Source organism: Ezakiella massiliensis (assembly GCF_059862345.1).
Map to the genome: position 1 here is coordinate 172104 of NZ_JCBCEO010000004.1, position 48212 is coordinate 220315.

48 protein-coding genes, 11 tRNA genes and 1 riboswitch are annotated in these 48212 nt (G+C 39.9%); of the genes, 2 read left to right on the forward strand and 57 right to left on the reverse strand.

What is annotated here, in order from left to right:
• Nucleotides 1-502: 502 nt before the first annotated feature.
• The 32 genes from AC6FXG_RS06790 to AC6FXG_RS06945 form a co-directional block, all read right to left on the reverse strand.
• Nucleotides 503-2119 (reverse strand): ABC transporter ATP-binding protein, encoded by a 1617-nt coding sequence (locus tag AC6FXG_RS06790; protein WP_500572084.1) that lies wholly within the window; start codon nucleotides 2117-2119, stop codon nucleotides 503-505.
• A gap of 277 nt (nucleotides 2120-2396) precedes the next feature.
• On the reverse strand, nucleotides 2397-2828 hold the full coding sequence (locus AC6FXG_RS06795; protein WP_500572085.1) for a hypothetical protein: 432 nt from the start codon (nucleotides 2826-2828) through the stop codon (nucleotides 2397-2399).
• A 173-nt stretch (nucleotides 2829-3001) separates the two neighbouring features.
• Nucleotides 3002-3166 carry a hypothetical protein gene (locus AC6FXG_RS06800; protein WP_500572086.1) on the reverse strand — a complete coding sequence of 55 codons (165 nt, stop codon included), beginning with the start codon at nucleotides 3164-3166 and terminating at the stop codon, nucleotides 3002-3004.
• A 73-nt stretch (nucleotides 3167-3239) separates the two neighbouring features.
• Nucleotides 3240-3695, reverse strand: a complete 456-nt coding sequence (locus tag AC6FXG_RS06805; protein WP_500572087.1) for a 23S rRNA (pseudouridine(1915)-N(3))-methyltransferase RlmH — start codon at nucleotides 3693-3695, stop codon at nucleotides 3240-3242.
• Complete coding sequence (locus AC6FXG_RS06810) at nucleotides 3692-4459, reverse strand: MBL fold metallo-hydrolase (protein ID WP_075574574.1); 768 nt, start codon at nucleotides 4457-4459, stop codon at nucleotides 3692-3694. The genes AC6FXG_RS06805 and AC6FXG_RS06810 overlap by 4 nt, the downstream gene beginning before the upstream one ends.
• An 8-nt stretch (nucleotides 4460-4467) precedes the next feature.
• A complete protein-coding gene (locus AC6FXG_RS06815; RefSeq protein WP_500572088.1) occupies nucleotides 4468-5283 on the reverse strand; it encodes a two-component system regulatory protein YycI in 816 nt (271 codons plus the stop codon).
• Between the two features lie 2 nt (nucleotides 5284-5285).
• Complete coding sequence (locus tag AC6FXG_RS06820) at nucleotides 5286-6389, reverse strand: hypothetical protein (RefSeq protein WP_500572089.1); 1104 nt, start codon at nucleotides 6387-6389, stop codon at nucleotides 5286-5288.
• Nucleotides 6376-8169, reverse strand: a complete 1794-nt coding sequence (locus AC6FXG_RS06825; protein WP_500572090.1) for an ATP-binding protein — start codon at nucleotides 8167-8169, stop codon at nucleotides 6376-6378. Before AC6FXG_RS06825 ends, AC6FXG_RS06820 begins: the two co-directional genes overlap by 14 nt.
• 1 nt (nucleotide 8170) lies before the next feature.
• A complete protein-coding gene (locus tag AC6FXG_RS06830) occupies nucleotides 8171-8860 on the reverse strand; it encodes a response regulator (protein ID WP_075574570.1) in 690 nt (229 codons plus the stop codon).
• A 60-nt stretch (nucleotides 8861-8920) separates the two neighbouring features.
• A tRNA-Arg gene (locus tag AC6FXG_RS06835) sits at nucleotides 8921-8997 on the reverse strand.
• Nucleotides 8998-9017: 20 nt separating this feature from the next.
• Nucleotides 9018-9094: transfer RNA gene (locus AC6FXG_RS06840), tRNA-Arg, on the reverse strand.
• 618 nt (nucleotides 9095-9712) lie between these two features.
• Complete coding sequence (locus AC6FXG_RS06845; RefSeq protein ID WP_500572091.1) at nucleotides 9713-10342, reverse strand: transporter associated domain-containing protein; 630 nt, start codon at nucleotides 10340-10342, stop codon at nucleotides 9713-9715.
• A gap of 48 nt (nucleotides 10343-10390) precedes the next feature.
• Nucleotides 10391-11116, reverse strand: coding sequence for an adenosylcobinamide-GDP ribazoletransferase (cobS, locus tag AC6FXG_RS06850; RefSeq protein ID WP_500572092.1), 726 nt, complete (start codon nucleotides 11114-11116; stop codon nucleotides 10391-10393).
• Entirely contained in the window at nucleotides 11113-11649 is a 537-nt protein-coding gene (gene cobU, locus AC6FXG_RS06855) for a bifunctional adenosylcobinamide kinase/adenosylcobinamide-phosphate guanylyltransferase (RefSeq protein WP_500572093.1), read from the reverse strand. The genes cobS and cobU overlap by 4 nt, the downstream gene beginning before the upstream one ends.
• The gene (cobT, locus tag AC6FXG_RS06860) at nucleotides 11646-12722 is read right to left on the reverse strand and encodes a nicotinate-nucleotide--dimethylbenzimidazole phosphoribosyltransferase (protein WP_500572094.1); all 1077 of its coding nucleotides are present in this window, start codon (nucleotides 12720-12722) and stop codon (nucleotides 11646-11648) included. The genes cobU and cobT overlap by 4 nt, the downstream gene beginning before the upstream one ends.
• Nucleotides 12694-13452 (reverse strand): precorrin-6A reductase, encoded by a 759-nt coding sequence (gene cobK, locus AC6FXG_RS06865; RefSeq protein ID WP_500572095.1) that lies wholly within the window; start codon nucleotides 13450-13452, stop codon nucleotides 12694-12696. The genes cobT and cobK overlap by 29 nt, the downstream gene beginning before the upstream one ends.
• A complete protein-coding gene (gene cobJ, locus AC6FXG_RS06870) occupies nucleotides 13449-14180 on the reverse strand; it encodes a precorrin-3B C(17)-methyltransferase (protein WP_500572096.1) in 732 nt (243 codons plus the stop codon). Before cobJ ends, cobK begins: the two co-directional genes overlap by 4 nt.
• Nucleotides 14181-14188: 8 nt before the next feature.
• Complete coding sequence (locus AC6FXG_RS06875; RefSeq protein ID WP_500572097.1) at nucleotides 14189-15160, reverse strand: cobalt-precorrin 5A hydrolase; 972 nt, start codon at nucleotides 15158-15160, stop codon at nucleotides 14189-14191.
• Nucleotides 15147-15899 carry a precorrin-4 C(11)-methyltransferase gene (gene cobM, locus AC6FXG_RS06880; protein WP_500572098.1) on the reverse strand — a complete coding sequence of 251 codons (753 nt, stop codon included), beginning with the start codon at nucleotides 15897-15899 and terminating at the stop codon, nucleotides 15147-15149. The genes AC6FXG_RS06875 and cobM overlap by 14 nt, the downstream gene beginning before the upstream one ends.
• Nucleotides 15896-16438: a precorrin-6Y C5,15-methyltransferase (decarboxylating) subunit CbiT gene (gene cbiT / locus AC6FXG_RS06885; protein WP_075574561.1), complete on the reverse strand. Its 543-nt coding sequence runs from the start codon at nucleotides 16436-16438 to the stop codon at nucleotides 15896-15898. Before cbiT ends, cobM begins: the two co-directional genes overlap by 4 nt.
• Entirely contained in the window at nucleotides 16426-17007 is a 582-nt protein-coding gene (gene cbiE, locus AC6FXG_RS06890; protein WP_500572099.1) for a precorrin-6y C5,15-methyltransferase (decarboxylating) subunit CbiE, read from the reverse strand. The genes cbiT and cbiE overlap by 13 nt, the downstream gene beginning before the upstream one ends.
• A complete protein-coding gene (cbiD, locus tag AC6FXG_RS06895; RefSeq protein ID WP_500572100.1) occupies nucleotides 17000-18052 on the reverse strand; it encodes a cobalt-precorrin-5B (C(1))-methyltransferase CbiD in 1053 nt (350 codons plus the stop codon). The genes cbiE and cbiD overlap by 8 nt, the downstream gene beginning before the upstream one ends.
• Nucleotides 18052-18690 (reverse strand): precorrin-8X methylmutase, encoded by a 639-nt coding sequence (locus AC6FXG_RS06900; protein WP_500572101.1) that lies wholly within the window; start codon nucleotides 18688-18690, stop codon nucleotides 18052-18054. Before AC6FXG_RS06900 ends, cbiD begins: the two co-directional genes overlap by 1 nt.
• 21 nt (nucleotides 18691-18711) lie before the next feature.
• A complete protein-coding gene (locus tag AC6FXG_RS06905; RefSeq protein WP_500572102.1) occupies nucleotides 18712-20001 on the reverse strand; it encodes a cobyrinic acid a,c-diamide synthase CobB in 1290 nt (429 codons plus the stop codon).
• Nucleotides 19994-21037: a pyridoxal phosphate-dependent aminotransferase gene (locus AC6FXG_RS06910; RefSeq protein ID WP_500572103.1), complete on the reverse strand. Its 1044-nt coding sequence runs from the start codon at nucleotides 21035-21037 to the stop codon at nucleotides 19994-19996. The genes AC6FXG_RS06905 and AC6FXG_RS06910 overlap by 8 nt, the downstream gene beginning before the upstream one ends.
• On the reverse strand, nucleotides 21027-21692 hold the full coding sequence (locus AC6FXG_RS06915; RefSeq protein WP_500572104.1) for a precorrin-2 C(20)-methyltransferase: 666 nt from the start codon (nucleotides 21690-21692) through the stop codon (nucleotides 21027-21029). Before AC6FXG_RS06915 ends, AC6FXG_RS06910 begins: the two co-directional genes overlap by 11 nt.
• A complete protein-coding gene (locus AC6FXG_RS06920) occupies nucleotides 21689-22414 on the reverse strand; it encodes a sirohydrochlorin cobaltochelatase (protein WP_500572105.1) in 726 nt (241 codons plus the stop codon). The genes AC6FXG_RS06915 and AC6FXG_RS06920 overlap by 4 nt, the downstream gene beginning before the upstream one ends.
• A 3-nt stretch (nucleotides 22415-22417) precedes the next feature.
• Entirely contained in the window at nucleotides 22418-23344 is a 927-nt protein-coding gene (gene cbiB / locus AC6FXG_RS06925) for an adenosylcobinamide-phosphate synthase CbiB (RefSeq protein ID WP_500572106.1), read from the reverse strand.
• Nucleotides 23341-24183, reverse strand: a complete 843-nt coding sequence (locus tag AC6FXG_RS06930; RefSeq protein WP_500572107.1) for a cobyric acid synthase — start codon at nucleotides 24181-24183, stop codon at nucleotides 23341-23343. The genes cbiB and AC6FXG_RS06930 overlap by 4 nt, the downstream gene beginning before the upstream one ends.
• A complete protein-coding gene (locus tag AC6FXG_RS06935) occupies nucleotides 24183-25358 on the reverse strand; it encodes an ABC transporter substrate-binding protein (RefSeq protein ID WP_500572108.1) in 1176 nt (391 codons plus the stop codon). Before AC6FXG_RS06935 ends, AC6FXG_RS06930 begins: the two co-directional genes overlap by 1 nt.
• Nucleotides 25355-26131: an ABC transporter ATP-binding protein gene (locus AC6FXG_RS06940; protein ID WP_500572109.1), complete on the reverse strand. Its 777-nt coding sequence runs from the start codon at nucleotides 26129-26131 to the stop codon at nucleotides 25355-25357. The genes AC6FXG_RS06935 and AC6FXG_RS06940 overlap by 4 nt, the downstream gene beginning before the upstream one ends.
• Before the next feature lies 1 nt (nucleotide 26132).
• Nucleotides 26133-27116 carry a FecCD family ABC transporter permease gene (locus tag AC6FXG_RS06945; protein ID WP_500572110.1) on the reverse strand — a complete coding sequence of 328 codons (984 nt, stop codon included), beginning with the start codon at nucleotides 27114-27116 and terminating at the stop codon, nucleotides 26133-26135.
• An 89-nt stretch (nucleotides 27117-27205) separates the two neighbouring features.
• Nucleotides 27206-27317: riboswitch (cobalamin riboswitch) on the reverse strand.
• A gap of 100 nt (nucleotides 27318-27417) precedes the next feature.
• On the opposite strand from AC6FXG_RS06945, the gene AC6FXG_RS06950 reads away from it, so the two are divergent.
• Nucleotides 27418-27897, forward strand: coding sequence for a hypothetical protein (locus AC6FXG_RS06950; RefSeq protein ID WP_500572111.1), 480 nt, complete (start codon nucleotides 27418-27420; stop codon nucleotides 27895-27897).
• A gap of 36 nt (nucleotides 27898-27933) precedes the next feature.
• On the opposite strand, the gene AC6FXG_RS06955 is transcribed toward AC6FXG_RS06950, so the two are convergent.
• Complete coding sequence (locus AC6FXG_RS06955) at nucleotides 27934-28416, reverse strand: GNAT family N-acetyltransferase (RefSeq protein ID WP_500572112.1); 483 nt, start codon at nucleotides 28414-28416, stop codon at nucleotides 27934-27936.
• Nucleotides 28417-28504: 88 nt separating this feature from the next.
• On the opposite strand from AC6FXG_RS06955, the gene AC6FXG_RS06960 reads away from it, so the two are divergent.
• On the forward strand, nucleotides 28505-29251 hold the full coding sequence (locus tag AC6FXG_RS06960; RefSeq protein ID WP_500572113.1) for a formate/nitrite transporter family protein: 747 nt from the start codon (nucleotides 28505-28507) through the stop codon (nucleotides 29249-29251).
• Between the two features lie 847 nt (nucleotides 29252-30098).
• Here AC6FXG_RS06960 and AC6FXG_RS06965 read toward each other — a convergent pair.
• The 24 genes from AC6FXG_RS06965 to AC6FXG_RS07080 form a co-directional block, all read right to left on the reverse strand.
• Nucleotides 30099-30725 carry a DUF1847 domain-containing protein gene (locus AC6FXG_RS06965; RefSeq protein ID WP_083427769.1) on the reverse strand — a complete coding sequence of 209 codons (627 nt, stop codon included), beginning with the start codon at nucleotides 30723-30725 and terminating at the stop codon, nucleotides 30099-30101.
• Between the two features lie 9 nt (nucleotides 30726-30734).
• Nucleotides 30735-32387, reverse strand: coding sequence for a hypothetical protein (locus AC6FXG_RS06970; RefSeq protein WP_500572114.1), 1653 nt, complete (start codon nucleotides 32385-32387; stop codon nucleotides 30735-30737).
• A gap of 337 nt (nucleotides 32388-32724) precedes the next feature.
• Nucleotides 32725-33927 carry an ABC transporter permease gene (locus tag AC6FXG_RS06975; protein WP_500572115.1) on the reverse strand — a complete coding sequence of 401 codons (1203 nt, stop codon included), beginning with the start codon at nucleotides 33925-33927 and terminating at the stop codon, nucleotides 32725-32727.
• Nucleotides 33924-34598 carry an ABC transporter ATP-binding protein gene (locus tag AC6FXG_RS06980; RefSeq protein WP_500572116.1) on the reverse strand — a complete coding sequence of 225 codons (675 nt, stop codon included), beginning with the start codon at nucleotides 34596-34598 and terminating at the stop codon, nucleotides 33924-33926. Before AC6FXG_RS06980 ends, AC6FXG_RS06975 begins: the two co-directional genes overlap by 4 nt.
• Complete coding sequence (locus AC6FXG_RS06985) at nucleotides 34576-34995, reverse strand: DUF4418 family protein (RefSeq protein WP_500572117.1); 420 nt, start codon at nucleotides 34993-34995, stop codon at nucleotides 34576-34578. The genes AC6FXG_RS06980 and AC6FXG_RS06985 overlap by 23 nt, the downstream gene beginning before the upstream one ends.
• Nucleotides 34996-35124: 129 nt before the next feature.
• Complete coding sequence (locus tag AC6FXG_RS06990) at nucleotides 35125-35550, reverse strand: FMN-binding protein (RefSeq protein ID WP_500572118.1); 426 nt, start codon at nucleotides 35548-35550, stop codon at nucleotides 35125-35127.
• Nucleotide 35551: 1 nt separating this feature from the next.
• Nucleotides 35552-36238, reverse strand: coding sequence for an ABC transporter ATP-binding protein (locus AC6FXG_RS06995; protein WP_075574541.1), 687 nt, complete (start codon nucleotides 36236-36238; stop codon nucleotides 35552-35554).
• Nucleotides 36238-37386 (reverse strand): ABC transporter permease, encoded by a 1149-nt coding sequence (locus tag AC6FXG_RS07000; RefSeq protein ID WP_075574540.1) that lies wholly within the window; start codon nucleotides 37384-37386, stop codon nucleotides 36238-36240. The genes AC6FXG_RS06995 and AC6FXG_RS07000 overlap by 1 nt, the downstream gene beginning before the upstream one ends.
• Nucleotides 37373-38647 (reverse strand): ABC transporter permease, encoded by a 1275-nt coding sequence (locus AC6FXG_RS07005; RefSeq protein WP_075574539.1) that lies wholly within the window; start codon nucleotides 38645-38647, stop codon nucleotides 37373-37375. The genes AC6FXG_RS07000 and AC6FXG_RS07005 overlap by 14 nt, the downstream gene beginning before the upstream one ends.
• A gap of 7 nt (nucleotides 38648-38654) precedes the next feature.
• On the reverse strand, nucleotides 38655-39896 hold the full coding sequence (locus AC6FXG_RS07010; RefSeq protein WP_500572119.1) for a Fe-S-containing protein: 1242 nt from the start codon (nucleotides 39894-39896) through the stop codon (nucleotides 38655-38657).
• Nucleotides 39897-39947: 51 nt separating this feature from the next.
• Nucleotides 39948-40601: an iron transporter gene (locus tag AC6FXG_RS07015; RefSeq protein ID WP_500572120.1), complete on the reverse strand. Its 654-nt coding sequence runs from the start codon at nucleotides 40599-40601 to the stop codon at nucleotides 39948-39950.
• Between the two features lie 13 nt (nucleotides 40602-40614).
• Nucleotides 40615-41874, reverse strand: coding sequence for an FTR1 family iron permease (locus AC6FXG_RS07020; RefSeq protein ID WP_500572121.1), 1260 nt, complete (start codon nucleotides 41872-41874; stop codon nucleotides 40615-40617).
• A gap of 687 nt (nucleotides 41875-42561) precedes the next feature.
• Complete coding sequence (locus AC6FXG_RS07025; RefSeq protein WP_500572122.1) at nucleotides 42562-44274, reverse strand: ATP-binding cassette domain-containing protein; 1713 nt, start codon at nucleotides 44272-44274, stop codon at nucleotides 42562-42564.
• The gene (locus tag AC6FXG_RS07030) at nucleotides 44271-45941 is read right to left on the reverse strand and encodes an ATP-binding cassette domain-containing protein (RefSeq protein ID WP_500572123.1); all 1671 of its coding nucleotides are present in this window, start codon (nucleotides 45939-45941) and stop codon (nucleotides 44271-44273) included. The genes AC6FXG_RS07025 and AC6FXG_RS07030 overlap by 4 nt, the downstream gene beginning before the upstream one ends.
• 478 nt (nucleotides 45942-46419) lie before the next feature.
• Complete coding sequence (locus AC6FXG_RS07035) at nucleotides 46420-46977, reverse strand: GNAT family N-acetyltransferase (RefSeq protein WP_500572124.1); 558 nt, start codon at nucleotides 46975-46977, stop codon at nucleotides 46420-46422.
• A 122-nt stretch (nucleotides 46978-47099) separates the two neighbouring features.
• Nucleotides 47100-47175 (reverse strand) — tRNA-Ile (locus AC6FXG_RS07040).
• A gap of 10 nt (nucleotides 47176-47185) precedes the next feature.
• Nucleotides 47186-47261: transfer RNA gene (locus tag AC6FXG_RS07045), tRNA-Trp, on the reverse strand.
• A gap of 139 nt (nucleotides 47262-47400) precedes the next feature.
• Nucleotides 47401-47476 (reverse strand) — tRNA-Phe (locus AC6FXG_RS07050).
• 29 nt (nucleotides 47477-47505) lie between these two features.
• Nucleotides 47506-47600, reverse strand: a tRNA-Ser gene (locus AC6FXG_RS07055).
• A 78-nt stretch (nucleotides 47601-47678) separates the two neighbouring features.
• A tRNA-Ser gene (locus AC6FXG_RS07060) sits at nucleotides 47679-47767 on the reverse strand.
• Between the two features lie 5 nt (nucleotides 47768-47772).
• Nucleotides 47773-47849 (reverse strand) — tRNA-Gln (locus AC6FXG_RS07065).
• Between the two features lie 4 nt (nucleotides 47850-47853).
• Nucleotides 47854-47939: transfer RNA gene (locus AC6FXG_RS07070), tRNA-Tyr, on the reverse strand.
• Between the two features lie 38 nt (nucleotides 47940-47977).
• Nucleotides 47978-48053, reverse strand: a tRNA-Thr gene (locus tag AC6FXG_RS07075).
• Between the two features lie 14 nt (nucleotides 48054-48067).
• Nucleotides 48068-48144: transfer RNA gene (locus AC6FXG_RS07080), tRNA-Asp, on the reverse strand.
• Nucleotides 48145-48212 lie beyond the last annotated feature (68 nt).

Sequence of the window (48212 nt, forward strand, 5' to 3'; positions counted from 1 at the left end):
TGTTTTTTTGTATTTAGTTGTGTGAATCACTATGAGTGTGGTTAATAATTAAATTCAGAAATAAATTAAGAAAAAAGTTAGCAAAGAAATAATAGTATATTTTCAAGATCAGCAATTTTTTGTTTATAAAAATGCTATTTTATAATTATAAAAAGCAAATAAAAAACCCTTTTACTTTTAAATGTAAAGCATTTTTCTTCTTTAAAATAATAATTTCATTTTTAAGCAGTTTTAAATTTTTATGAGACAATTTTATTTTCAAAAATAACAAGAGTTTATAAAAAATAAAAGCAAAAAATTAAAGGACAGCATTCTATTCAGCAATTGATAAAAGTTGTCATTTGCCCATTAGGTGTGTTTGTTTTTGTGCTTTATCTTTTAAGTATGATTATTGATAGTATGTTATGAGTAAAATTGAGAGTTGAACTAAAATATTGAATTTCAAAAAGCTGCCCCTTTGGACAGCTTTGTTTTTTTGTATTTAGTTGTGTGAATCACAAGGTTAAAACTTTTCCAAATCGATTATCTTGTTCGTTATTGAAAGCGGGCTTTTTCTGTGCGTTATGATAACTACAATCTTGCCTTGGTCGCCAAGTTTTTTTATGTTTTGCACAATTTTATCCTCAGTTTCATTGTCAAGAGCCGACGTAAACTCGTCAAGTATGATTAAGTCCTTGTCGCTGTAAAGAGCACGTGCAAGTGCGATTCTTTGTTTTTCTCCACCACTTAAATTTGCTCCCTTCGTTGCAAGCTCGTGGTTGAGCTTTCCGTCTTTTTTCTCGACAAGATTTGAAAGTTCGCTCTCCCTCAAAACATTTTCGTCGACAACTTCATTGTCAAATTGAATATTTCGAAGAATTGTATCTCTGAAAATAAACGGCTCCTGCTCAACAAGTGAAAGATTGTCATAGTAGCTCGAGCGATTGATTTTTCTGAGCTCAGTGTCATTCACAATGACCTCTCCGCTATATGTGTCCCAAATTTTGAGGATAATATCTATAATCGTCGACTTGCCGGAGCCCGACGGTCCAATGATGCCGACGATGTCGCCCTTTTCAAATTTGAAGTTCACGCTTTTAAGAACCGGCTTTTGGGAATCATACGAAAAAGAAACGTCTTTAAACTCGATCGAATCAATACTCTGAATCTTCTCTCCACTCTCTTCTTCCATATCGTCCTCAAGAAAACTCAAAACTCTGTCGCTCATCCCGAGACTAACGTTTATACCCGTGTACCAATCCGAAAGATTTGTCATAGGCTCGTACAAAAAGTCAAGATATGAATAAAAAGCAAAGAGATAGCCAAGTGTAAGTTGTCCCTTTATAATTAAAATCGCACCCGAAATAAGCACAAGTATCGGAAGGAGCGCCTTTGTAAATCCGCCCACGCCGTAACTTACTGCGGTGTATTTTTTTATATCCTTTGCCGAATCCGTATATTCATTTATTGTGTTTTTAAAATTATCGAGGAAAAATTTTTCCTTGCCATTGATTTTTATCTGCAAAACTCCGTTCAAATATTCCTGTACGGTTTCGGAAACTCTTGTAAAAAGTCGTCTCTCTTTGTTCGATGCCGTTCTTATTTTTTTGTCTATTCTATGGAATGTGAACGTGTATATCGGAACGATCAAAAGAGGTAAAATCGTGAGAATCGGGCTCATATAAAACATCAAAACCACGACAATTCCAATTCTCAGCACGTTTAAAATGAGCATGGGAAAACCGATTGAAATGTCGTACGAAAGAATTGACGTGTCGTGCAAAATTCTGTTGGTAAAATCCTCGTCATTCTCTTTGAAAAATTTTACATTCTTTTTGAGCGCAGCTTGGAGCATAATCGTTCTAAAATAGTTCAAATACTCCGTACTGTACATATGCCATATGTAGTTTTGCATCGAATTTAAAGTCGCATCTAAAAGTCCGATTATGATTAAAAGTGCTCCGAATTTTAAAATTTCGGAAATAGGCGCACTCACAGTTACCATATTGACGAGCTTTCCGATGAAAAATGGCATTATAGAGCCGATTAATATCGAAGCTGCGCAAAGTACTACGAGCCAAAATCGCCTTTTTCTAAAGGGTCCTATGTAGCCCAAAAGCTTTCTATATTTTTTAACCATCTTGCCCTCCTTGTATATAAATATTATAACACATTTCGCTTTAGTTTTCTCACATTTCTAACAAAGAACCCTTTTACTCCAATAAATTAAAAGGATTTTATTTTTTAAGATAAATAATTCTATTTTCAACTTACACAACTAAGAACTTGAAGCCAACAATAATAAAAAGAGAAAAAATAAAAATAGACTGTATATTTTTGCTAATGTTTTACTTCCCAACACATATTACACAGTCAAAAAAAGATGGATCAGCTCCATCTTTTAATCTTACATATTTTTATTCAAAGGCGAAGGGGATTTTTACTTCCACGCCCCGGTATCTTATCTTGAGGGTCTTTACCAAGGTAATTTCATCTGCCCTATTGTCGATGGCTGTTACCAGTGAACGCATCATGCTTCTTAAGTATCTTCTATTGGCTTCGTTGTTTTTAAAATCCTTATCAAAAGTCGCCTGGTCTCTTAGGTTTTCTGAAAACAAGTTTTCGTCTTTAAATTCTGGGCACTTGAAGTCTCCATTCATATAAGTCGAATTGGCCAAGGCATTGGCGTCTGCCCTTATTATTCTTAGCTCGTCTTCTGAGATCTGGTAGTCCATTTCTTCTGCTACTAGTTCTTGGATCATATTTTTTTGTTTGATGTTATTAAAAAGTCCAAACAAAAATAGGACTAGGACTATATAAATTAAAGTTTTTACTAGTGGTTTGGCCATATGAACATCCCATCTAAGGCAATTATAGCCTCTCTATCCCCGAGTTCTATCCGCAAAAAGTTATGATATTTTGTAGGGTTTTCAGAGTGTTTCTGTCTATAAGGTGTAATTGGATTTGTCGCCATATTGAAATCAGTCAGCGATTTTGGATTGACAAAATTTTTCAGCTGAATTCAGTGCATGTCCGCATAGACTTGGCTTTTTTCATTCCTATCCACCAAGAGCTCTACTTCTAAAAACCTTCTAGACTTGAAGAATACTGTGAAGTTTAAAGCCAAGAGGATAATAATTATTGGTAGGAAAAAAGCGTCTACTCTTGTAAATTTTTTATTTTCCATAAGTCCCTCCCAAATATTTCCTGCCTACAGCTTATCATATATGATCGTACTTTTTCAAGAATATGTGCTAAAGCTACTTGTCGTATTTGGCCCCCCGCATGGTTTTTTCTGCCCGATAAATGGCCTCCACCAGGACCAGGCTGGCCATGTGGTGGAGCATTGTCATCTTGCTTAGGGAAATTTTTTTGTATGACTTTATCATATCGTGGTCAAAGCCGTAAGAGCCTCCGATAATAAAGGTCAGCGTCTGTCCGATATTTTCGTTTTTTTCTATAAGATCCGTAAATTCATCAGTCGTAAACATTTTACCGCCAGCATCCATTATATAAATTTCCCCCTTGGCCCGGCTTAATGCGGCCTCGGTTTCCTTGGTCAGTTTTTCTGGCAGATTGCTTTCGTCGGATTTTAAGCTGACTTCTTTTAGCTCGATCAAGTCTATCTTTTGGTAGACAGAAGATCTTTTTATTAAATCGTTTATAATTACTCGATATTCTTTGGGGATTTTTCCTGTGGCAATAATCTCTATCATAATTCTATCAGCTCTCCTATGGCGTCCCTGTGGGAAATGCAAATTGGCAAGTCAATGCCTGCATCTGTCAACATGTTTTTAACCGTCATCAGGGCCAAGACCTCGTTGTTGTTGTCGTGGGACAAGTGACAGAGGACGATTTGCTTGGTCTTTTTGTCTATATTTTTAATTAAAAATTCTGCGCAGGCTACATTTGATAAATGGCCCTCGGTACTTGCAATCCTTCTCTTCAAATGCAGTGGATAAGGCCCATACTCCAGCATATTTAAATCATGGTTGGCTTCTATAAAAAACAAGGTCGACCCCTTGGTGGCTTCCATCGCCTCCTCGCTTACAAAACCCGTGTCCGTTATAATGGAAATTTTTTTGTTGCCGTAAATTGCAAAACCAATTGGGTCGATGGCATCGTGGCTAGTGGCGAAGGGTTTTATAAATAAATCCTTAATTGTAAACTCACCTTCAATAAATCTTCTATTGTGCTTGCCAATGTCCTTGATCGTCGTGGCTGCCGCCCCATGGGTCTTGGCCGTGGCGTAGATTGGTATGTCGTGCCGCCTGCTGATGACTCCCGCCCCGCAGATGTGGTCGGCGTGTTCGTGGGTTATTAAAATAGCGTCAATATCGTCGATATTAACGCCTATCATAGCCAAGCGACTGGCGGTCTGCTTGCCGTTTAGGCCGCAGTCGACTAAAATTTTTGTATCCTTGTATTCAATATATTGCACGTTACCAGTGGACCCACTTTGTAATGAACAAAATTTCATAATATCTCCTATTCTATAATTATGATTCGCCCATTGTCCAAACTTACACGGAGGGCAAGTTTGGCATCGCCGCTTAAAACCTTGTCTGGATTGTTGATATAAGGGATTTCGCTGGGGTCAAATGAATAGCAGTATTCAACGCCCGTCACCGTTCGTCCAGCCACACCCGTCATGTCAATTAGTTTTAAGAGCTTTCTCTTGGGATATTTAATTTCTAAATTATTTTTTACGCTGTCAACTCTAGCAAAGGACCGTCTGTCCATACTGACGACCCCGTTTTCATTTAAAACCAAATTTATATAAGCAAACTCCAAAATGAGATTGGTCTTTGAATCGACTTGTTCAAATTCCAAGTTAAATCTATCGTACTTGTTGTCGGAATTGGTCAGGCGCAGATTTTCTTCGCCGAATTTTTCTTTTAAAAAAGCCTTGCCAGCTTCCTCGGCTTCCTCGACAGTTTTTATCAGCTTGCCCTCTGGCTTTGGCGTATTTGTATAGCGGATATTTTTCCCCTGCATAAGGTCGACCCTCATGTCCCCTTGGGTGAAAGTCTTCAGTTCTTCGGTACCGCTAATAGTCGGCTTGTCGAAAAAAATCTCCTTGATTTCATCGTCTGTATAGACCTTGTAAACCAAACTCTTGCCTTCAAAAGTAGCTGGCTTTGGAATCTCAGCATCCAAATAAATATCGTGACCCTTTAAAATTTCGGCCAAGTCAAAGTCTTCATAGGCTGAGTGCTGGCGCTTGTACAGCATAGCCCCAAGAAAAATATTTAAAACAATAAAAACATATATCAGTTGTGTTTTAGCTCTTGCCCAGTCCATATCTACCTCGTACTCATTGTGGATAAGATGGCCCTGGTCTTGTCAGACTCGGCCTCCGTATAAATCAAAAAGGGATCACTGTTGTCCTTAAAGGCATTCCTATAATCGCTCGCATCTGCCCCCACGAAAAGTGAATCCGCTTTCTTCAAATACTTTGAGCTGTAATAAAAGCTCGTGACCTTGCCCCCAGAAATATTAACTGTAATTGGCAGGCCATTTGAAGCGAAAAACGGTAGGCTGGAATTGGCCAGATAAATCAGGGTGTTGTCCTCTGATTCATAAAGGCTTACTATCCTATAATTTGAAAAATTTACCGGAACTTTTTTTATAAAAGCCCTCAGCACTTTTAAAGTCTCATGCAAATTGGGTTTGACATCCACTTGCGGATCGACGGACAAATAATGTATGTCCCCATTTTCAAAAATTCTGAGTGACTCATCATTACTTGCATATAGATAGGAATCGTCTTCACGAATCTCAGCAACTTCCCTTTTTAAAAAGCCGTTTGCAATTTGCTGCCTATCGTCTGCAATATATGAGTCGACTGGATTTACAATATCAGCGTAAGAATCCACGCCCACGATTTTTGTAGGCATAAATCTTTCGTCAACTTCTACATATTTTTCATCATTGTTAAGAGGCATAGCCAAGCTGTACTTGGATGCAAATTCAAAAACGCCCTTGTCCGTTTGCAAGAGAATTTTCCCTTCGTTTGATATAAAAGCCCTGTCATAACTTTCGAATTCAAGCTTGGGGAGCTTTTCTTTGAAGCAAGCAAATAGCATGCCCACAGGCACGTCATAGGCAGAAATAATTAAAAAGCCCTGGTCCTTTAAGTCAGTCGAAACCAATTCATCGCCTATCCTTGTCGGATTTGCTCCGACCAAAGACGAAACGATAAGGGAATTTATCTCCTTGTTTGGGATTTCTCTCAAAAGTTCGCGGTTTGGATTTACCATGTACATGCGCTTGTAGCAAATAATTTCCGTTTCGTCCACGTCGATGGTCTCAAGAGTCACCTCTGGCTTGTCGAAAATCAGTTTGTAGGATAAAAACAAGGATAGGATAACCAGTAAAACTAAAAATAAAGTCTTATGCCTCTCCATCCTTATCCTCCCTTTCAAAAGAAATCGTAAAGATAGAGCCCTTGGCAACTTCGCTTTCCAAACTGATATCGCCCTTCATGGCGTCGACCATTTCCTTGGCTATGGCAAGGCCCAAACCTGTGCCACCCATGGCCCGCGACCTGGATTTTTCGACCCGGTAAAATCTTTCAAAAATTCTGGCCTGGTCTTTTTTGGCAATACCCATGCCGTTGTCCTTGACAGAAATATAATTCTTTCTACCGTCAGTCCAAGTTCCAACATTTATAATTCCACCTGATGGAGTGTACTTAACTGCATTTGAAATTAAATTTATAACAACTTGCAGCAAATCTTCTTCGTTAGCAAATGAATGCAAGTCCTCTGTAAAATCTGTATAAAGGGCTTGGTTTTTATCAGCAATTGCCATCTTCATCCGCTCTGCAGCTGACTTGGCAATGTCTGTTAGATTAACCAGCTTAAGCTCTTTTTCCTCTGACGAATATTCCAGGGTTGTGAGAGTCAAAAGATCAGAAACAATGTGGGCCATCCGATCTGATTCTTGGTCGATGACCTCCAAGAAATTCATCTTGGTCTCCTCGTCCACAGGATATTTCATGAGGGTTTCTGCATAAGATTTGATAGATGTAATTGGAGTTTTTAATTCATGGCTAACATTGGCCACAAATTCCCTTCTCATTTCCTCAAGCTTACGCTCCTTGGTCATGTCTTGGTAGACGACAATAACGCCGCCAACATTTAAGTTACGGTCTTCAAAAGGCGCGTAAATAAATCTGTAACTCTTGTTGTGGAGTTTAATGTCGCCTTCGCCTTCCAGGGAAAATGGATTTGCAAAGTTAATTGAGCTAAGGCCCATATCAGCGAGTCTGAGATCCAAATTTTTAGGTTCTACATCCAGCGGCTGGTCAAAAAGTTCGCGGGCCCGGTCGTTTAAGTGAATTATTTTTCTGTTGGAGTCAATAGCCACAACCCCTTCGATCATTTGGTTAAAGATGGTATCCAACTTGGCCCTTTCAATCTCCGTCCGCTCAATATTGCGTTTGAGTTCGGCCGCCAAATAGTTAAACATATCTGCGAAACGACCCATCTCGTCGTTTGATTTTACCTTTATACGCTCGTCAAAATTACCCTCACTCATGCTCTTGGCAACTTCTGTAGCCTTTACGATAGGGCTGGTAATTCCGTTTGAGATTATAAAGGAAAGTATAATTGTAATGCCCAGGGCGATGAGGCCTGAGTCCAGCATAATCCTGTTGGCCCGGGTGATGGTGTTTGAAATATTTGAAAGGTCCATAACAGAATAGACCAGGCCCTTGACGTTTGAGCTTTCGTTTACAATAGGAATGACCAAGTGGGCCTCCCTGTGGGTATCCGTTTCTATAACATCAAAAACCTTCTCACCCAAATAACCCCTCTTTATTAAAGCGGGGTTAAGTTTCTCAATAGTATATACATTTGTGCCCTGCAGGTCGATTGCATCTGCAGTTTTTGACGCAAGGATATTTTCAAAATCCTCGCTGCCTATGATGTAAATATCTTCATCATTTTGAAAACCCCGATCGCTAAGGACGGTTTGCAACCACCTTTGATTGGGATCTAATATGTCATCTTGAAAGGAAAATCCAGTAGTAATTAAAGAATTAATTTGATTTGTAACGTTATCCTTCTTCTCTTCTATCAAAGAAGCTTCCAGCCTGCCAGTGATTGACGAGGCAACCACCAAAAGCACAGCCAAAACCAAGAGAAAATAAACGGCAACAAACCTCCACTTGATCGATTTCATCCTAGCCTCCGAAGTAGTAGCCGGCCCCTCTTTTTGTAATTATATACTTGTAGGAACCTTCATCTGCTTCGTCTTCAATTTTTTGACGGAGACGCCTAATAGTAACGTCAACTGTCCTGATGTCACCATAGTATTCGTAGCCCCAAACATCTTGCAAAAGTTGCTCGCGGGTGAAAACTTGGTTGGGACTTTCAGATAAATATTTTAAGAGCTCGTACTCACGCATGGTGAGATTTACTGGCTGGCCATTTTTTCTGACCTCATACTTGCCAGTGTCGATTACAAGCTCGCCAAAAACGCGCTCGTCATCCATAACCTCTTCGGTCACAGAAAGCCTACGCAAATTGGCCTTGACCCTAGCAATAAGCTCTCTCATTGAATAAGGTTTTACAATGTAGTCATCAGCTCCAAGCTCTAGGCCCAGAACCTTGTCCACTTCCTCTTCCTTAGCTGTAAGCATAATAATAGGGAAGAAATATTTTTTCCTAAGTTCCTTTAGAACTTCAAAACCGTCGATACCTGGCATCATAACATCCAAGAGCATTAGATCGCAAGCTTTCTTATCCACTTCCTTGAGGGCTTCATAGCCATCTGCAAGTGCGACTACCTCATAGCCCTCTTTTTCTAAATTGAATTTCACTATATCGGTAATAACTTTCTCGTCGTCAACGCAGTAAATTAAATTAGCCATTGATCCTCCTTTGTAAAATCTGTTTACGTCTTCAAATAGCTTATAAGTAAAAATATCTATTGGCGCGAATGAGAGGGATCGAACCCCCAACCTTTCCCGTCGGAGGGGAACGCTCTATCCAATTGAGCTACATTCGCTTGCCAGGCTAATAAAAATATGGCGTGCTTGAGAGGAATCGAACCCCCGACCTACGCCTTAGGAGGGCGCCGCTCTATCCAACTGAGCTACAAGCACATACATATCTACAGGATATTATACCATTTACCCTGCAAAAAATCAAATACAGAAAAAAGTAAGAGGCCATGCCTTTTGGAAAAAATGTTTCGATTTTAATTTAAAAGTGAGATGCTGCATGTTTTGGAAAAATAATTACGTTTTTAATTTGAAAGTAAATGGTCAGGTCTTTTTAAATTCTTTTTGTCTTTTCAAAATTAAAATAAGACGCCAAACCTTTTGGAAAAATAATTTCGATTTTTATTTAAAAGTTAGCGTACCCGATTTTCGAAAAAATAATTACGTTTTTATTTTAAGAATGATTAGCTGAATATCATTGAAAAATTTTATCATTTGCCAGACTAGAAGAAATCAGATAGATATTTTTGCAACATAAAAATTTACAGCTAATGGTCTTTAAAAATTAAGAACGAACAGCTAAAAACTCTTGAATAATAATGGTTAAATTCTAAATGTTATACATTTTTTTACTTTTAAATAATAAAAGCAAGATAATATTTGCCTTTAAATTTCTTTGAAAAAAATTATCTGTAAGAATTTTTTTAAAACATGACCAGATAAATTTAACTAACAAAAAACTCCCAGTCCATTAAATGAACTTGGGAGCTTGTATTAGTTTTATTTAGTTTTTATTTTTTCTATTGCAACTCTTTCGATTAGGCCGGCCCGCATCTCTACAATTGCTATATCATAGCCTTGGTATTCGTAGGTCTCGCCTTCTTTAATTTCTTTGCCTTCCCTCTTGCTGAGCTCATAGATTAAACCGCCAAGGGTGTTTTGCTTGGTGTCCAAATCGATGCCGTAGAGTTCTTTGAGGTCAAAGAAATTTATACCGGCGGAAATGCTTCCGTCCTTGTCAGATTTTTTGTAAGACTTAACCGTAAAGAATTTCAAAACTACAAAGACCAAGACAATTGATACTGTTCCCAAGAGAATCTCTGTCATATTGTCTGCGTAGACTAGCATCTTACGAGCGATAACATAGAGGACAAGGGTCAGGATGGATTCGTTTTGGTGGTTTATAATCATGGCCACCAATTCCAAGCCGACTACCAACATAAGAGTATGCTTGATAAATTCTGAAAATATTGCGTATGAATATGCGCTGTCCGTGGACTTTACATAAAGGACTATATACCTGAGGACATCTGGTATCCCGCCGATAACAGCCACCAGTACTATAAGGCTGATGACGATTTCCACGGCGTGGGCTGCTTTTCTGGTAAATGAATTTATATCTGGCTTCATAATTCCCTCCAATGTCTGTTCTTGAATTTATTATAACATAAAACTCCTTTAAATTATACAAAGGGTCATAAAAATTATTTCAAAAACTTCAACAATTGTCCCATAGACATCCCCAGTTAAGCCGCCAAGTTTTCTATAAATCGGTATTAGCAAAATACAAATGATCCCTGTCGTATAAAGAACTCGGATGGCCATCCATGAATTAAAATAAAAAGCAAGGGCAAGGGTGCAGATAAAAGCAAGAGTGGCCGGCCACTTTTTGGTGCAAGAATGAAAATAGGCGGCAAGGCCTGTGTCCTTGGCTGTCTTTATATAGGTCAAAAAAATTCCTGCAACAGCTCGAGCAAAAACTGGGGCCAAATAAATGCCCCAAGGATTTGGTCCGATTAGATTTGCAATCGAATAATACTTAAAGGCAAGGGCTAAAACGATGGCCATTACTCCAAAGGCACCTATGTGGGAGTCGTCCATGATCTTTAAGGTCTCTTCTCGATTTTTCCGTGCGGAAAATCCGTCAACTGTGTCCGACAGGCCGTCAAAGTGGAGGCCTCCAGTTATAAGTATCCAGGCCAGTAAAATCATGAGACTAATGTTTACATTCGTCTGAGCAAATATCCTTGCCACAAAGTAAAGGACTACGCCAATTGCCCCACCAACTATCGGAAAAAACAAGAGCGAATATTTAATATTTTTCTCGTCCCATTCGATATTTATTGGCAAATAAAATCTGGTTAAAAATTGAAAGGCGACTATTATTCCCTGCAAAAATTTCATTTGAGTCTCACCTCATAGCCCATAACGATTAGATAGGCCCGGTCGCAAATCTCCGCCACCCGACGGTTGACTCGGCCGACTATGTCCCGGTAGGACCTGGCGACCTTGTTTTCAGGCACAATGGCCGATCCCACTTCGTTGGTCACGAGGACCAGATTTTTATTTTGCTCACGGATTTCGTAAATCAAATTTGCAATTTCCAAATAGGCCTTGTCTTCGATTTTTTTAATCAAATCTGCCGTCAAGTCCTCTTCATCCTTGGACAAGTCGTACATAATATTGCTGATTAAAATGGTCATGCAGTCCAAAAGATAATTGGCCTCGGTCCCCAAGGCATTGTGAAGGTCGGTGTAGCCCTCATAGGTCCGCCAATTTTGATTGCGGCTTTCCTTGTGAAGCTTGACCCGGTTTTCCATTTCATCATCGGCCACTATTGATGTGGCAATATAGCAAACGTCATCTGTGTGGGCGTAAAGGCTTTCGGCAAAATCGCTTTTGCCCGACCGCGCGCCCCCTGTTACAATCGTAATCATTGGTCCTCCCTTATATCGTAAAGGACGTCGTCAATATAAACGTCGTCCCACCTGCCCATGTTTTCCAGGGCGTAAATGCCAGAGTCAATCATCTTTATCATAAGCGGACAGCCTGTCCCCTCGCCCAAACGCATGGACAAAAACAGGGGCGGATTGACGCCTAAAAAATCCGTTAGAATTTTCATTTGCCTTTCGGCGGACATGTGGGATGGGATGAGATAATCTTTTACATGATCATTTAATTTGATAGCTGCGGCTGCGGCGACGGCAGAAATAAATCCGTCGATTATAATTGGCTTTTGCTCGTAGGCTGCCTTTAAAAATACGCCCACAAGGCCAGCGATATCATAGCCGCCAACCGTCCTAAGTATTTCAAAAATATCTTTGTTATATAAAACATATTTTTCAATTGAATCGTCAATGACCCTTATTTTTTTCCTGTAGCCTTCGTCGTCCAGGCCACCGCCCAAGCCCACAGTTTCCTTTGCACTGAGTTTCATAAGAGCGGCCATAACTGCAGACGAAGTTGTGGTGTTGCCAATGCCCAGCTCCCCAGTTCCATAAATATCTGCAGGATACTTATCGACCATTTCAAAACCAGTTGTAATTGCTTGAAAGAGTTCGTCCATGGTCATGGCAGGTTCGATGGCAAAGTTTTTAGTCTCAGGATTTATTCGCCTATTTTCAACGACGACTTCAGATAATTTTTTAATTTCGTTTTCATTTCTAGTTCCCAAGTCGACTACAATTAGTTGCATGTCAGCGTTTCTACAAAGTGAAGCACAGCCAGTCTTCCCCCTCATCATGGACATGACGAGTTGTGATGTCAAATCAGGATAGCCAGATGAAATTCCTTCAGCAATGACCCCGTTGTCGCTGGCCATGCAAATCAAAACGCGTTTTTTTATTGATGGGATGGCTCTTCCTTGAATGTTTGCGATTTTTATTGTGGCCTTTTCCAGTTCGCCCAAACTTCCAAGGGGATGAGCAATTGAATCCCATTCTTTATTTGCCAAATCTGATTTTTCAACTGGCCTAATGCCCTCAATTATTTTTTCGATTTTTTCTTGCACGGTAGTCCTCCATCTTTTTCGCGACTTCCTCTAGGCTGTAGCCGTCTTCAATATTTCTCTTAATTACAATTGGCAGTGCACCAAAGTCCAGGGCCGCCTGAATTTTTTCGTCAATTCCAGACCCGTCTCCGCTGTCCTTGGTGACCAGGTAATCAGCCTTAATCATGCCCAGCATGGCCATATTCATATCATAAGTAAAGGGTCCGACCATGGCGATGATATTGTTTATTTTTACTCCAATTTCTGTCAGAGCTTTTACAGAGGCGACAGTCGGCAAAATCCTAAAGACAAAGCGATTGTTTCCTTGTATAGCAAAAAATTCGTCCGCCCTCTTGGAACCGGTTGTAAACAAAAAATTTCCTTTTAATTTTTTTATGATTTCAAAAGAATCCTCATAAGATTTTGCATAAATAATCCTCTGGTCCTCAACCCTTCTGCCAGCTCGAACAAATCTCAAGAGGGGGATGCCCAAACGCTCACTCATCATAGCCAGGGACTCGGAAATCCTCGTCGCAAAGGGATGGGTCAGGTCGACAATTAAATTTATGTCGTGAGCTTTTACAAAATCTGGAATTGTCTCCCGCAAAACCGGGCCCACCAAAACTCTGGCGTCTTCTGGCAAAAATTCCCTGCCCTCATCCGTGGCAACAGTTATTAAAATGTCCTCGTAAGTTCCCAAGAGGTCTAAGAGCTCTCGGGTCTCATGGGTTCCCCCTGCTATCCAAATCATAAGTTCCTGTAACCCCTTGGCGTAATCATCTTGCCATTTGCAACAAAGGTCTCTGAGTTGCCGACGATTACGATTGTCTTCATATCCACGGTCTCGTAGTCAATGTCATCTAAAGTCGTAATCGTTGTTTCAGTTCCCGGTCTACCAGAATCTTTGACAATGCCGACTGGCGTTGATCCCTTTTGATATTTTTTTATCAAATCAAAGGCATTTTTCAAATGGTCCTTCCTGGTCTTTGAACGCGGATTGTAAAGGGCAATTACAAAATCGCCTTGGGCAGCCAGGTCCACCCTCTTCATAATTAAATCATAAGGGGTTAGCAAATCTGACAGAGAAATTGTCGCAATGTCGTGCATAATCGGCGCACCCAAATCTGCGGCTGCAGAAAATTGTGCGCTAACACCCGGCACAACGACGACTTCAACGTCTGCCTTTCTCTCTTCGACCAGTTCATAAATCGGACCAGCCATGCCGTAGAGTCCGGCATCGCCAGTTGAAATAATAGAAACATTTTTGCCCTCAAGTGCAATATCAATGGCCTGATTACAGCGTTCGATTTCACCTGTCATCCCAGTTGAAAAAGTTTCCCTGTCGCCAATCAAGTCTTCGATGTATTCCAAATATGGTTTGTAGCCAACTAGGGCCTGGGAATCTTCAATTGCGTGGACAGCCTCTGGAGTCATCCTCTCACGGCCACCTGGGCCAATTCCAATTACATATAATTTCATCTTTCACCTCAAATATATTTTCTTGCCAGCGAAACGGTAACCCCATTTTCACTGTATTTGTCTACTAATAATTCATCTGCGCCAAGCATGGCCGACCTGGACGAAACAGCGTCCACTCCTGTGGTCTGGGCCACAAAGTCGCTGGTCTTAAAGTCCCCTTGAACTTTTAAAAGCGTTTCCGAATCATAGGTTATAAATTTTCTGTTGAAAAAATTCGCCAACTCAACTATGCCTGCCTCATCTTTTTTTAAGTCAATAGACCTAAACTCGGCTATGGATTTCATAGAAATTTTAGAAATGTCAAAAGCATTTTTAACTGCCATGTAAATTTCCTCAAAAGTCTTGCCCCGTTTGCAACCCACGCCTACGTAAATGTCGAGGGGTCGCAGATAGGTGACTGGCAGGTCGGTCTCTATAAAATAATCGCCAACGACCAGAGCCGCCTGGGCTTTTTCTATATCTTTTGTAATAAACTCGTAAGGGTATTTCATAGACGTATTGGTCGAATAATAAAGGTCCTTGCCCTCGACCACACGCCCCATTACGGCGGCAATTGTCGACAAGTCTTCTATAATCAAATTGTTTTCCTTGGCAAACATATCAATGGCCGGCACATTTAAAACATCGGATGCAGTCGTGATAACTGGTGTCGCTCCAATACGGTCGGCAATTCTCTTGGCAACTTCATTTGCCCCGCCCAAGTGGCCGGATAATAAGGAAATTACAAAATTTCCTCCCTCGTCAATGACGATCACAGCCGGGTCAACATCCTTGGACTTAATATAGGGAGCGATGTAGCGGACCGCAATCCCAGTCGCAGAAATAAAGACAATGTTTTTGTAGTCCCTCATGATCTGCGCCATCATGGGTTTTATTTTTTTGTCCTTGTTGTAAAAATAATCTCCGGCCAAGCGAATTTTGTTGGCCAGGTTTTTCCCGCCCTCTGTAAAAAATATGACGGCTAAATTATTTTTTGCCATCTCTGTATCCAGTTGTAAATGACGGGTCATAGAGCTTGGAGTATTCGAAATCAGTGTCCAAGAAATCTCCCACCAGAATTTGCGCCTGGCGATTTATGTCCGCGTCCTTAACTTTTTCTGCAATGTCATCCAGTGTCCCCTTGACGATTTTTTCATCCGGCCAAGAAGCCCTATATACTACAGCAATCGGCGTATCCTTATTGTAGGCGGTCAATAACTCGTCCACGACTTCTGAAATTTTTTGGACAGATAAGAATATAGCCATGGATGCCCTGTGGGAAGCAAGTTTTTTTAACTCTTCCTTTTCAGGCACAGGAGTCCGGCCAGAAATCCTGGTTAAAATTATCGTTTGACTTACACCTGGCAAGGTCATTTCTTTTTTGACCGCAGCATTTGCAGCCACAAAAGATGAAACGCCAGGGACAACTTCATAGGAAATATTTTCCCTGTCCAACTCTCTCATCTGCTCGCCAATGGCCCCGTAGATACTTGGGTCGCCTGTGTGCAAACGGACGACGACCTTGCCTGCCTTGTGGGCAGCTAGCATTACATCCATGACTTCGCCCAGATGCATGGTTGCTGAATCGTAAAACTCGCATGTCTCTTTGCAAAATTTCAAATGGTCTGGCGTAACCAAACTGCCAGCGTAGATGACCACGTCAGCCCTTTCAAGTAAGTCCCGGCCGCGGATTGTAATTAGATCAACAGCGCCCGGTCCTGCTCCAACAAAATAAATCATTTTACACCTCTTAATATAAAAATGGGGTTGTTGCCCCTCATCATTCCAATTTTATCGACCTTAGAGCTTTGAATTAAATTTATCTCCACGTCTTTAAACAAGTCCTTCATTGCCGCCTGGGCTTGGCCAACATTTTTTAAAAGAATAAAGCTCATGGCCAAAACTCCGCCCGGCCTTAGTCTGTCGTGAGAAATTTTTATTAATTCCTCCAGTTTGCCCCGGGACCCGCCAATAAAAATCCTATCGAAATCTTGATCTGGAATTCCCTCGGGCGCCATGGCTTGGATGACGTCTACCTTCACGCCAAACTTGTCTGCATTTTCTTTTATGAGTCTTACGCCCTCGTCCACGCACTCAATGGCAGTGGCCTTGGCACCGCGCATGGCCGCTTCAATTGTAATCGACCCCGTGCCTGCGCCTATGTCCAAAAAGTCCTGGCCCTCCTCTATATCAAGGGCGTCCATAATAAAGACGCGGACTTCGCGTTTGGTCATGGGGACCTCACCCCTTATAAATAATTCGTCATCTATTGCTCGCATAAAACCACCACACATACTGCCAGAGGGCTTGGCTCTTGGCCAGTCTCCCCTAAGTCAAATTCTTCTATCAATTCGTCTTCATAGGATAAATTATAGCCTGCAAAAACTTTTCCTTTTCTGCCCAATTTAAATAATTCTTGGGAAATTCTGTTGGGAGTCATTTCCTTATCAGTCAAAAAAATCGTGTCCCTATTTATATTTTTCAAATCGTAGTCCCGTCCGTGAAGGCTGACCAAATCCATGTCATGCCAGGATTTTTTAATGGCCGCCGCCATGCACTGGATGGATGAGATGCCCGGATAAATTTTCCCCAGGACTCCCATCTTTTTTATATATTCGCTAATCCCGTAAAACATTGGGTCGCCAGAAGCCAAGACAAGAGCATTAGCCTCCTTGTAAGCGTCGACTTCTTTCAGGGTTTTTATTTCAATAATGTCAGGCCTAATGTCACTTAGGCTTTCCTTGACCCGCTTAAAGGCCAAAACTTTTTCATAAGTTTTGATGGCCTCCAAGACCTGGCCGGTAATTAAATTTATATTACCAGGTCCAACTCCTGCCACATCAATCATCGACAAGGCCTCCTTCCATAGAATATATATAGACCCTGATATTTAAATCTGGATCCTTCAAATATCTTTTAATCCTCGCCTCGGCCCCCCTTTGCATTTCGATAATGGCTTCCTTGTAGCCAGATTCGACGCAAAGATTCATGGCCTCCTCGGCTGTGTTTAAAGATAAAACTTTCATAATAAAATCTCTGGGCGCGCCCAGCAAAAATAAATAAAAGGCAAAGGCCTCCATGCGGGTGTCGCAATTTTTGCTGTGGGTGTTAAAAATTCCCAGCGACAACTTGGAAAACTTTCCAATATGTCCAAGTAGAGTAATATTTCTAAAGCCAGCCTGGTAGGCATATTTCAAAGCGTCGCCAATATAATTGGACATCTGCACATGAGGTAGGTCCAGCTTGTAGGCCTCACGCATTTTCTCCCCATAATTGCCGGGCACCAGGAGAATATTGTCAGTCCCATGCTCTTCCTTGACCACATTTACTTCCAGCTCAATGGTCTTTAAGAGGGCGTCCTCGCTCATGGGATGGACGATTCCAGTTGAACCGATTATGGAAATCCCTCCCACAATGCCCAGATTGGAATTGTAAGTCCTCTTGCCGACCGTTTCTCCGTCTGGAACGAAGATAATAATTTCGTAATTATCATCCGAGACAGATTGAACAGCTTGCAAAATCATTTTCTTGGGCACGGGATTAATAGCCTTCTCGCCAATTTCTCCGTACAAGCCTTTTTTTGTAATGGTCCCAATGCCCACTCCGCCGTCAATGGTCGTAGGGTTTTGAGTTTTGCGGATTTTTGCGTAGATTAAAATCTTGTCTGTCACATCTGGGTCGTCGCCCGAATCTTTTCTGATAGCAGCGACCGCCCATTCGCCATCCATGTGGAGGTCCAAAACATCCAGGTCCACATCAATGCCAGCCGGCGTTAAAATATTTATTTTTTCTCTTTGCTCGCCTTCCAGCAAAAGGGCTCCTGCATAGGCCGCGCCAGCTGCGCAAGTCCCAGTAGTATAGCCCAAGCGAAGGCCGTTTTCATAAAGTTCCATTACTTGGTCGCGTAAATATCTTGGCGGTTGTTCTCGTAAAGGATGGCGTTAATAATCGAAGCCGCAACATTTGAACCGCCCTTGGTTCCCACGGTTGTAATTTGTGGAACGTCAACAGTCCTGAGCTCTTCTTTGGATTCAGCCGCCCCGACAAAACCAACTGGGACCCCGATTACAAATAATGGATCGCACTTGCCTTCTCTGATGAGCTCGATCAAACGGAAGAGGGCTGTGGGTGCATTGCCAATGGCAAACATACGTATCCCCCGTTCAACTGCCTCTTCAATGGCAATGAGGCTGCGAGTTGTGCCACGTTCTTTGGCCTTAGCCGCAAGGTCCTTGTCGCTAACCAAGGTTATTATATCGCAAGACGCTGCAGCCAGGGCCGGCTTGTTGACGCCAGCGATTATCATATTGGTATCAGAATAAATGGTCCCACCGTTTTTGATGGCCTCCAGGGCTTTAGCTGAAAAATTATTTTTAAAAGAAATTATATGCCTGTAGTCCACGTCGCCTGTCGTGTGAATCATCCGCCTGGCAATCTGTAGGTCCAGGCCTTCGAAATTAACATCCTTAAGGGATTCGTCAATTATATCCATCGATTTGTTTTCAATTTCCATTGGTTTTTTTATATACATATAGTCTCCTTTTTATTTTTATTATTTATCTTTAGCAAAGTCAATCAGTCTGTCCATCCAAGTCAGCGGATGGAAGTGGGCGAAAAATCCGTAGGCGTTTTTGTATCTGTAGCCGTCTTCCCATTTTTTATCTGTCCCAGGCTTGGAAATTTCAAAAATAGTTTTTTCGTCAGTCTCAAAAATTCCCCGGTGGAATTCCCTGGCCCTTAAAATCTCGCCTGCCTTAGCAAAGCCCAAATCTTCTTTTGCTTTGAGTTCGCAGTAGCCAAAATTTTGTAGACGGTCGGTCATCTGAGCAGACCCTTTAAAAATTCCCGCCATATTGTGGCCCTGGAATTTTTCCGCCAAGTACATGAGGCCGCCACCGTAGGCAATCAGCTTGCCGCCTGCTTCCACATAAGATTTTATGGACTCCTTCATGTCAATATTCATCTCTAAGTCGGCGATAAAATCTTCTGGGTAGCCGCCACCAATCAAAATCAAATCAGCTTGAGGTAATTTTTTATCCTTGAGAGGTGAAAAGGGAATGAAGTTTTCTCTTCCCTCAAAATTATAAAAAAATGGAAAGGCCTGGTCGTGGGCGTAGGCGATTTTTATATCCTTTAAATCATTGGCATAATTTTTATAAGACTCGTCAACTTTTATTTCCTGGCACTGGGCAATCCTATAGAGCTCGTCCATGTCCAAGTGGTGGACGACCAGTTCGCTTGCCACCTCCAAGAGTTCCATGAAATTTCTCTGCTCATGAGGCAAAAGTAAGCCTTGGTTTTTTGATTTTATATTTAGCCTGTCGTCATAGGGCAGGTAGCCCAGAACCGCTATGCCAATATATTTTTCCACCTGGGTCTTCAAGAGCTCGTACATTTTTTGCGAGGTCTTGTTGAAGATTATCCCCTTGATTTGTCCGCCAGAAAAATCCACCATGCCCTTGATCTTGGGTATGGCCGTAAAGGATTCACCCTTGGGTTCGTAGACGATTACGACCGGCGTATTGGTCCGCTTTGAAAGATCGTAGCAGGAATACTCATAAGTATTTTGCAGGCCGTCGAAATATCCCATGACTCCTTCGATAATTTTAAAACCATCCTTGGCCAGAGCCCTTTTTATATCTTTTTCATCCATCAAAAACAAGTCTAGGTTTTCAGCCGGCCGGCCAGCCGCCTGTGACAAATAGTCTGCGTCAATGTAGTCAGGTCCCACCTTGTAGCCGCGGACTTTTTCATCCCTGCCAATGGCCCGCAAAAGAGCCAGGGATATAAAGGTCTTGCCCGTGTTTGAAGATGGGGCTGCAATCATAAGTCTACTATCCATTTATAATCTCCTTAAAAGCTTGAATGAGTTTTGCGTTTTTTTCATGGTCTTTAACGGCAACCCGGATAAAATTGCCCTCTAAGTTTCTATATGAAGAGCACTTGCGAACCAGGATCTTCCTCTTTAAAAATTCTTGGAAGACATCTTCTTCTCCGCGGTCGCCCAAATTTATTAGTAAAAAGTCTGCAGATGACTCATAGGTCTTTAAGCTTAATTTCTCAAGCTCGTCTATTAAAAATTCCCTTTCCTTTTTTATATAGGCCTTGGATTTTTCCCTGAAGTCTTGGTCCATAAAAATCTTTCCCATATTTTCCAAGAGGGCTCCCACCGACCAAGATGGGACGAGTTCTCTAAGTCTTTTGATATTTTTCTCAGAGGAAAATGCCATGCCAAGTCTGAGGCCAGGCAGGGAATAAAATTTTGTCGCCGCTTTTATCAAATAAATATCGTCCCCAATATAATCCATGGCCTTGTAATCCAGGTCTGCAAAGTCGTCAAAGGCCTGGTCCAGCATGAGATGGGCTGGAGAATTTTTAATAATTGCTATCAGCCTTTCAAATTCATCTCTTCTTAAAGCCCTGCCGTTTGGATTATTGGGATTTGTAAGAATAATTAAGTCGCCCTTTTTAAAAACAAATTTTTCTAAATTTTCAAAGTCAAGAGTAAAATCGCTTTTTAAGCTTATTGGCAAAAATTCTTTGCCGTAGACCCTTGCCCGAATTTCATATTCAGAAAAAGACGGATCAAAGACGATTATTCGTTCGTGTTCAAAGATAATCCGGTCAATAAGCTCAATGGCCCCGTTGCCCAGAGCGATTTTATTTTGGTCCACCCCAAAGGCCTTGGAGATATCGGCCATCAAAGACCTGTACTCAATGTCCGGATATCGCTCGATGGATTTTAAATTTTCCTCGATAATATCGTAAACATAGGCCGGCGGCCCAAGTGGATTTATATTGGAAGAAAAATCCAGAATGTCCCCGTCCTTGGCATATTTAAAAATATTTGCCCCGTGGATCATGGTCTTATCTGTCATTTTTTTCTCTTCTTCCGATTATTAGTGACAAATAATTTTCCTCTGCCAAAATTTCCTGGTCAGTCTCTGCAACTCTTTCATTGGCAGCGGAAATATTGGAAATATATTTGTATTCAAAGCCACCAGCCTTTAATTTTTTGATAATTTCTTCCTTAGAAGGGTTTTTAAAGGTCTTTAAAACCGCGACTGCATCAGCCGCTGATAAAATTTCCTCATTTACATCTTCGCAGAGGACAAAGGCCTCGCCCTTTTTAACAAGTGGCACAGACAGCCTGTTGGCCGCAGCCAAAAAGCTTGGCACGCCCGGGACAAATTCGATTTCCATGTCCCTGGCATAGTGAATTGTATTTACCAAAGTCGAGTAAACAGTCGCATCGCCAATAGTTACAAAGGCGCCCGATTTGCCGTCTGGAATTTCCTTTTCAATAATTTCAAAGGCCTTTTTATAATGGTCTTCGGTTACAAAGCCCATGGGAAAATCCAAGTAGACGATGCGCTTGCCATCTATAAAATCTCTGACCGTGTCCAGGGCCATGTTCTTGCCCTTGTTGTCGGGAGCAAAAATCACATGGGCCTCTTTGAGGGCCTCCACAGCCCAAAGGGTCAGATATTTTTTATCCCCTGGTCCGGTCCCAATTGCATAAAGTTTTTTCAATTCATAATCTCCTTTAAATTTGCATAATACATATCGCGGATGAATTCCTCTTCGCCTAGGCCAATAAGCTGGGCGTCGACTTTTATGCCTTCTCTTTCAAGAATGGACTTCCATGAGTCTTCGTCGTCACCTGCCATATCGTTTTTGGCGTGGTCACCTGCCACCAGCATGAGCGGACGGAGAATGACTTCTGTTATGCCAGCTTCTTTTACCCTTGGCAAAATATCTTCGATAGACCTTGAGCCTTCAACTGTGCCAACAAAAACCTTATCGTAGCCCAGCTTTTTAAAGGCCTCTTCAACTTCGCCGTAAACCCAGTCGACTTGGTGTTCAGTTCCGTGGCCCATAAAAATTATGGCCTTGTCCTTGGGTAAATTAATATTTTTTGCAAAAAATTCTATGTCTTCCTTTGTCTCTAAAAGTGGCTTGGCAACTTTGCCAAGGCCGATCCTCTCAATTTTTTCGTATTCAAAACCCCTTAGGATGTGGAGGGGCAAAATGTAAATTTCATCGCAAGTCTCTTGGAGCTTGGCGATAACTTCCTTTTCATTAAAAACAAATTCTCCGCGTTTTTCTAAAATCCTCTTGATAATCCGACTGGTAAAGGCCAATTCAGTTTGTCCGTCAAAATTTTCCTTTAAGTGGTCGTAAATTGGTCTAATGTTTTTTTCATAAGTGTCCTTGTGGCTGGTGCCAAAGGCTATTACAGCGAGTCCTTTCATCTCTTACCTCCAAATAATTAATAAAACCATGATAATCACAAAAATTATCTCACTAGTGATGGCCGCCCTGTTGGCCCTTGTAATATCATTGGGCTTAAGGGGCCTGCGGTCATTACCTATATAAGGCTTATTGTCCATGTGGCCAAAATATTGGCTGGGTCCTCCCAGGCGAACGCCCAGCATACCAGCCATGGCTGCCTCTGGATATCCTGCGTTTGGCGACTTGTGCTTGCCGTGGTCTCTAATCATAATTTCATAAGAGCCCCTGGCGTCATAGCCCAAGAGATAAGCCGCACATACAAAGAGGAGTCCGGTAATTCTGGCTGGGATATAGTTAACCCAGTCGTCAAAAATTGCGGCCGCCTTGCCCAAGTATTCGTACTTTTCATTCCTGTAACCAATGGTCGAGTCCATGGTGTTTACAAATTTGTAGACCATGCCGCCCACGGGTCCAAAAAACAATATATAAAAAAGTGGTGCGATTATTCCGTCGCTAGTGTTTTCTGCCACGGTTTCCACAGTTGCCCTAACGATTTTTTCTTCAGATAAATTTGCAGTGTCCCTGCCCACGATCATGGACAGCTGATATCTGGCTTCTTCAAGTGATTTAAAAAGTGCAAGTCTAACTGCATTGGCGCATTTTATAAGTTCTCTGCCAGCTATGGCTGAGTAAATCAGATACAAAGAGAAAAGTTTGGCCCCTGTGTCATTAAGTAAAGAAAAAATTCCCATAAGGACCAAGATTGTCGCCAGCAAATTAAAAACGAGCATACAAAGGCCGGCCCAGAATAATCCTCTGTCCCCGCTTACGTGTGCTCGTACAAATTGCTCTTCCCTCCTAATAATCCGCCCCATAATCCTGATGGGATGGTAGTAATAGTTGGGATCACCTATTAAAAAATCCAATAAAACTGCAAAAACTAAAATCATTTTAAACCACTAATCCTCTTAATAAATTCCATGTCCATATTTTCTTCCAAGACTTTTTCAAGTTTGTCCAGTTCTAAATTGAGTTCGTCTTCACTTTGGTCCTCGTGGTTGGCGTGCTTGTCGTAATCGATTAGGCTGTCCTCATCCACCAGTTCAAAGTGCTCGTAGGGAATGAGACCTATAACGGGAATGCCCGTTAGGTCTTCGATTTTTTCTATTCCAGACTCAAGTAGAGTCGGGTCTCCCCTAAATTTATTTATTACCAGGCCCTTAATCCTTGCTCGTTCATTTTCAGGAAGGAGCATGACCGTTCCATAAAGGGAAGCGAAAACTCCGCCCCGGTCGATGTCCGCCACCAAAATTACTGGCGCGTCCACCATCTCAGCCAGGCCCATATTGACTATGTCGTTGTCACGCAAATTAATTTCCGCCGGACTGCCCGCCCCTTCGATTACTATTATATCATTTTCTCCCTCAATTTGCTCGAAGACTTCCATAATATGGTCGCGAAGTTTGACTTTAAAATCAAAATATTCACGGGCCTGCATGGCCTTGTACTTTTCCCCGTCGATTACAACCATGGACCCAGTGTTGGACTGGGGTATGAGAAGGACAGGATTCATCCTGACGTCGGGCTTTAATCCTGCAGAAAAAGCCTGGAGAGCTTGGGCAGTTGAAATTAGCCTACCGTCTTCAAGCTCATAAGCCTTTGAAGACATATTTTGTGATTTAAATGGATAGGACTTATATCCATATTTTTTAAAATACCGGACCAGACCAGTCACCAGCAAGCTCTTGCCTGCTGATGAGGTCGTCCCCATTACCATTAACTTAGCCATTATTTGTAAAGATAATCAAAAATCATTTGATAGGCATCAACGTATTTTGAATTTGGCTTGTTGTGGAAGAGGCCGCGTGGCAAATAATAAACCTGATTGTTTGCAACAGCGTCCACCTTGGCCCAAGCGTCGGTTGATGACAGGTATTTTTCAACGGATTCTCTAGCGTAGTCTTCTGAATTCATGCATTGGATGAAAATGTATTCTGGATTCATCTTTACAATGTCTTCAATGCTGATGTCAACCCTGGGGCTGGCACCCTTTTTAACTTCGCCTCCCAAGCGGTTTTGTGTGCCCAAGTCTTGTAGAATTGTTCCCAAGTCGCTTTGAGTGTAATTGCCCTTAATACCCTTGGCAACTGGCATGATTGAGATGACTTGAGGCTTGTGGTCCCTGATTGGAACCTCTTCAATAATTTTTGATACGCCTTCAATGGTCTTTAGAGCAACATTGTCGAAGGCCTCTTGGTTGTCGTTAAGTGAAGTGTAAATATAAGCCCACTTTGCGTAGTCGCGAACGCCGTTAAAGGAAATACCAATTAGGTCAATACCAGCAGCCTTGGCAGCTTCTTCAATTGTTCCATAGCCATTTGAAGTCATAGCGCAGATAATTAAGTCTGGTTTTTCTGCAATAATTTTTTCCACATCCCAGTTTTTTCCGCTTGGTGATGTTACGATGACATTTTTGCCTTCGGTAATATCCTTGCCGCGTTGGAATTTATAAACTTCAACTGCATTGTCGCCGCCAATAATTAAATCGATTTTACCGCCGAGTTCGTCATACATGGATGCGTATGAAGAATAAAAAACTGCAACTTTTTTCGGACGCTTTTTAACAGTTACTGATTCCCTGCCGGTATCATCTGTAAAAGTCATGGTATCTGCATCTTCTTGAATTTTTTCTAGCTCTGCAATGGCGTCCTTGGCAAGTGTTGACTTTTTGTAAGCCTCAGCAATTTTTTCTAATTCTGAAATAGCGTGGGCCTTGAAACCAGCTTCTGCATTTGCGTCTTCTTTTGCATCTGCATTTTCTTTTGCATCTGCATTTTCATTTGCATCTGTATTTTCAGTGACCTCTGCAGCCTTCTTATCTTCTCCTGCCTTGTCGTCCTTTGGACTCGTACACCCTACCGCCAAAAGTCCTGCCATTAATAAAATAAGTAATTTCTTTTTCATAATTTCCTCCTGCCGGGAACCATAATCATCTGCCCATCGTGGTGGATAATCTCGGCATCAAGGGCAAAAATATCCCGGATATTTTCGCTGGTGATTACCTCTTCCCGTCTTCCTTCAAATAAAATATTTTTGTCCTTTATGGCAAAGAGATAATCTGAATATCTAATCGCCAAGTTTATATCGTGAAGGACAAGCAAGATGGTCGTACCGTATTCTTCCTTCACCCTCTCGATCAAATCCATAAGCTCTATCTGGTAGCTTATGTCCAAGTAAGTCGTGGGCTCGTCCAAGACCAAAATCTCGGCTTGAGTTGCCATGGTCATGGCTATCCACGCCCGCTGGCGTTCACCCCCCGACAAAGTCCTAAGGGCCCTATGTTCTAAGGCACTAAGGCCAGTAAATTCTATTACCTCGTCAATAATTTCCTCGTCTTTTGCAGACAAGCCCCCAAGCATTGACCTGTATGGAAACCTGCCGTTGGCCACCAGCGTTCGCACGGTCGCATCTGTCGGCGACTTGTGGATTTGCGGCAAAAAGGCAATCTTCTTGGCCAATTCTTTGGTATCATAATCGTAAATGGACTTGTCCTTGTAAATAACTTGACCATGAGCCGGCGGATTTTTCCTGGAAATCAGCCTGAGTAGTGACGACTTGCCAGACCCGTTTGGTCCGATAATGGTCGAAATCTTTCCCTTGGGCACGTCCATGGACAAATTTTCTATAATGGTCTTGGTCCCGTAATTAATTTTTATATCTTTAAAGCCAAAATACATCTTAATGCCCCTTTCTGTACCTTTCTCTTAAGAGATAGAGGAAGAATGGTGCGCCCAAAAATGCCACGATAACGCTGACTGCAATCTCGCCTATAGGCAAAATTATCCTGCCCACCGCATCTGATAAAATCACAAATGAATAGCCCAAGAGCATTGAGGCCAAAGATAATTTCCTATAGTCGTTGCCCACAAAAATCCGAGCTATGTGGGGGACGATTAAGCCGACAAATGAAATTAAACCTGCAATTGCAATGGCCGCCCCAGATAGTAAAGATGAGACAATTATAATTAAAAATCTAAAGCGCTCTGTCTTTAGGCCAAGGGAGCTCGAAAGTTCATCGCCCAACATCAAAACGTTCATGTTATTTGACATCATAAGGGCAATTATAATGCTTATAATTATATAAGGACTAGCAAAGAAAACTTCTCCCCAGCCGAGGCCGTTTAAAGATCCAATTGTAAAGCCCAATGTAGATGCCAGTCTTTCTGGAAACATGGACCTTAGCATATTGTTAAAGGCCGTAAACATGGCGCCAACTGCCACACCCGAAAGAACCAATCGATTTGGATTTATCCCGTCGCTATAGGCCAAGCGGTAAATAAAAATCGTGGTCAAAAGTGCGCCGACAATGGTCCCCACCGGCAAAAGATATGCGTAGGCAGGAAAGGCCATGAGTGTCAAGTGGCCCACGAAGGAGGCTCCATTTGTAACACCTATTACAGAAGGTGAAGCCAAATTATTTCTCATAACTCCCTGCAAGAGGGCGCCAGAAAGTGCCAAAGCCATACCGACTAAGCCGCCGCCAATAACTCTTGGCAATCTAATTTTAAAAATTATCAAGTGCTCCATGGTCTCGTCGTGGACAAAAAGGCCCTTTAAGACCTGGCCAAAAGAATATTTCATTGAGCCCAGGGACAAACCGATTACGGTCGATGCCAGGGCAATTAAAATAAATATATAAATGTATGAGTCTTTTTTCTTCAAGGCTCCTCCTAAAAATTCCAATAAAAAAAACATGCTCTTACAGCATGCCAAAAGAACGCATAATCCCTAACCCAGATTATGCACTCATAGGGTATCCTGACTCTTTCTTCATCCTTTAGGCCGCCTTCCCACGATCGCGCAGTGGCCTTGGCCCTCGTCCAAAATACAGTAGAGGTAGCTGTAAGGTTTTTCCTTTTCCCCACAACTATTTTACCATTAACGGCCCTACTTTTCAAGATAAAAGACGCCTTGCCATGAATAATAATAATAATAATGGGTATAAGACAAGTGAGGTGATTAGATGAAAAGAAAAAACATATTAATAATTTTAACTTTACTTATGCTTGGTCTGACCTTATCTGCATGTGCGACCAAGGAAGAAGCCCTAATAGAAGACTTTATCAAGGACTACTACGCCTACATAGGCCAGGTAAAATCCGATGAATACCATGAATTGGCAGCCAAAGAATTGGCCTACGGGGACGAATCGGTCCTAAAAAAATACTTGGATGAAAAAACTGTAAAGATTTTAGTGGCGGATGGGAATTACCTAAACCCAGTTTACGAAAAACTTGACGCAGGCCTTGCCACAGTAAAGATGGAGGAAATCAAGCAAGACGAGGCTGGTGATTACAGAGTAAAATACCACCTGCACTTCTCCGACAACCACGAGTTAAAGGAAAGCCATGAATTAAGATTGGCCGTTGACGGCGACAAAATAATTATTAAATTCGGTTCGCTAGGACCAACCAAAGAGCTCATGGAAAATTTAATCAAGTAAAAAATAGACGCAAGGAATTATTTTTCCCTGCGTCTTTTATATTGTAAGTTCGTAATAGCATTCGTAAGCATTCGAAGACATAAGCTTAAAACCAAGTCGCATCAAAAGTTTTCTGGACCTGACATTATTGGTATAAGACCGGGCACAAAAATTTTTCACCCCGTACTCATCAATCATGTAATCCATAATGGCGACCAAGGCCTCTGTCATGAACCCTTGCCCCCAGCATTCCTGGCTCATGGCGTAGCCGATGGAAATAAAATCCTTCTTATACTTGTCCCAGTCAAAATCAATGCAGCCAATGGCATGGCCGTCGTACTCCATACAGTAAACGGTCTTAAACTCGTGGAACATCTTTAAAAAAGTCCGGGAATCATCCAGAGACTTGTGGTGGTTCCAGCCCGCCATCTCGCCCACTCCCGGCACAGAGGCAAAGGCGTAGAGGTCCTCCAAATCATCCGGCCTCCAACTTCTTAAAACCAACCTTTCAGTTTTTATTTCCTTAAGCTTAATGCACACGTCCGCCTCCTAAAATCTGGAAATTTTTCCTCTTTTCGTGTATAATTATAACATAATTGTTTAAGCAATAACAATATAAGGAGGAACAATGGATAATTTATTTTTAAGCTCTGCCGAAGTTACAGAGCGTTCAAGACAAATCGGGATAAAAAAAGCCAACAACAAGGCTAGGACAACCAGGTCCCTCGCCTTTATGGCAGGCATGTTTATAGCCCTGGGTGGAATTACAAATACAGTTGCAAACATCGTTTTATCTCCTGGCATTGGCCCATTCCTAGGAGCCTTTATGTTTGCCCTTGGACTCATGCTAGTCCTAGTTGCAGGCGGAGAACTCTTCACCGGAAATATTCTCCTCTACGGAGCCTATCTATCAAAGGACATCAGCCTAAAACAACTGGCCACCAACTGGGGCAGAGTCTACCTGTGGAACTTTATCGGTGCTTTATGCTTTTCAGCTGTAACCCATCTTACAAAATTCAACCCAGCTATTGTTGAATCAATCACAGCAGCCTCAGCCGGCAAATTGGAACTAACTGTTATTCAGTGCCTAGCAGGTGGATTTTTATGTAACATCCTCGTCTGCCTAGGAGTTTGGGTCTCATTCTCAGCCAACGACGGGGCATCCAAATTTGTATTAATGGCCATGCCAATCATAGCCTTTATATTATTAAAATACGAACATAGCGTAGCAAATATGTTCTACTTCTCATTCACAGCCATTGAATCAGGCATCGATTTTGTGGGAGTTCTAAAAAATATGATCCCAGTTACTGTTGGAAATATTTTGGGCGGGATGTTTATTGCATTCATTTACCACCACGCCCACCACAAATAAGATAAATTTGCTGTTAATTTCGCGACATTCTCGTGAAAAATTTTTTTAGTCCTCGATGTACACTCTAGTACACCTGCGTCCTAAAAAAATTCTTTCACATCGAATCTCATCGAAATTTCCTAGCAAATTTAAAACTAGAGTTTTTGAAAAAGTATATATTTATGAAGTCGCGGCTTTTCGCAGTGTTCGAAATTTTTCTCACTGCGATGTAGGCTTACTACATCTCATTCGCAAAATTTCTGCACTTCGCGAAATATTCCCGTTTTTCCTCGCAAATTTATACAGAAGAGTTTTATATAAGTATTTATTTTGTAAAAGAACAAAAAATAACACGAAGCGTTTGTAGAGGCTACCTTTATGGTAGCCATATTTTTTGTTCTTTAGGTAATTATATTTTTAAGAGATTGTTATTTTTACAATCTCTTTTTTATTTGTTAAATATAACCTGCTTCCTAAAAAATATATTTCACATCGAAGCCCTTGTCCAAGAGAAAAAAATTTTATTCGATTACTTAAATTAAATATATTTTTAGAGCTTTTAAATCAGTCTTTTTTAAGAATTCTTTTTACACATCAAATTTTTCAATTCCATAATATAAATATAATTTTATTTTCATTATTTTTTATAAACCAGCTTTTCATAAACATTGTTCACTTCTTTTCACTTTGCGCATACATATGATGATCCATCATCTCCAAATCAATTGATAATTCTTTTCAATTGATGTTGACTGTAACGATTTCACTAAATTTCTCTCCACTTATCACTCATTTTTCTTTTATATCTAACCCCTCCATACAAAAAAGAGATTGCTTGAACAATCTCTTTTCATTTTCATTATTCTTTTTAAAATCTGTTTTTGAAATACTTATCTGCCTGGTAGAGGGCGCCGACTGGGTTATGGGCGAGGACCCGGTCTTTGGCAACGAGGGTTGTGACCAGGGCGTCTGAATACTTGGTAAAGAGCGAATCGTGGCCCACGCACAGGCCGACTATAACGTTGAAGTCGGTCTTTTTGTCGTTGAAATATTCCGCCTGGCCAATTGGATTGCACATGACTTCCTCAGTGCCTGGGCGAATTTTTTCTTCGTCTTTGATATCCAGGAATTCCTTGGGCACACCGCCAGACTTGCACATCATGGAGTGGACTTCAAAGCCATTCTTGCGGAGGATATCTGCAAAGACCCTGGCCTCGTACTTGAGGCCAATGCAAAAGGCGATTCCTATTTTTTTGAAATCATTCTTCCTGCAAAATCGCATAATCTCCTCGACTCTGGTGTCCTTGAGATAGCCTTCCTTTTCCGTTTGGCAAGCGGCCCTGGCAATCTTGTAATTCTCTTCGGTCTTATAAAGTTTTTTGATCTCTTCCATCCGCTCTTCGTCAACAGTTGGACAGCCCTTGGGAAAGACCCCTTCCTTGGAATAACATTTTTTAGATGGGCACAAATCACAAATTAATTTATCTTCACTCATAAAATCCTCCTAATCTTCAATAGCAGAAATGTTGAACTGACTGCCATCACCTATGGCCTCGCCTTCAATCGCGATTTTGTCACCGGTCTTTAAAAATGGCAGGCGGTTGGACTTGGCAATTGTAGCAATATATATAGTCTGATCACCCTTGGCCTTAATGAAGTAGTTGGTGTTGCCCTCAACAGTGACCGGCACAATTTCTTCTATAATAATATTTCTCTTTTCAGTCTCTGCTGGCTCATGATCGCTTGCCGCATAGGATTCATTAAAGGCCTTTAAGGCTTCCTTGACCGTTTGGCCAGTGCGAACTGTTTGATAGTTTTGTGCATCTATAAAGGCAAAGGTCTTGATAAGTCCTGCGTTATCCTTAAGGGATAGGAAATAAGTTGGACGATTGTAAAGGTTGATGAGGATTGGGAAAGTCGCTGTGTAGCCCTTTTCTTGGACAGCGCCCTCCGCAGAATCCATGGCCGAGTGTTCGTCAGCCGATGAAAGCGGATAGAATTTGGCTTGCTTGGTCCTCATATTGATAAGGGCAAAGCCAATATTAGATTCGTCTTGCAAAACGGAAGTAATCCCCGTGTACATATAAATATCATTGTCAATGGACAGGTAATTGTAACCGTCAGTTGGCTGGGTAACGCCCTTTTGCCCAATGAATTGATTTATAAATCCGCGTTTCATCCTCCCGTTCCAGTTAAGCTGCCTCATAACTAAATTTGCAGAGTAAACTCTGTCCACCCAATCAGGCACTTGGCCAACTTCATAGCGGTTGGCCTCACCAGTTACAGCGTCCACAACTATGACCGAATTGGAATCAAAAGCCCCAATGAGGCCAACGGTTGGTTTCAGAGTCGAAGCCACCCAGTAAGGATGGTCCTTGTCGTCAACTTCAAAATTTATTTCATCAATAATGGCAGTCGGATACTTAAACCTGATCAACCGCCTAATATTTCTTTGAAACTTGTCTGAAAAAGAATACTTAATTGGCTGGGGCAATTTCACCATCATAACATCTTGGTCGGCCATGTCAACCGCAATATAATAAGGAATGCCCGAAGATTTATTTTGCAGCCACTTAATCAGGTCCGAATAAACTAAAGGCGTATTTCGCATTGGCTTGCCATTAACAGTTACCTGCGAATAAGCAGGATCAATGCTGTACTGGGAAACCAAATCTCCCATCTCGCCCATCTTTCTGGACCCAAGTTTAACAGCCGTGTCCCTGTCAACAACAGGGATTTTTTCGAAGTCAACTTCAGCCACGTCGTCCTTAAAGACCCCCTCTTGAAGCTCAAGAACTTTTGAATAAGACTTGGCGTGGAAAATCGGTGCCGAAACGATAACCATAACAAAATAAATAGCCCAGATGCCAACAAGGAACTTAAAAGCATGCTTGCTTAACCTATAAGACTTCCTAAAGCCCCGCCTGCAAAAAATATTTACAAAAATCGTTGTCGCCGCAGTTACAATAGTTAAAGCCAAATAAAACTCGCTAGCGAAAATATTTATCGGCGGCAAAACAAAATAATAATACAAAAAAGCAAAGACCAGGCTGCAGATGATGGCCTTAACCACACCAGCCTTGGACACGGGCCTAGGCGCCTCAACCTCCTCCTTGTAATTATGTATCAAATCCTTCAAATTAACATTAATCTTCATATCAATACCTCCAAATAACTCTTACCCATTAAGAGCAATATTTAAAGTCATCTATTGTATGTATGAAAAATTTTACAAATGCCAAACATTAGGCTGTTATTTTGAAATTACAAAAGCCTTTAAAGAATAAAATCACAAGGCCTTTTGTTTTGAAAATATAAAAAAATTGGCACAGAATATCAGGCCCGCCTTCTTGCAAATTTAGCTTTTGTAAAAGGCCCAAGAATTGAAGTACTTACAAAATCAGCTGGCAAACTTTTTGTCAAAATTAAAGGCACAAAAAAATCTATAATGAACGAGTCATTATAGATTTTTATAGCTAACAATATTAAAGTCTTTAATCGTTTTGTCTTAACAAGAGGCCGAGCTCTTCTGCATTCATCTTTTTGATGGATATGAGTGATGAGAGCGGACCCATTATTGTGCCAATTGCAAATACAGCAACAAATATTATTGCAAGCGTTAAAACATTCGGTGCCAAGAATGGCATTTTGAAACTTTGACTAAACCAAGTTCCAAATAAAATTGAAATAATTAAGCCGAGTATACTTCCGCATGCAGCACCTGAAATATTTATGGTAAATATCTCCCACAAAATAATAGTCCTCAAATGCTTTTTGCTGGCTCCTAAAATTCTTAGGGTTGCAAATTCTCTCTTGCGTTCTTTAATTGTAATTGAATAAACAAGGGTGAGCACAAGGAAAACCAAGAGCCAAACAAGGGCGATTAAGATATAAACATATTTAATCATATCTTGGGTCGATGTACTTACTTCGTTCATCATGGATTGGGATAGTAAGGGATAAACGCCTTGACCAGCAAATTCGCTCCTAATATTGTTTTGAATTTCAGCTGGGTCGACACCCTTATCAGCCTTAATCATTACACATGAAATCATATTTTCATGATCCTTGTCTTCGAGATTAAGAATTTTTTCGTACTCCTTGGCAAGGCGTCTGGCTTCTTCAAAATTTACAAAAACCGTATTGTCAAAGCCCATTCCTGTCTTTGCCAGCCTGCCCCTAATAATAAATTCTTGGTTAAAGAATTTTACATGCTCATGCAAATCACCAACAATATTGTGGCCAACCAAGACCTCGCCCTTTTCTAAGGGGAGTTTCGCTTGAGTTGCCAGCCAGGGCTTTACTACGAAGTCTGTGTCCGAATCAAAGCCTATGACTTGAATCGGGAATGAACAGCAACCAGCGGAAAGGGTGGCAATAAATAATTGAGGGGTGGCAATTTCAACTCCATCGATTTTTCTAATTTTATCAACAACTGACTTGTCCAAGAAAAAGGTGTTGGGTTCTCCGCGAAGGATTGCGCCCCTGATTTTTGAATCGTAGCCTTCAGGCACCACAATAATATCTGCACCCATGCGGTTGGCAAGCGAATTCATACCATTTCTAAGTGACAAGATCAAAAAGCTGGATAAAAATAAAACAAGGGTTAAAATTGCTGTTAAAATTATAAGTGAAGCGCTTCTTACGCTTTTATTTTGAATATTTTTAAAGGCGATTTGCTTGGAATTTAATTTCATAAGGCCACCTCATTTAATTTACCATCTGTCATTTCAAGAAGCCGAGACCCGTATTTTAATAAATCATTATCGTGGGTTACTATAATAATAGTCGTGCCTTTTTCATTGATTTCTTTTAGCATATCCATAATTTCAATTGTAGTTTTTGAATCCAAATCAGAAGTTGGTTCATCTGCGATTAAAATTTTGGGTTCATTCATGAGGGCCCTTGCAATTAAAACTCTTTTTAATTCACCACCTGACAGATTTTTGCAAAAATCATCTTGCAGGTCCAAGATGCCGCACATATCAAGTAGCATCCTGGCCCTTTCAATTCCATTTCCCTCACGCTTTTTAAAAAAGTAGGGAAGTCTGACATTGTCAAGGACATTTAGGGTTGGCAGGGTTCCAAGTGATTGGGGAACATAACCAATAAATTCGTTTCTATATCCACTTTTTTCTTCATCATCCATGGTGGAAAGATTTTTGCCTTCTACAAAGATATCTCCAGATGTAGGTTCAATAATTGCAGACAAAAGAGTAAGGAGTGTTGATTTCCCACTCCCACTTTTACCAATGATATTTATAAAATCTTTTTCACAAACATCAAAACTTACATCATCAATTGCAAAAAAATCTCTTTCCCCGCGTCTAAATGATTTGGATAGATTATTTACATTGATTAGATTCATTGCAAGGCCTATTTAAAATTGCAGCAACAATGCTAATAACGATATAAAGTCCAATCAAAATATAAAGCATAGGCATAGTTTTTGCCCTGCAAGCCATTTCAGCCTTCATGCAGCCGCCAATTAATTTTGCAGGCAATAAAATTGCATAGATTCCAATTAATACATTGGAGATGGCTAAGGCAAAAAACATTTGTCTCTTGCAGCAGATAGCTGTGTAAATAAGACCAAGAACAGTCATAAGACCGCCAGCGCCTTTAATTGCTTGGCCCATCCAATGGCATTTCATAAATTTTCCATCTGCCATTGCAGGACATGTTGGAGCAATTGTGCCTGGTGTTAACATAATTAGAACACCTAATATTACAAATAGAATTCCGAAAATTTTATTTTTATTCATATTTACCTCCTAAGATTTTCAAGTTTGAGGGGCAAAACCCTCGAATAAATTATATATAATAGCCTTGGTAAAAGCTAATTAAAAATATCTATAGCAAGTTTTTCACTATAGATATTTTTAATACAAATTTTATTTTGCATCCTTCAATGCATCGTTTACAGCTTCTTCGAAAGATTTAAATGTAACAGTTGCACCAGAGATAGCCTCAACATCTTCAATCTTGCCCTTTTCAATTAAAAGTTTTGGATATTCTTGAGAATTTTTAACTGCATCTTGGGCAATCTTATAAAGACCTTGGTTGGTTGCACCTTCTTTGGCCTTACCATAATTTTCGTCTTTTTCACTTCCATCAGCAAGTAAATTTTTTAAATTTGCTTCAACAATTTTTCCATCCTTAACAGTGATATCTGTTGTAACCTTGCCGCCCCATTCATCAACTTGGCTTTCACCGTGGTAGGTCCCATCCTTGTATCCATCAGTGCTAGCTTTGTTATCCTTATTGCCGCATGCTGTTAATAATAAGGCAGCTGCAATTAATAATAAAGTTTTTTTCATACTAAACCTCCAAAATTGGTCTTTGTCTCTTTTGTTTTTCTTCTCTAGCAATTCTTCCATGTTCGAGATAAATTATTCTTTCTGCTTCCACACCAACCTCTTGGTCGTGGGTAACAACTATAATTGTTGATCCATTGTTATGGAGTCTTTCTAAAATGTCCAGAACTATTGTTTCATTCTTTTCGTCCAAATTTCCTGTTGGTTCGTCTGCTAGGATGAGGGATGGGTGATTAATGAGAGCGCGGGCAATACAAACGCGTTGTTGTTCACCGCCTGAAAGTTGGTTGGGCAAGTGGTTGTACCTATCTTTTAATCCAACGCTTTCAAGAGCTTGCAAGGCCTCTTCCTTATCAACCATTGAGTGATAGTATTGGGCCATCATAACATTTTCCAAGGCTGTTAGATAGTTTACCAAGTGGAATTGTTGGAAGATAAGGCCAATCTTATCACGTCTAATCTCGGTCAATTCCTTTTGATTTAATTTTGAAATGTCAATTCCTTCAAGTAAAACTTCACCGATAGAAGGCTTGTCCATACAACCGATGATATTCATCATTGTCGTCTTACCGCTGCCTGATGGACCCATAATTGAAACCCATTCACCTTTTTCTACATTTAAATTTATTTTATCAAGCGCTTTCAAATCGCCGTATATCTTTGAAATATCTTTTAATTCTAATATATTCATTATTCCCCCCTTAATACAAGTGCTGGATCAACTGCAGTTGCAGTTTTAACTGGTATGATACAAGCCACAATTGTAATTACTATTGAAGCGATGATTGTAATTGGAACGAGGGCCCATAAAAAGTTTACGCTTCTTGCAAAGACGCGTCTGGAAACTTCGCTTGCAAATAAATACCCGAGCAAGGATCCCAGGGCTCCGCCCATTAGGCCAAGCAAAAATCCTTCGCCCAAGAAATCATAAATGATTGATTTATTTTGGGCACCCAAGGCTTTTTTAAGGCCGATTTCTTTTCTTCTTTCAGCGACAACAGCCATCATGGTTGTACTAACACAAATCATCATAATAAATAAAACAATGATTGTAACAATCCATACAAGGGCCTGGAGTTTTTCTAGGACCACACCTTGAGATTCAGTAACCCTTTTAACAAGTCTGGCACTAACAGCGCTATCGATTTCGTTTATATTATCTGCAATTGCTTGCAACTCTTCGCTGTTTGCATCGATTGAACATTCGATAATATTGATATTTAAATCGCCCATAATGGACCTAATGTCCTCAATGGACATAAATATCAAATCTTCTTCTTTGCCGCCAGTTGTTACAATTGAAGAGACTGTAAAATCACTATCTCTCATTTCTTGTGAATTTTCCTTTGGAGTACTCAGTACGAAAGGGTCTCCAATTTTTAGGCCAAGTTTTTTTGAAATTTCATGGCCAATCATAACAGTTCTTTTTTCGCTAGGCCAATCACCATCGACCAACCAGAAGGGACTGTTCTTTTTTAAGCCATCAAAATTTGTGGCTGCAATAACAAAGGGCTGCTCATTTATCTTTGCGTTTTGATAAATATAGGGGGCAATGCCCACAAGTTTATCACCTGCAAGCTTTTTAATTTCATCAATGTGTTTATCGTCAATCTTATCATCCTGGGACTTTGGAATGACAATCATATTTGCCCCGTAACTTCTAAATTCCTTGCCCAATTGTCTAGGGATATCATAATAGATTGTAATAAGCCCTGATAGAATTGTTGCACCCATAGCAATGGCGAGAAGGGCAGTAAGCATACGGGCCTTTCTTCTTCCTATTGATGACTCAACCATCCTCCAAAAGAATTTTATATTTTTTGTTTTAGCCCTTTCCATGAAGCACCTCCGTTGGATTGAGTTTGAGCAAATATCTAATGGCTGGAATAGAACCCAAAATAATTACCAGTAAAATTAATATAATTACAATCGGTATTACCATTGGTGTTGGTGGAATGCCAGAACCAAAAACTGTTATACCAATTATTTGAGTGAGTCCAAGTCCAATGAAATAACCAACAGTTCCACCCATAATACCTGTGGTAATATTTTCAACCAAAATTCTTGTAATAATTCTTCTATTGTTGGCACCAATTGCTTTTTGCAAACCAATTTCAGCACGTCTTTCCATAACAGATGCTGTTACTAGATTGGAAATTGCAAGGGCAGAACCAATTAAACTGAGGGCGGTAATTAAAACCATTAATAAAGTTGTCTTATTTAAAATATCGCCTTCACTTTCTGCAACCTGCCTAATTGGCTTGGCAATTGAATCAGTCATAACCTCTTGAATTTGGTAGCAAATTGCACTTACATAAGCTGTGCAATACCAAACTTCCCATTCTTTAATGGTAAGAGACTTTGGATTTCTTGCGGCCTTCCTTGCCAAATCATTGTCAGGAGTTGTTAGAGCAGAAACTTCAACACGAGAAACAACATTTGATACTCCCTCCAATTCTTGGGCGACCTTTAAGGGAATATATATGTGTGAATCTTCATCACTGCCTGAATCGAAAATCCCTGCGATTTCAAATTCTTTTGTTGCAGCAGAACCTTCGATTTTAATTTTATCACCAAGTTTATAATTATTTCTAAGGGCAAAGACGGTACCAACCATGGCCTTATCTGTGTCGCCATCTTCAATCCATTCGCCTTCGATGTTCCACCAAGTTTTTAATTTCCTCATACCAGTATCAAGTGATTCACCTGTTGGAAGGTCCATGTGATTGTAAAACCACGTGCCCACTACCCTTGTTGAATCTCCGCCAACTCTTGCATTGATATTTAAATACGGCGTGTAGTCAACAATATTAAAGGACCAGAAAATGGTTTTTATCATGCCAAGTTCATCTTCCTTTAAATAATTTTTTTGACTGTCTTCACCAATTCCATAAATATCATCAAGCATGGAAGACTCTTTGGGAACAACATTTATATTTGCCCCATAAGCCTTTAATTCTCTATTAACCTTGTCGCCGATGCCAAGCATGGTATTAAGCATGCCTGTTGAAAGGCAAGTGCCAAGCATTACGACAAATGCAATCATGGCCATTTTTTTCTTCTGCCTGAAGATTGCACCCTTAATCATTCTAAAAAACATAAATCACCTACTTAAATACAAAGCTATTAGCATCAAGATCTTGCGTGCTGATTTTAATTTTTTCATCATGGACAATGTAAGGGATAGGGATTGGATTACATCCGCCCTTAAAACCAATTGTACCACGATTCATAACAACATCGCACAATTTACAAATAACGTCATCGCCACGTTCATAATAACCAGATGGCCCGCAAATTTCGCAGGCATCGAGGACAACCCCATAAGAACCCTGGGATTTTTTAATTAGGAAAAATCTCATGTGAACTCCATCAGACGCTGTATATTGATAACGGTGGAGTCTCATATCCTCAAGTTCTGATAGGGGAACAATGATCGTATCGTTTTCAATTACATATTCTTCGGGTTCTGAAAGCTCAATATCACGACCAGAATAAGCCCTTAGATAAGTCAAACTAAAAACATTAATTGCAACTAAAACCAAGAAAAACTTTGCTAAATTCCTATTACATCTCATGTGGTATTTCTTTTTTCTGAGTTCAGCAGGATTTTTAAAAGTTTCTTTAACTTTAATATTATTCAAATATAAGATTATTGGTAGGATAATTAAAAAAATCATAAGACTAAAGCCGATGTAATTTGCGTGGTTTATTACCCAGGCAATTATGCTGAATAATTTTGCATTTCTTGGTATGAGATCAATTGCATATAATCTTTGAAGAATAATAAAAATTTGATTTATTCCCCAAATTAAAAAAGAAATCAGTAATACTTCATCCCTATAATTTTGGCCAACCCGCCTAATAGTTTTAAAAATTGCAAGGCCCGATAAAAACATAAGAACAACTGCAAAAATATAACCGATAATTCTATATAAAACCATAGTAGAGACAGCAGATTCTCCATAATAAACAAAATTGTTTAGCTGGACAAAAATGGCTGGCATATAATAAAAAAATGACGCTATAATATACAAGGACAAAAAACCAACAAAAACATTTTTATAAACATTGGACTTTTCTTTTAGAAAATAAAATACAATAATTCCAATAAGAGCAATTACTATTGGGACCATTGACCAAAAGGATAGGGAGCTCCTGTTGACAAAATTTGGAATTTCTCTAAGAATTGAAGAAATAATTGCCGCAAGAGTGCCCATAAAGACTGTGCCAAAAATAATTTTATATTTGTTTTTGAAATTTTCTGTACTTAGATATCCAAGCGCCAGACCTATTATAAACGAGAATCCTATGCCCGCTTCCATTACTTTAATAAATATCTTTAACATAAAACCCTCCTATGTACAAGAAGGAAATGGCGCGAAGCCATTTCCAATCTTTTACCACTTTGGACCAGTCCATTCAAATTCTTGCCATTCAATGATAATTGGTTCTGTCCAGAATCTTCCTGTTACACCTGTTTCTTTGTCAACGTGTAAGAGATAGTCGTTTCCTGGAGCAGAGATTTCGAATTTAACATTGTATGTTCCGAGACCTTCTTCAAATTTAATATTTGCACCGTAGTGTGGACCGTCTGATGCGTTCATTGGCATGAAAGCAACTTCTTGAACCTTGTCTGAGCCCTTCTTTTGAATATAGGCTTTAACATTTAACCAAGGAACAAAGTCGCCTACACCATAACCAAGTGTTGCACCTTCATCTGTTGCTGTAATGTCAGCTTCGATGTGGCAGTCAGCTTCTTCTTTTGACAATGAATTGCCAGCTGGTTCCATGTCTACTGGTTGGAAGTAAACACCTGAAACTGCTAGAGGACCTGATTCTTGTTCATCACCAATTGGGAATTCTTCAAATCCTGCATCTTCACCAGGAGCTGCAACATCTTTTTTGTCTTCAGCCTTTGTGTCTTCAGTCTTTTTGTCTTCAACCTTAGCTGTTTTATCATCAGCTGGTTTTGATGACTGGCTGCATCCGTAGGTTACAAGCATCATGGATGCAACTACTAATACAAATAATTTTTTAACTTTTGAACTCATAATAAACCTCCTATTAGTTCTTATTTGCATAATCTCTTTCGAGTTCTGCTCTTTTAATTCTGTTACGTCTAATTTGGACAATAACGGTTATAATAGTTATTATTAATAAAATAACTTGCGGTAACAAGGTTTCAACCCTATCATAAATTCCTAAAATCTCGATTGTAAATCCATTCATCCATGGAATTATTGTTCTGCCAATAAGATCAGCTTCTTGGAATTCATAAACACCCTTTCCGATGAATGAAATACAAAGTACAAACATCAGTATTGAAGTAAAGGTGAAGAAGGGTTTTAATGGGAGTCTTACACTCATCTTTGTAATTAGTACATAGACAATTGCAAGTACAACTATTGCACAAGCCAAACCGCCCCACATATAAGTTGGGTTATTGGAAATGTTTTCTCTCATACCTTGGAAGAAAATAATCAATTCTGCACCTTCACGGGCAACTGCCAAGAAAGAGCTAAATACCAAAGCCATTGCACTGCCTTTTGTAATTGAGCTTTCAACTTTTGATTGGATGTAATGGTTCCAAACTTCCACTTCGGATTTTGATAACATCCAGTTGGATACGTAGAACAAAACAATAACTGCCAAGAACATTCCGCATCCTTCAAAAATTTCTTGACCCATACCGCTGCTGTCAGCACCGAATTTTTTAGCGATGATATTAAATATAATTGCAAGAATTATTGATGCCACAATACCTAAAAATGCACCGACATAAACACCTTTTACATATTTCAGATTATTTGTCTTTGTAAGGTATGCAACAAGGGCTGCAACAATCAGAATTGCTTCAAGACCTTCCCTTAAGGTTAGACCAAGTACACTGAAGAAAACTCCCCAGCCAGATGTGTTCTTGCCTCTCATTTTGTCTAAAGTCTTAGCATCTTCGTGTAGGTATCTAATCAATACCTCAACTTCATCTTTGACAACATCGATATCTTCGTTTAGACGCATGGATTTTCTTGCCAAATAAAATTGATTTTCAACTGTTGAACCACGTTTGCCGGAAATTTGTGACATAACAATTTTTTCAAAACCTAATTTTTCATAAAATTTGAAATAGGCTTCGTTGATTTTGTCATAGCCTTTTTTACCAGCATCTGGGCCACCAGCTTCATAAATTTTAACGGCATCCCTTAAAATCACTTCCATGTCCTTGCTTACATCTTCCCAGTCCTTGTATTTTTTAGTTGCAAAGACAGATGTAATGGACATTAGAAAAACTAATGATATCACCAAAAAAATGGTTAATTTTTTCATAGTTCCTCCTTTCAAAAATATTTGGCAAATACAATTGCCATTAAAAAACAATTAGCAGCTATTCTTTAAATTAGCTGTTGCTAACATTATACTCTTCAATGATTTTAAAGTCAATACTTTTCCCTTGACATGCCAATAAAAAAGCAAATATTGTAATAAAAGTGATTCAAGTCACATCTGCTTGAAGGAGAAAGTGTTAATTTTAAAAGTAAGGAGTTTATAACTTTTAATTTTTAAATACATATAAATATTTTAAATTACAAATGAATTTTTATATAAACTATTTTTTTGTAAATCATAAAACTTCTTAATAAAAAACACGCAGAAAGTTTTCGCAAGAGAAATTATAAAATTTGTTATAAAAAATATTTAGAAAAACCTGTAATTAATAAATAGTTTTAAAATTTATTAATTTATATTCTGCATATTTTTTTACAAAAAAAAGACACTGTGCTGCCCCTTTAAATCCGGCTACGGAAATAAAAAGGCAATACACTAAGGTCTATCATAAATTCCTTTTTGCTTGGATAATATTATTTTTTGTAAGGATTATATTTTAATAATTTTTCCTAAGCAAAATATCTTTGTCTTTTAAAATTTTTTCAATAAATTTTTGTAAACAGATTTTTCCTAGATTAATAAAAAAATCTAATACTGGCAATATTTGCTTCATATGCATTTGCATTTTTATTCAGCAAACATCTCAAGCTGGGACCCATAGATCTTGGCAAAATCTCCTTTTCTTTTAATTAGACTTTCAAAGTCTCCGTCTTCAACGATCTCTCCATCCCGCATAACTATAATCCTGTCTACATATTTGATTGCCCCCAGCCTGTGGGTGACTATAACTTCTGTTTTATCCTCTGAGTTCTCATAAAAGAAATCGTAAATTTCTTTTTCATTTAAGGGGTCAATAGCGGATGTGGGCTCGTCCAAGGTTATTAGGTCAGCGGGCTTGTTAAAGCCACGTAAGATCGCCACTCTCTGCCACTGGCCGCCAGACATTTCTCGGCCGCCAAAATCTCTGGTCATTTCATCATCCATAGATAAATTGTCATCTTTTAAAAATTCCCTTAATCTTTCTTCGCTATATATAATCTCTGTGTCAAAGGCTATATTTTCTCTTAAGGTCATGGCATAGGAAGCGAAGAACTGATTGACTTGGCTGGTGCCATCATACATATCCCCTTCTCTTATATCCCTTGTAGACCTGCCACTGTAAGTTACCTGGCCCTCGGTGGGCAGGAGTTCACCTGTCAAAAGGCGGACCAAGGTGGTCTTGCCCGAACCATTTATACCGACAATGGCAATTTTTTCGCCAGGCTTTATGCTAAGGTTAATATTTTTGAGGGCATAGTCCTTTGCATTAGGATATTTAAAGGACATATTTTTAAATTCAATATCTCCATCTGGCTTTCCAAGACTTCCAAGCCTCTCGCCCATATTCATAAATTCAAAATAAGGACTCACCATGGCGTCAAACTGCCTGCCATAATTTACCAGGGATAAAACAGCCAGAACTTGGCCTTTTAAGTTATTAAAAGCCGCCAGCGATCCACCAAAGCCTGCAAAAGAAATTTTCCTTATGGCCAGCAAATAGGCATTTATAGCCAGAGCCGAGGCATCGGCATATAGGTTTAACGGAAAGAGCCCTAAGGACATTTTAAATATACCTGCCTCCTCATCTCTTACCATGTCCTTGTAAGCCTGACCTTGGTCTCGGTATTTATCCAAGAAAAATTCATCGGCATAGTTGGTCCTGGACTCAATAAATTGCGGGTTGCCACTTATGGCCTCCTCGTCAAGTTTTTTTATCCTGGAAATATCTAGCTTTTTGTCCCGATTTTTTACCTTAAGTTTGGTCTCATAGACCTGAGAAATTACAGTTGGCACGAGGGCAATCACAAGCCCTAAGCCAATATAAATATTTATAGAGGTCAAAATAAATACAAGTGATAGGCCGGATAGGCAGGTAAAAATCAGCTCCATAGTAGTTTGGGCCAGGCGGAATAGGTTGGTTCCTGCAAAAATCGCCCTGTGTGCCCTCATATCAGACATGGGATTTAAAAGATTTTCACTGGAAATCCTGGTGACTTTGTCGTGGATTAGAATCTTTAATTTTCTCTCCAATCTTGGCATGCTGACAAAGGTTGAGTAAAAGCGCATATAAAAAATATTGTGCCAGCTAGCTATAAATAAGGCAAGGGCAAATATTAATATGCGTTTAATATCAACCGCCTGGCCTGTTATTATATTTGGAAAGACCTTAAAAAGCTCCATCATGGAATAAGTATAGAGAATTGGCCCTGTAAATTTTATTAACAAGGAAATTACCATCATAAAAAAGTCATAGGGCGAAGCCTTTAAAATTATTTTAATAGATTTGCCTGCGTTTTTCATAAGTACATCTCCTTTTGAGTATTGTATAAATCCCTGTAATAAGGCCTTTTCATCAAGTCCTCATGACTTCCCTTGGCGTAGATTTTGCCATCTTTCAATACTATAATCTCATCCATAAGCTTGGTCGCCCCCAGCCTGTGAGATATGAGTAGGGAGATTTTTCCTTCCAAGATTTCCAAATACTTACCGTACATTTTCGCCTCGGAAATCGGATCCAAAAGGGCATTTGGCTCGTCAAGAATATAAAGGCTGGCATCTTTGTTTAGAGCTCTCATAATGCCCAGTCTTTGCCACTGACCACCAGACATGCTGACGGCGTCTTTGGAAATCGCAGAGAGGTCCGTGTCCTTGCCCTTTGGCAAAGAGGAAATAATTTCGTCTATGCCCAAAGCTTTCGCCAAGCCCTCATCGTATTTTAGCCCACCCTTAAAGTCTAAATTTTCTTTGAGACTGGCCGGATAATGGTGAGAGCTTTGAAAGACAAGGGCCATGGAGTCTTTTAAATCGGATTTTTTGTAAGCAGAAATATCCAAGCCATTTATCAAAATCTGGCCAGAAGTAACCTCATATAAGCCCATTATAAGCTTGGTTATAGTCGACTTACCAGACCCATTTTCCCCTACAAGCCCATAGGACCCCTGGTCTAACTTAAAGGAAAGGCCTGACAAAACCTCCTTATCTGAATGAGGATATGTGAAGTGGACATTCTTAAACTCTATGGATTTTATAGTGTCCAAAGGCTTGTCCCCAGTCTTTTCTTCTGATAAGTCAAAAAATTTCATATAATTATTTTCTACAACTTTCGCTGACTTGTAGGAGAAAAAGTTTAGAATTAAGTCACTTACAGTAAGCTTGACCTCTATTAGCTGGTAAAAAAGCGATGTGAATAATCCTAAGCTAAAGCCTGGGGCATTTGGCCTGGCAAAGGTAAGTACATAAAAAATAATCAGACCGATAAAACCCAAATCATAGGCCATATCTCTGATAAAGCGACCCCTGCCAAGGGCCTTATTGACCTTTGACGCAGAGAAAAATTCATTAGAGAACTTATCGTTAAAAAATTCACTAGTGGCGAAAACTTTTCTTTCGCTTAAATACTTACTATTAATGAGAACATTAGAAAAATAATTCGCCCTCCTCATATTTGACCTATAAGAAGCCCAGATATCCCCAGCTTTTCTAAGACTAAAGGCTTCAATGCTTATTAAAAGGCCAACCAGGATTAAAAGCAGGATGGCGAACATTTTATTATAGGCAAATAAAATAAAAAGTGTTCCAAGTATAATTATAAGATTTTTTATCATCAAAGCCTGACTGTCTATCAGCTTTTCCTTGTAAGAAGATTCGGACAAACATCCGTCATATAAATTTCTATTGTCTGGATTTTCCAAATCGGCTATAGAAATTTTTGTCCACTTATCTATCAAGTCCTCTTCATTTTTTGTCTGGAGGAGGCTATAATTTACCTTCGACATTCTTCTGTCGACAATCATTAAAATCCGCCTAAGACCGATGACGATTATAAAGGGAATAAAATATCTAAAAAATGCCCCTTGGCCAATGCCAACATCGATCAAGTCCCTGCGAAAGCCAATCATCAAAATCGACGATAGACCCAGCAAGGCATAAATTATGTACTTATAAAGCCTAAATATTTTCTCCTTCATAAGCCCCCCCTCTTTTATAATTATACTTTTAATTTAAGATTGTTTATATATGCTCATCAATAATTTTTCGCTTCCGCTTGCTTGTCAGTAATGTTACTTGCACGAATTCCATTGAGTTTCCAATAAAATAAATTCTATTTCTTATTTTTCACTTAATAATTTTTACAATATCAAATAAAAATTTAAAAAAATAATCATACACATTTATAATAGCATATAATATTGCTTTAGTCAAAAAAAGGACTGCCTACCGGCAATCCTTAAATAGATATATTCACAAAATAAATCTCTGGATAATCTAATTCAAATAAATTACTTTGATAAAAACCGTCCATAACAAATTAAATAAATTTTATACCAGAAATCTTGTAAAATTTAAAACTAATAAGATTATTGGACCATGCCGATCCCTAGCTTTTAAATATCCCTTTCTAAATATAAGCTAGGTATAATCCTGTAAAATTCACTTAAGACAAAATTAATCCAAAATCCCAAGCCATTCTTCCTTTGAGATTCTATTAACTATCAAGTGTTCGACTTTTCCAGTCGCAGTCTTTTTATCAACCTCCCCAACTTTTTTAAGACCTAGTTTTTCTTGGAGGCGCTTAGATTGGAGATTGTAATCAAAATAGCCTGCATAGATGTTATCAACCAGGTCATTTTCAAATACAAAGTCAAATAAAATTTTGGCAGCTTCTGGCATTAACCCTTGACCCCAATAATCCTTGGATAAAACGCAGCCCATATTGGCATTTCTCTTATCCTTATCTTCAGGCAAAGGATTTGCTTCATCCCTAAGATCAATCGATCCAATGACCTTGTTATTCTCTTTATAAACTATGGCAAAACATGTGCCAGCCTTTAAAAACATTTGTATAACAGCCTTGGTCTGATCAATCGACTCATGGTGTGGCCAACCAGCCATTTCGCCAACGCCTTCAACCCTCGCGTATTCAAAAAAATCTTCCGCATCGTCCATAGTCCATGGCCTTAAAATTAATCTCTCGGATTCAAATTTTTTATTTGTAAATTTCATAAAAGCATCCTCCTTATCAAAATAAAATTATTTTTCATAATCAAATCACTCTTAAAAATCAAATTACTTATCATAATCAAATTACTTATTAAAAAAACACCTCACTAGGTGTTTAAATAAAATGGTGGGCCTTCGGGGATTTGAACCCAGGACCGACCGGTTATGAGCCGGGCGCTCTAACCGCTGAGCTAAAGGCCCCAATATATTATGGCAGGGGTAGCAGGACTCGAACCCACGACATTCGGTTTTGGAGACCGACGTTCTACCAACTGAACTATACCCCTACATGTTTAAATAAAAAATCTATGTTTGCTTTTATATTCAATTTTTTGGCTTTTGTATTAGTTACAAACCACGACACTACGTGTCGCTTCAGAGAAGGCACTAAGTTTATTATATATAAAATTTTTTGATAAAAATAAATGGTGCCCAGAGCCGGAATCGAACCAGCGACACGTAGATTTTCAGTCTACTGCTCTACCGACTGAGCTATCTGGGCAAGTGTTAATTTTTATATTAAATTGTAAATGGCGGAGAAGGAGGGATTCGAACCCTCGCGCCGCTAAAATCACGACCTATACCCTTAGCAGGGGCACCTCTTCAACCGACTTGAGTACTTCTCCAAGGTTTAAATTATTTTGTGAATCTTGCGACACTTATGTCAAAAGAATTAACCGATAAAATCGATTTTAATGTTAATTTGGCGGAGAGGGTGGGATTCGAACCCACGCGGGCTTTCACCCAAACGGTTTTCAAGACCGCCCCGTTATGACCGCTTCGGTACCTCTCCATAAATGGCTGGGGTAGCAGGACTCGAACCTACGAAATGCCAGAGTCAAAGTCTGGTGCCTTACCGACTTGGCTATACCCCAATATTGGTGGAGGAGAGTGGATTTGAACCACTGAAAGCTAAGCTAACGGATTTACAGTCCGTCCCCTTTGGCCAACTTGGGTACTCCTCCTAAAATAAGAGCTCTACCGATGATAGAGCTATTTAAAATGGAGCTGATGAGAGGACTTGAACCCCCAACCTACTGATTACAAGTCAGTTGCTCTACCGATTGAGCTACATCAGCATATATGATTAAATTGGCGACCCGGAACGGACTCGAACCGTCGACCTCCAGCGTGACAGGCTGGCATTCTAACCAACTGAACTACCGGGCCTTTGGTCAAAATCTACATCTTCTTTATGATATCATTATTTAATCTTTTTGTCAAGTTTGAATCAACTA

Excerpts from the sequence above, each read along its gene's own strand:
- cobK (WP_500572095.1), bottom strand. The coding sequence starts at position 13,452 with ATGATTTGGATAGCAGGGGGAACCCATGAGACCCGAGAGCTCTTAGAC.
- AC6FXG_RS06820 (WP_500572089.1), bottom strand. The coding sequence starts at position 6,389 with ATGGAGAGGCATAAGACTTTATTTTTAGTTTTACTGGTTATCCTATCC.
- AC6FXG_RS06905 (WP_500572102.1), bottom strand. The coding sequence starts at position 20,001 with ATGGATAGTAGACTTATGATTGCAGCCCCATCTTCAAACACGGGCAAG.
- AC6FXG_RS06995 (WP_075574541.1), bottom strand. The coding sequence starts at position 36,238 with ATGAATATATTAGAATTAAAAGATATTTCAAAGATATACGGCGATTTG.
- AC6FXG_RS06830 (WP_075574570.1), bottom strand. The coding sequence starts at position 8,860 with ATGGCTAATTTAATTTACTGCGTTGACGACGAGAAAGTTATTACCGAT.
- AC6FXG_RS07030 (WP_500572123.1), bottom strand. The coding sequence starts at position 45,941 with ATGAAGGAGAAAATATTTAGGCTTTATAAGTACATAATTTATGCCTTG.
- AC6FXG_RS06950 (WP_500572111.1), top strand. The coding sequence starts at position 27,418 with ATGAAAAGAAAAAACATATTAATAATTTTAACTTTACTTATGCTTGGT.
- AC6FXG_RS06790 (WP_500572084.1), bottom strand. The coding sequence starts at position 2,119 with ATGGTTAAAAAATATAGAAAGCTTTTGGGCTACATAGGACCCTTTAGA.
- AC6FXG_RS07025 (WP_500572122.1), bottom strand. The coding sequence starts at position 44,274 with ATGAAAAACGCAGGCAAATCTATTAAAATAATTTTAAAGGCTTCGCCC.
- AC6FXG_RS06930 (WP_500572107.1), bottom strand. The coding sequence starts at position 24,183 with ATGGCTAAGTTAATGGTAATGGGGACGACCTCATCAGCAGGCAAGAGC.
- AC6FXG_RS06800 (WP_500572086.1), bottom strand. The coding sequence starts at position 3,166 with ATGGAAAATAAAAAATTTACAAGAGTAGACGCTTTTTTCCTACCAATA.
- AC6FXG_RS07000 (WP_075574540.1), bottom strand. The coding sequence starts at position 37,386 with ATGGAAAGGGCTAAAACAAAAAATATAAAATTCTTTTGGAGGATGGTT.
- cobM (WP_500572098.1), bottom strand. The coding sequence starts at position 15,899 with ATGATTTATTTTGTTGGAGCAGGACCGGGCGCTGTTGATCTAATTACA.
- AC6FXG_RS07015 (WP_500572120.1), bottom strand. The coding sequence starts at position 40,601 with ATGAGTTCAAAAGTTAAAAAATTATTTGTATTAGTAGTTGCATCCATG.
- AC6FXG_RS06795 (WP_500572085.1), bottom strand. The coding sequence starts at position 2,828 with ATGGCCAAACCACTAGTAAAAACTTTAATTTATATAGTCCTAGTCCTA.
- AC6FXG_RS06920 (WP_500572105.1), bottom strand. The coding sequence starts at position 22,414 with ATGAAAGGACTCGCTGTAATAGCCTTTGGCACCAGCCACAAGGACACT.
- AC6FXG_RS07035 (WP_500572124.1), bottom strand. The coding sequence starts at position 46,977 with ATGAAATTTACAAATAAAAAATTTGAATCCGAGAGATTAATTTTAAGG.
- AC6FXG_RS07010 (WP_500572119.1), bottom strand. The coding sequence starts at position 39,896 with ATGTTAAAGATATTTATTAAAGTAATGGAAGCGGGCATAGGATTCTCG.
- AC6FXG_RS07020 (WP_500572121.1), bottom strand. The coding sequence starts at position 41,874 with ATGAAAAAATTAACCATTTTTTTGGTGATATCATTAGTTTTTCTAATG.
- AC6FXG_RS06825 (WP_500572090.1), bottom strand. The coding sequence starts at position 8,169 with ATGAAATCGATCAAGTGGAGGTTTGTTGCCGTTTATTTTCTCTTGGTT.
- cbiD (WP_500572100.1), bottom strand. The coding sequence starts at position 18,052 with ATGGAACTTTATGAAAACGGCCTTCGCTTGGGCTATACTACTGGGACT.
- AC6FXG_RS06810 (WP_075574574.1), bottom strand. The coding sequence starts at position 4,459 with ATGAAATTTTGTTCATTACAAAGTGGGTCCACTGGTAACGTGCAATAT.
- AC6FXG_RS06985 (WP_500572117.1), bottom strand. The coding sequence starts at position 34,995 with ATGAATAAAAATAAAATTTTCGGAATTCTATTTGTAATATTAGGTGTT.
- AC6FXG_RS06965 (WP_083427769.1), bottom strand. The coding sequence starts at position 30,725 with ATGAGTGAAGATAAATTAATTTGTGATTTGTGCCCATCTAAAAAATGT.
- AC6FXG_RS06845 (WP_500572091.1), bottom strand. The coding sequence starts at position 10,342 with ATGAAGCCAGATATAAATTCATTTACCAGAAAAGCAGCCCACGCCGTG.
- AC6FXG_RS06815 (WP_500572088.1), bottom strand. The coding sequence starts at position 5,283 with ATGGACTGGGCAAGAGCTAAAACACAACTGATATATGTTTTTATTGTT.
- AC6FXG_RS06970 (WP_500572114.1), bottom strand. The coding sequence starts at position 32,387 with ATGAAGATTAATGTTAATTTGAAGGATTTGATACATAATTACAAGGAG.
- AC6FXG_RS06935 (WP_500572108.1), bottom strand. The coding sequence starts at position 25,358 with ATGAAAAAGAAATTACTTATTTTATTAATGGCAGGACTTTTGGCGGTA.
- AC6FXG_RS07005 (WP_075574539.1), bottom strand. The coding sequence starts at position 38,647 with ATGTTTTTTAGAATGATTAAGGGTGCAATCTTCAGGCAGAAGAAAAAA.
- cobJ (WP_500572096.1), bottom strand. The coding sequence starts at position 14,180 with ATGAAATTATATGTAATTGGAATTGGCCCAGGTGGCCGTGAGAGGATG.
- AC6FXG_RS06900 (WP_500572101.1), bottom strand. The coding sequence starts at position 18,690 with ATGTATATAAAAAAACCAATGGAAATTGAAAACAAATCGATGGATATA.
- cbiT (WP_075574561.1), bottom strand. The coding sequence starts at position 16,438 with ATGCGAGCAATAGATGACGAATTATTTATAAGGGGTGAGGTCCCCATG.
- AC6FXG_RS06910 (WP_500572103.1), bottom strand. The coding sequence starts at position 21,037 with ATGACAGATAAGACCATGATCCACGGGGCAAATATTTTTAAATATGCC.
- AC6FXG_RS06875 (WP_500572097.1), bottom strand. The coding sequence starts at position 15,160 with ATGGCAAAAAATAATTTAGCCGTCATATTTTTTACAGAGGGCGGGAAA.
- AC6FXG_RS06960 (WP_500572113.1), top strand. The coding sequence starts at position 28,505 with ATGGATAATTTATTTTTAAGCTCTGCCGAAGTTACAGAGCGTTCAAGA.
- AC6FXG_RS06805 (WP_500572087.1), bottom strand. The coding sequence starts at position 3,695 with ATGATAGAGATTATTGCCACAGGAAAAATCCCCAAAGAATATCGAGTA.
- cobU (WP_500572093.1), bottom strand. The coding sequence starts at position 11,649 with ATGATTACGATTGTAACAGGGGGCGCGCGGTCGGGCAAAAGCGATTTT.
- AC6FXG_RS06940 (WP_500572109.1), bottom strand. The coding sequence starts at position 26,131 with ATGTATTTTGGCTTTAAAGATATAAAAATTAATTACGGGACCAAGACC.
- cobS (WP_500572092.1), bottom strand. The coding sequence starts at position 11,116 with ATGAAATTTTTGCAGGGAATAATAGTCGCCTTTCAATTTTTAACCAGA.
- cbiB (WP_500572106.1), bottom strand. The coding sequence starts at position 23,344 with ATGATTTTAGTTTTTGCAGTTTTATTGGATTTTTTAATAGGTGATCCC.
- AC6FXG_RS06980 (WP_500572116.1), bottom strand. The coding sequence starts at position 34,598 with ATGAATCTAATCAATGTAAATAATCTATCCAAATCATTTAGACGCGGG.
- cbiE (WP_500572099.1), bottom strand. The coding sequence starts at position 17,007 with ATGATTGATGTGGCAGGAGTTGGACCTGGTAATATAAATTTAATTACC.
- AC6FXG_RS06975 (WP_500572115.1), bottom strand. The coding sequence starts at position 33,927 with ATGAAATTAAATTCCAAGCAAATCGCCTTTAAAAATATTCAAAATAAA.
- AC6FXG_RS06990 (WP_500572118.1), bottom strand. The coding sequence starts at position 35,550 with ATGAAAAAAACTTTATTATTAATTGCAGCTGCCTTATTATTAACAGCA.